Annotated in this window: 64 protein-coding genes and 1 CRISPR repeat array (1 of these 65 only partly in view); of the genes, 43 read left to right on the top strand and 21 right to left on the bottom strand. The window is 56.7% G+C overall.

The annotated features are described in order from the left end of the window. Positions 1 to 813 carry the 3' portion of a succinate dehydrogenase/fumarate reductase iron-sulfur subunit gene (locus AC1HCZ_RS04735; RefSeq protein WP_479462399.1) on the top strand. The gene continues 153 nt to the left of window position 1, outside the view, so the window shows 813 of its 966 coding nt (coding positions 154-966); its start codon lies beyond the left edge, outside the window; it ends in the stop codon at positions 811 to 813. A gap of 54 nt (positions 814 to 867) precedes the next feature. Then, positions 868 to 1266: a hypothetical protein gene (locus AC1HCZ_RS04730; protein ID WP_479462398.1), complete on the top strand. Its 399-nt coding sequence runs from the start codon at positions 868 to 870 to the stop codon at positions 1264 to 1266. Here AC1HCZ_RS04730 and AC1HCZ_RS04725 read toward each other — a convergent pair. Further along, positions 1151 to 1537 (bottom strand): GIY-YIG nuclease family protein, encoded by a 387-nt coding sequence (locus tag AC1HCZ_RS04725; RefSeq protein ID WP_479462405.1) that lies wholly within the window; start codon positions 1535 to 1537, stop codon positions 1151 to 1153. The two genes, AC1HCZ_RS04730 and AC1HCZ_RS04725, sit on opposite strands and share 116 nt — an antisense overlap. Positions 1538 to 1638: 101 nt before the next feature. On the opposite strand from AC1HCZ_RS04725, the gene AC1HCZ_RS04720 reads away from it, so the two are divergent. Further along, positions 1639 to 2193: a hypothetical protein gene (locus AC1HCZ_RS04720; RefSeq protein ID WP_479462397.1), complete on the top strand. Its 555-nt coding sequence runs from the start codon at positions 1639 to 1641 to the stop codon at positions 2191 to 2193. On the opposite strand, the gene AC1HCZ_RS04715 is transcribed toward AC1HCZ_RS04720, so the two are convergent. After that, on the bottom strand, positions 2190 to 2912 hold the full coding sequence (locus AC1HCZ_RS04715; RefSeq protein WP_479462396.1) for an aldo/keto reductase: 723 nt from the start codon (positions 2910 to 2912) through the stop codon (positions 2190 to 2192). The genes AC1HCZ_RS04720 and AC1HCZ_RS04715 overlap by 4 nt on opposite strands. A gap of 14 nt (positions 2913 to 2926) precedes the next feature. Beyond that, complete coding sequence (locus AC1HCZ_RS04710; protein ID WP_479462395.1) at positions 2927 to 3454, bottom strand: THUMP domain-containing protein; 528 nt, start codon at positions 3452 to 3454, stop codon at positions 2927 to 2929. 63 nt (positions 3455 to 3517) lie between these two features. Between AC1HCZ_RS04710 and AC1HCZ_RS04705 the strand changes: the two genes are divergently transcribed. From AC1HCZ_RS04705 to AC1HCZ_RS04695, 3 genes are read left to right on the top strand one after another with little or no spacing between them, the layout of a single operon-like run. After that, positions 3518 to 3847 (top strand): hypothetical protein, encoded by a 330-nt coding sequence (locus AC1HCZ_RS04705; protein WP_479462394.1) that lies wholly within the window; start codon positions 3518 to 3520, stop codon positions 3845 to 3847. 40 nt (positions 3848 to 3887) lie between these two features. Then, positions 3888 to 4211 carry a 50S ribosomal protein P1 gene (rpl12p, locus tag AC1HCZ_RS04700; RefSeq protein WP_479462393.1) on the top strand — a complete coding sequence of 108 codons (324 nt, stop codon included), beginning with the start codon at positions 3888 to 3890 and terminating at the stop codon, positions 4209 to 4211. Positions 4212 to 4222: 11 nt separating this feature from the next. Next, positions 4223 to 4993: a 4-phosphopantoate--beta-alanine ligase gene (locus AC1HCZ_RS04695; RefSeq protein WP_479462392.1), complete on the top strand. Its 771-nt coding sequence runs from the start codon at positions 4223 to 4225 to the stop codon at positions 4991 to 4993. On the opposite strand, the gene psmA is transcribed toward AC1HCZ_RS04695, so the two are convergent. After that, positions 4979 to 5698 (bottom strand): archaeal proteasome endopeptidase complex subunit alpha, encoded by a 720-nt coding sequence (psmA, locus tag AC1HCZ_RS04690; RefSeq protein ID WP_479462391.1) that lies wholly within the window; start codon positions 5696 to 5698, stop codon positions 4979 to 4981. The genes AC1HCZ_RS04695 and psmA overlap by 15 nt on opposite strands. Positions 5699 to 6167: 469 nt before the next feature. Between psmA and AC1HCZ_RS04685 the strand changes: the two genes are divergently transcribed. The 3 genes from AC1HCZ_RS04685 to AC1HCZ_RS04675 all read left to right on the top strand — a co-directional run bounded on the left by AC1HCZ_RS04685 (position 6168) and on the right by AC1HCZ_RS04675 (position 8647). Continuing rightward, positions 6168 to 7016, top strand: coding sequence for a UbiA-like polyprenyltransferase (locus tag AC1HCZ_RS04685; protein WP_479462390.1), 849 nt, complete (start codon positions 6168 to 6170; stop codon positions 7014 to 7016). A 69-nt stretch (positions 7017 to 7085) separates the two neighbouring features. Then, entirely contained in the window at positions 7086 to 7811 is a 726-nt protein-coding gene (locus AC1HCZ_RS04680) for an anaerobic ribonucleoside-triphosphate reductase activating protein (RefSeq protein WP_479462389.1), read from the top strand. A gap of 131 nt (positions 7812 to 7942) precedes the next feature. Beyond that, positions 7943 to 8647 (top strand): peroxiredoxin, encoded by a 705-nt coding sequence (locus AC1HCZ_RS04675; RefSeq protein WP_479462388.1) that lies wholly within the window; start codon positions 7943 to 7945, stop codon positions 8645 to 8647. 176 nt (positions 8648 to 8823) lie between these two features. Here the strand turns inward: AC1HCZ_RS04675 and lysS are convergent, their stop codons facing one another. Next, the gene (gene lysS / locus AC1HCZ_RS04670; protein WP_479462387.1) at positions 8824 to 10329 is read right to left on the bottom strand and encodes a lysine--tRNA ligase; all 1506 of its coding nucleotides are present in this window, start codon (positions 10327 to 10329) and stop codon (positions 8824 to 8826) included. A gap of 24 nt (positions 10330 to 10353) precedes the next feature. Beyond that, positions 10354 to 10856: a CRISPR direct-repeat array (repeat unit 26 nt; unit sequence CTTTCTATCCTCTCTTGAGACTCCAC). 337 nt (positions 10857 to 11193) lie between these two features. Between lysS and AC1HCZ_RS04665 the strand changes: the two genes are divergently transcribed. After that, positions 11194 to 11799 carry an anthranilate synthase component II gene (locus AC1HCZ_RS04665; protein ID WP_479462386.1) on the top strand — a complete coding sequence of 202 codons (606 nt, stop codon included), beginning with the start codon at positions 11194 to 11196 and terminating at the stop codon, positions 11797 to 11799. A gap of 26 nt (positions 11800 to 11825) precedes the next feature. After that, entirely contained in the window at positions 11826 to 12392 is a 567-nt protein-coding gene (gene cas4, locus AC1HCZ_RS04660; protein ID WP_479462385.1) for a CRISPR-associated protein Cas4, read from the top strand. Here cas4 and AC1HCZ_RS04655 read toward each other — a convergent pair. After that, positions 12340 to 12975, bottom strand: coding sequence for an MBL fold metallo-hydrolase (locus AC1HCZ_RS04655; RefSeq protein WP_479462384.1), 636 nt, complete (start codon positions 12973 to 12975; stop codon positions 12340 to 12342). The two genes, cas4 and AC1HCZ_RS04655, sit on opposite strands and share 53 nt — an antisense overlap. Before the next feature lie 71 nt (positions 12976 to 13046). On the opposite strand from AC1HCZ_RS04655, the gene AC1HCZ_RS04650 reads away from it, so the two are divergent. Beyond that, positions 13047 to 13490 (top strand): hypothetical protein, encoded by a 444-nt coding sequence (locus AC1HCZ_RS04650; protein WP_479462383.1) that lies wholly within the window; start codon positions 13047 to 13049, stop codon positions 13488 to 13490. Further along, positions 13487 to 14071, top strand: coding sequence for an ABC transporter ATP-binding protein (locus AC1HCZ_RS04645; RefSeq protein WP_479462382.1), 585 nt, complete (start codon positions 13487 to 13489; stop codon positions 14069 to 14071). Before AC1HCZ_RS04650 ends, AC1HCZ_RS04645 begins: the two co-directional genes overlap by 4 nt. On the opposite strand, the gene AC1HCZ_RS04640 is transcribed toward AC1HCZ_RS04645, so the two are convergent. The 4 genes from AC1HCZ_RS04640 to AC1HCZ_RS04625 are packed head-to-tail and all read right to left on the bottom strand — an operon-like array spanning position 14034 to position 17706. Beyond that, positions 14034 to 14699, bottom strand: a complete 666-nt coding sequence (locus AC1HCZ_RS04640; RefSeq protein WP_479462381.1) for an ABC transporter permease — start codon at positions 14697 to 14699, stop codon at positions 14034 to 14036. The genes AC1HCZ_RS04645 and AC1HCZ_RS04640 overlap by 38 nt on opposite strands. Next, on the bottom strand, positions 14663 to 15520 hold the full coding sequence (locus tag AC1HCZ_RS04635) for an ABC transporter substrate-binding protein (RefSeq protein WP_479462380.1): 858 nt from the start codon (positions 15518 to 15520) through the stop codon (positions 14663 to 14665). The genes AC1HCZ_RS04640 and AC1HCZ_RS04635 overlap by 37 nt, the downstream gene beginning before the upstream one ends. Before the next feature lie 18 nt (positions 15521 to 15538). Further along, the gene (locus AC1HCZ_RS04630; RefSeq protein WP_479462379.1) at positions 15539 to 16993 is read right to left on the bottom strand and encodes a hypothetical protein; all 1455 of its coding nucleotides are present in this window, start codon (positions 16991 to 16993) and stop codon (positions 15539 to 15541) included. Then, positions 16951 to 17706, bottom strand: coding sequence for a hypothetical protein (locus AC1HCZ_RS04625; protein WP_479462378.1), 756 nt, complete (start codon positions 17704 to 17706; stop codon positions 16951 to 16953). The genes AC1HCZ_RS04630 and AC1HCZ_RS04625 overlap by 43 nt, the downstream gene beginning before the upstream one ends. Before the next feature lie 201 nt (positions 17707 to 17907). Between AC1HCZ_RS04625 and AC1HCZ_RS04620 the strand changes: the two genes are divergently transcribed. The 4 genes from AC1HCZ_RS04620 (at position 17908) to AC1HCZ_RS04605 (ending at position 23058) form a co-directional block, all read left to right on the top strand. Further along, positions 17908 to 19368, top strand: a complete 1461-nt coding sequence (locus AC1HCZ_RS04620; protein ID WP_479462377.1) for an acyl-CoA synthetase family protein — start codon at positions 17908 to 17910, stop codon at positions 19366 to 19368. An 87-nt stretch (positions 19369 to 19455) separates the two neighbouring features. Next, complete coding sequence (gene hmgA / locus AC1HCZ_RS04615; protein WP_479462404.1) at positions 19456 to 20655, top strand: hydroxymethylglutaryl-CoA reductase (NADPH); 1200 nt, start codon at positions 19456 to 19458, stop codon at positions 20653 to 20655. After that, a complete protein-coding gene (locus AC1HCZ_RS04610; protein ID WP_479462376.1) occupies positions 20652 to 21503 on the top strand; it encodes a hypothetical protein in 852 nt (283 codons plus the stop codon). Before hmgA ends, AC1HCZ_RS04610 begins: the two co-directional genes overlap by 4 nt. Before the next feature lie 19 nt (positions 21504 to 21522). Beyond that, positions 21523 to 23058: a tRNA-ribosyltransferase family protein gene (locus AC1HCZ_RS04605; RefSeq protein WP_479462375.1), complete on the top strand. Its 1536-nt coding sequence runs from the start codon at positions 21523 to 21525 to the stop codon at positions 23056 to 23058. Here the strand turns inward: AC1HCZ_RS04605 and AC1HCZ_RS04600 are convergent. Both AC1HCZ_RS04600 and AC1HCZ_RS04595 read right to left on the bottom strand, forming a co-directional pair. Continuing rightward, positions 22975 to 24153, bottom strand: coding sequence for an ABC transporter permease (locus AC1HCZ_RS04600; protein WP_479462374.1), 1179 nt, complete (start codon positions 24151 to 24153; stop codon positions 22975 to 22977). The two genes, AC1HCZ_RS04605 and AC1HCZ_RS04600, sit on opposite strands and share 84 nt — an antisense overlap. Beyond that, entirely contained in the window at positions 24150 to 27005 is a 2856-nt protein-coding gene (locus AC1HCZ_RS04595) for a COG1361 S-layer family protein (RefSeq protein ID WP_479462373.1), read from the bottom strand. Before AC1HCZ_RS04595 ends, AC1HCZ_RS04600 begins: the two co-directional genes overlap by 4 nt. A gap of 61 nt (positions 27006 to 27066) precedes the next feature. Between AC1HCZ_RS04595 and AC1HCZ_RS04590 the strand changes: the two genes are divergently transcribed. Continuing rightward, a complete protein-coding gene (locus AC1HCZ_RS04590; protein WP_479462372.1) occupies positions 27067 to 27654 on the top strand; it encodes a restriction endonuclease in 588 nt (195 codons plus the stop codon). Beyond that, entirely contained in the window at positions 27651 to 28838 is a 1188-nt protein-coding gene (locus AC1HCZ_RS04585) for a hypothetical protein (RefSeq protein WP_479462371.1), read from the top strand. The genes AC1HCZ_RS04590 and AC1HCZ_RS04585 overlap by 4 nt, the downstream gene beginning before the upstream one ends. Here the strand turns inward: AC1HCZ_RS04585 and AC1HCZ_RS04580 are convergent. Then, positions 28774 to 29586: a precorrin-2 dehydrogenase/sirohydrochlorin ferrochelatase family protein gene (locus AC1HCZ_RS04580; RefSeq protein WP_479462370.1), complete on the bottom strand. Its 813-nt coding sequence runs from the start codon at positions 29584 to 29586 to the stop codon at positions 28774 to 28776. The genes AC1HCZ_RS04585 and AC1HCZ_RS04580 overlap by 65 nt on opposite strands. 152 nt (positions 29587 to 29738) lie before the next feature. On the opposite strand from AC1HCZ_RS04580, the gene AC1HCZ_RS04575 reads away from it, so the two are divergent. After that, positions 29739 to 30275 (top strand): RNA 2'-phosphotransferase, encoded by a 537-nt coding sequence (locus AC1HCZ_RS04575; protein ID WP_479462369.1) that lies wholly within the window; start codon positions 29739 to 29741, stop codon positions 30273 to 30275. A 19-nt stretch (positions 30276 to 30294) separates the two neighbouring features. Next, positions 30295 to 30900: a tRNA(His) guanylyltransferase Thg1 family protein gene (locus AC1HCZ_RS04570; protein ID WP_479462368.1), complete on the top strand. Its 606-nt coding sequence runs from the start codon at positions 30295 to 30297 to the stop codon at positions 30898 to 30900. On the opposite strand, the gene AC1HCZ_RS04565 is transcribed toward AC1HCZ_RS04570, so the two are convergent. Both AC1HCZ_RS04565 and AC1HCZ_RS04560 read right to left on the bottom strand, forming a co-directional pair. Beyond that, positions 30887 to 31360: a multiprotein bridging factor aMBF1 gene (locus AC1HCZ_RS04565; protein WP_479462367.1), complete on the bottom strand. Its 474-nt coding sequence runs from the start codon at positions 31358 to 31360 to the stop codon at positions 30887 to 30889. The two genes, AC1HCZ_RS04570 and AC1HCZ_RS04565, sit on opposite strands and share 14 nt — an antisense overlap. Before the next feature lie 47 nt (positions 31361 to 31407). After that, entirely contained in the window at positions 31408 to 32880 is a 1473-nt protein-coding gene (locus tag AC1HCZ_RS04560) for a radical SAM protein (protein WP_479462366.1), read from the bottom strand. Between the two features lie 122 nt (positions 32881 to 33002). Here AC1HCZ_RS04560 and AC1HCZ_RS04555 point away from each other — a divergent pair, with 122 nt between their 5' ends. Beyond that, on the top strand, positions 33003 to 34106 hold the full coding sequence (locus tag AC1HCZ_RS04555) for a radical SAM protein (protein WP_479462365.1): 1104 nt from the start codon (positions 33003 to 33005) through the stop codon (positions 34104 to 34106). Here the strand turns inward: AC1HCZ_RS04555 and AC1HCZ_RS04550 are convergent. Next, positions 34099 to 34653, bottom strand: coding sequence for an alpha/beta hydrolase family protein (locus AC1HCZ_RS04550; RefSeq protein ID WP_479462364.1), 555 nt, complete (start codon positions 34651 to 34653; stop codon positions 34099 to 34101). The genes AC1HCZ_RS04555 and AC1HCZ_RS04550 overlap by 8 nt on opposite strands. A 71-nt stretch (positions 34654 to 34724) precedes the next feature. Between AC1HCZ_RS04550 and hypE the strand changes: the two genes are divergently transcribed. Beyond that, a complete protein-coding gene (gene hypE, locus AC1HCZ_RS04545) occupies positions 34725 to 35738 on the top strand; it encodes a hydrogenase expression/formation protein HypE (protein WP_479462363.1) in 1014 nt (337 codons plus the stop codon). 83 nt (positions 35739 to 35821) lie between these two features. On the opposite strand, the gene AC1HCZ_RS04540 is transcribed toward hypE, so the two are convergent. Continuing rightward, complete coding sequence (locus tag AC1HCZ_RS04540) at positions 35822 to 37360, bottom strand: P-loop domain-containing protein (RefSeq protein WP_479462362.1); 1539 nt, start codon at positions 37358 to 37360, stop codon at positions 35822 to 35824. Positions 37361 to 37424: 64 nt separating this feature from the next. On the opposite strand from AC1HCZ_RS04540, the gene AC1HCZ_RS04535 reads away from it, so the two are divergent. Continuing rightward, positions 37425 to 37709 carry a hypothetical protein gene (locus AC1HCZ_RS04535; RefSeq protein WP_479462361.1) on the top strand — a complete coding sequence of 95 codons (285 nt, stop codon included), beginning with the start codon at positions 37425 to 37427 and terminating at the stop codon, positions 37707 to 37709. Here AC1HCZ_RS04535 and AC1HCZ_RS04530 read toward each other — a convergent pair. Further along, positions 37693 to 38133 carry an Lrp/AsnC family transcriptional regulator gene (locus AC1HCZ_RS04530; RefSeq protein ID WP_479462360.1) on the bottom strand — a complete coding sequence of 147 codons (441 nt, stop codon included), beginning with the start codon at positions 38131 to 38133 and terminating at the stop codon, positions 37693 to 37695. The genes AC1HCZ_RS04535 and AC1HCZ_RS04530 overlap by 17 nt on opposite strands. Before the next feature lie 52 nt (positions 38134 to 38185). On the opposite strand from AC1HCZ_RS04530, the gene pyrE reads away from it, so the two are divergent. The 12 genes from pyrE to AC1HCZ_RS04470 all read left to right on the top strand — a co-directional run bounded on the left by pyrE (position 38186) and on the right by AC1HCZ_RS04470 (position 44987). Further along, positions 38186 to 38863, top strand: coding sequence for an orotate phosphoribosyltransferase (pyrE, locus tag AC1HCZ_RS04525; protein WP_479462359.1), 678 nt, complete (start codon positions 38186 to 38188; stop codon positions 38861 to 38863). Further along, positions 38860 to 39843 carry a methylenetetrahydrofolate reductase C-terminal domain-containing protein gene (locus AC1HCZ_RS04520; RefSeq protein WP_479462358.1) on the top strand — a complete coding sequence of 328 codons (984 nt, stop codon included), beginning with the start codon at positions 38860 to 38862 and terminating at the stop codon, positions 39841 to 39843. The genes pyrE and AC1HCZ_RS04520 overlap by 4 nt, the downstream gene beginning before the upstream one ends. A gap of 24 nt (positions 39844 to 39867) precedes the next feature. Beyond that, a complete protein-coding gene (locus tag AC1HCZ_RS04515; protein ID WP_479462357.1) occupies positions 39868 to 40653 on the top strand; it encodes a CBS domain-containing protein in 786 nt (261 codons plus the stop codon). Continuing rightward, complete coding sequence (locus AC1HCZ_RS04510; protein ID WP_479462356.1) at positions 40650 to 41216, top strand: MBL fold metallo-hydrolase; 567 nt, start codon at positions 40650 to 40652, stop codon at positions 41214 to 41216. Before AC1HCZ_RS04515 ends, AC1HCZ_RS04510 begins: the two co-directional genes overlap by 4 nt. A 16-nt stretch (positions 41217 to 41232) precedes the next feature. Beyond that, on the top strand, positions 41233 to 41676 hold the full coding sequence (locus AC1HCZ_RS04505) for a hypothetical protein (RefSeq protein ID WP_479462355.1): 444 nt from the start codon (positions 41233 to 41235) through the stop codon (positions 41674 to 41676). A gap of 93 nt (positions 41677 to 41769) precedes the next feature. Continuing rightward, positions 41770 to 42348, top strand: coding sequence for a DUF1028 domain-containing protein (locus AC1HCZ_RS04500; RefSeq protein WP_479462354.1), 579 nt, complete (start codon positions 41770 to 41772; stop codon positions 42346 to 42348). 38 nt (positions 42349 to 42386) lie between these two features. Next, a complete protein-coding gene (locus AC1HCZ_RS04495) occupies positions 42387 to 42611 on the top strand; it encodes a hypothetical protein (protein ID WP_479462353.1) in 225 nt (74 codons plus the stop codon). Between the two features lie 40 nt (positions 42612 to 42651). Beyond that, positions 42652 to 42864, top strand: coding sequence for a hypothetical protein (locus tag AC1HCZ_RS04490; RefSeq protein ID WP_479462352.1), 213 nt, complete (start codon positions 42652 to 42654; stop codon positions 42862 to 42864). Then, positions 42861 to 43292, top strand: coding sequence for a hypothetical protein (locus AC1HCZ_RS04485; RefSeq protein ID WP_479462351.1), 432 nt, complete (start codon positions 42861 to 42863; stop codon positions 43290 to 43292). The genes AC1HCZ_RS04490 and AC1HCZ_RS04485 overlap by 4 nt, the downstream gene beginning before the upstream one ends. Then, a complete protein-coding gene (locus AC1HCZ_RS04480) occupies positions 43289 to 43831 on the top strand; it encodes a hydrogenase maturation protease (RefSeq protein ID WP_479462350.1) in 543 nt (180 codons plus the stop codon). The genes AC1HCZ_RS04485 and AC1HCZ_RS04480 overlap by 4 nt, the downstream gene beginning before the upstream one ends. Then, positions 43819 to 44076, top strand: a complete 258-nt coding sequence (locus AC1HCZ_RS04475; protein WP_479462349.1) for a DUF211 domain-containing protein — start codon at positions 43819 to 43821, stop codon at positions 44074 to 44076. Before AC1HCZ_RS04480 ends, AC1HCZ_RS04475 begins: the two co-directional genes overlap by 13 nt. After that, entirely contained in the window at positions 44073 to 44987 is a 915-nt protein-coding gene (locus AC1HCZ_RS04470; protein ID WP_479462348.1) for a TIGR00269 family protein, read from the top strand. Before AC1HCZ_RS04475 ends, AC1HCZ_RS04470 begins: the two co-directional genes overlap by 4 nt. Here AC1HCZ_RS04470 and cyaB read toward each other — a convergent pair. After that, positions 44922 to 45461: a class IV adenylate cyclase gene (cyaB, locus tag AC1HCZ_RS04465; protein ID WP_479462347.1), complete on the bottom strand. Its 540-nt coding sequence runs from the start codon at positions 45459 to 45461 to the stop codon at positions 44922 to 44924. The two genes, AC1HCZ_RS04470 and cyaB, sit on opposite strands and share 66 nt — an antisense overlap. A 50-nt stretch (positions 45462 to 45511) precedes the next feature. Here cyaB and AC1HCZ_RS04460 point away from each other — a divergent pair, with 50 nt between their 5' ends. The 6 genes from AC1HCZ_RS04460 (at position 45512) to AC1HCZ_RS04435 (ending at position 50931) form a co-directional block, all read left to right on the top strand. After that, entirely contained in the window at positions 45512 to 45706 is a 195-nt protein-coding gene (locus AC1HCZ_RS04460; protein WP_479462346.1) for a zinc finger domain-containing protein, read from the top strand. Between the two features lie 12 nt (positions 45707 to 45718). After that, entirely contained in the window at positions 45719 to 45994 is a 276-nt protein-coding gene (locus AC1HCZ_RS04455) for an elongation factor 1-beta (RefSeq protein WP_479462345.1), read from the top strand. A gap of 74 nt (positions 45995 to 46068) precedes the next feature. Continuing rightward, positions 46069 to 46692, top strand: coding sequence for a hypothetical protein (locus AC1HCZ_RS04450; protein WP_479462344.1), 624 nt, complete (start codon positions 46069 to 46071; stop codon positions 46690 to 46692). Beyond that, a complete protein-coding gene (locus AC1HCZ_RS04445; protein WP_479462343.1) occupies positions 46689 to 47540 on the top strand; it encodes a hypothetical protein in 852 nt (283 codons plus the stop codon). Before AC1HCZ_RS04450 ends, AC1HCZ_RS04445 begins: the two co-directional genes overlap by 4 nt. 29 nt (positions 47541 to 47569) lie before the next feature. After that, complete coding sequence (gene hemA, locus AC1HCZ_RS04440) at positions 47570 to 48895, top strand: glutamyl-tRNA reductase (RefSeq protein ID WP_479462342.1); 1326 nt, start codon at positions 47570 to 47572, stop codon at positions 48893 to 48895. Positions 48896 to 48927: 32 nt separating this feature from the next. Then, the gene (locus tag AC1HCZ_RS04435) at positions 48928 to 50931 is read left to right on the top strand and encodes a hydantoinase/oxoprolinase family protein (protein ID WP_479462341.1); all 2004 of its coding nucleotides are present in this window, start codon (positions 48928 to 48930) and stop codon (positions 50929 to 50931) included. A 1-nt stretch (position 50932) separates the two neighbouring features. Here AC1HCZ_RS04435 and AC1HCZ_RS04430 read toward each other — a convergent pair whose 3' ends face one another. Beyond that, positions 50933 to 51787 carry a hypothetical protein gene (locus AC1HCZ_RS04430; protein WP_479462340.1) on the bottom strand — a complete coding sequence of 285 codons (855 nt, stop codon included), beginning with the start codon at positions 51785 to 51787 and terminating at the stop codon, positions 50933 to 50935. A 70-nt stretch (positions 51788 to 51857) separates the two neighbouring features. Next, positions 51858 to 52904, bottom strand: a complete 1047-nt coding sequence (locus AC1HCZ_RS04425) for a hypothetical protein (RefSeq protein WP_479462339.1) — start codon at positions 52902 to 52904, stop codon at positions 51858 to 51860. A gap of 164 nt (positions 52905 to 53068) precedes the next feature. On the opposite strand from AC1HCZ_RS04425, the gene rgy reads away from it, so the two are divergent. Further along, on the top strand, positions 53069 to 55938 hold a 2870-nt coding region (rgy, locus tag AC1HCZ_RS04420; protein WP_479462338.1), incomplete at its 3' end, for a reverse gyrase.

The following is a 55938-nucleotide window of genomic DNA, read 5'->3' as shown; positions in this document are numbered from 1 at the left end:
CCGCTGTGTAAGATGGGCGTCTGCGGCAACTGTGCCGTTAAGATAAACGGGAGGCCGAGGCTGGCCTGCCTCACGAACGCCTTAGAGGCCGCAGAGGAGGGCGGCGGAACGATAGTGGTCGAGCCCTTGGACAACATGCCGGTGGTGAGGGACTTAATAGTAGATCGCTCGGACTTCGAGAGGAGGATGTTTTCGGCCAAACCCTACCTCGTCCCCAAGGAAGAAGTGCTCAAATCTGACAAGTGGTACCCGATGCTCCCAGCGGTCCAAGTGGACTTGTGGAGCTCCGCCCAGTGCGTCTGGTGCGGAATATGCTACAGCGTCTGTCCGGTGACTAAGGTAAACGAGGAGTTCGCCGGACCCCACGCGCTGGTCAAGGTATACCGCTTCGCCTACGACCCGAGAGACGCCTTGGGGAGGAAGAGAGTCTACTTGAACGAGAAGAGCTTGTGGATGTGTGTGGCTTGTAAGAACTGCGGGACTTCTTGCCCGAAGAACTTGAAGCACGGGCTCAGATTCAAACGTATGAGGAACGATGACGTCAAGTCACCTAAGAGCGAGTACGCGGAGAAGGCCGTCAAACACGTGATAGCTACGATAAACAGCATAGCCAAATACGGAAGGGCGGACGAGGTAGAAATCTTTACCTCCACCGGCTTAACCGAGGCGGTTGCGGACGCGCTGCCCAGGCTGGTCAGGGGCGGGTGGAAGAGGAGGCCCTACAAGCCGAGGCCCGGCGAGGCCGACCGCCGGGCGGTGGAGGCCTTTAGGGCAGCTGTGGGCGGGATTTTAAAGGAACAGGGACGGGTATGACTCCAAAAATCCCCTTATATTTCTTTCTCCACCCTACCCCCCGACGGGCGAGAGTTGAAGTTCGTAGCCAGAAGCTACCCCGAGAGGAAAGAGGTGGTTATAATAAAGGAAAACGGGGAGGTTAGGTCGGTTAGCATGGATCTCTGGAAGAGGTACTTGAGCAAGTGCTATACCAACGGAGCAGTTTACCTCTGTAACAAGGCGGCAATAATTAGTAAGGGCAACGTGTTCGTGGGCGTGATCACGGAGTCCCAGCCCCTCCCGGAAGACGTGGCGGACTTGGAGCCCACGTTGAGGGAGTTCGGAATCCCGGAGTTCCTGTTAGAAGACTTAATATCTATGATGTACTGGAGGGACTCTCTGTTCGACTTGTCTTGCGTAGGCTGTGAACCCGCGCCAACAGCTCCGGCAGCCTTCGGGGTTCCATTACAAACAAGTGAGTTGGATGCTTAGTGTCGCTGGAGCCGAACCCCTTGGCGGCTGGCTCGAGGATTCCCGAGACGGCATTATAAAGCTCCTCTTCGGTCAGTCCGGGGAACAAGAACGCGACCAGCGGCCTCCCCTTCATGGTCAAGCGGTCCACGTGCCACCTAGGTTTGGTGAAGTTCTTAGTCAAGTGCCTCTTCACCCGCGCCCACAAGCCCCCCGGTCCCCACGCGGAGCCTACGTACGCGTAAACCCCGGGCTCTAAGCCCCACCTCTCCAACCTCTCCTCTAATTCCACGATCAATAAGTAAGCTCCCTTCGAGTCCTCCACGGAAGTCCCCGTTCGAGCGGAGACTAAATTTACCCATAAGTGCGCGAACTACCTCTGAGGGAATTTAAATGGCGAATTTGGTCATTACTAATTCTTACGAATACAGCGGAGATTATATAAGAGGGTTTGCGCCGCTTACGTTCATCACTCCGTACTTCTTTGATGAGAGAACTAAGTATTATGTATTTGTCAAGGACTTTCCTAAGGTCGGCAGAGGGAGGTTGCCCCACCCGCTCGTGGGGGGAATTAAGGAGAGCACTGCGCGCGAGCTTCGATTCGAGTTCATCAAGGACTCCGTGGTATACCCGGGCATCCCGGTCAAAGAGACTGTAATTCAGACCGGGAAGGTATACAAAGTTTGCACGGAGTGCCCTCCGTGGGGAAACATAATATCATTTATGTTGGAAGACGCTAAGAAAGTAAGGGTTTTTCCCAAGCTCGGCTTGGTCAGCCTTTTGGCCGAGGTCCCCTCCCCTCAAGGGGGAGTAGAGGTGATTCTGAAGCTCTCTGCCGAGTCGGTGTTCTACTTGCTCGTGCACGACGGCAAGGAGGGGGAGGCCTTCGTGGTGTCGTGGAAGGGCTTCGGATTCACGGGAAGGATGGAAGTTCAAGCCCTCGGCTAGAGCTTTATTTTGGTCCCCTCCAGCAGCTCTGTCAAGTGTTCCACCCTCTCCGTCTTTGGGATTGGTATTACAACCGGGGACCTCGAGAGGAGCCAAGCTACGACCACGGCCGCCGGCGGCACGCCGAGCTCCTCGGCCTTCCTCCTCACCCACTCCAGCTCGAGCGCCCTCCCCCTGTCCAAAGGCGTGTGGGCTTGTAGCGCTATCCCCTTGTCCTCCAAGGTCGGGAGGAGCTCCTCGGTTGCAGTGAATGTGGGACTATACTTGTTCTGCACAGCAACTATTTCGTGCTTCTTCGTGGCTTGGAGTGCCACCTCCAGCTGCTCCTTAGTAACGTTAGAGACCCCTATCATCCTTGTGAGACCCTTGTCGACCATCTTCTCCAACTCCCTTATCTCCGTAGCTATGTCCTCTGGCCAGTGAACCAAGGTTAAGTCAGGCACCTTCCCGAGCCTCTCCACTTGCCTCTTGAGGGCCTTTTCGCAGTCGTGCCTCACGTTCCAAGGGTAAAGTTTGGTTGTCACAAATATGTCCTTACTGCCGTAAATTTCCATGGCTTCCCTCACGAAGGGCTCTGTCCTATACATTTCTGCAGTATCAACCAAATTTATTCCCATCTCGAACGCCTTCACCAACGTCTCTACGAACGATTTGGGGTCTCTCACCGCCCAAGAACCGAGTCCTATGTCAGAAACGGCCTCGCCGCCTATCTTGCGCAACGCCGGTTCCCCGCTCACTTGTAAGGTTTCACCTTGAATACTTGAGAGGGCTTGTGGACGCTCACGCCGGCGAACTGGGAACCCCTCAAGGGCAAACTCTTTACGTAGACGACCCAATCGTAGCCTTCCAACTTCACCGGCCTGTTGACCACGGAGGCTATCCTCCTAATGGCCTCTTCCCTCTCGAGCTCGGTCCACCGCTCCCCCCGAAGCTCGAAGAGCGGGCCCTCCAAGGTTATCCGGAAGGTCTCCCCCTCTGGGATCTTCTGCGCTGCTTTGCTCACAGCCTTGACTACGTCCTCTATGTCTGCAGGTACGGAAAAGTCGTAGGGAACCGCCTTCAATAACACGGTGTAGCGGGGGTCCACGAGCTCCTTCAACTCTTCGACGGCCTTGAATGGGTTGCCCTTGTACTTTATTATCAAATAGCTGGGCTGTTTCCTCACTACGTAGAACTCCTTCCCCCAGTAACTCCTCAGCTCGGCTTCGGCTTTGTGCTCCCGACCCCTCCAACACGCCACCGTGACGTTAAACTCGCTCAAGTTCGAGTTACCCCAAGGAGCCACACAAAGGGCCCCTTTAGAAGGGGCCGCCGGGTACGGGGGTTGTTGGAGCTTCTGTGCGCGCTTTTCTCCTCGCTGGCCTTCGCCTTCTCTTACTTAGCTTGGAACGCCTCGGGCGACTGCGAAGCGACCGTTAGAGGGCTAAAGACCATCTATAAGAAGTTGAACGAGTTAGAAGAAAAAGAGAAGTGTTTGAAGATCAATGCCGTCTTGAGCTTGGTGGAGGCCGCCAGGCTCTTGGCAGAAGACGCCAGGAGGCTTTACGAAAAGACCGGCGACTCAAGCTTCTTAAATGTGGCCTTGAAGTGGGAAGAGTTCGTGAAGAGTAACGAAGCAGCCGTTAAGAAGGCTTTGGGTTACGCCTCAAAATAGCATTATAAACTGGAAGCCCCTTGCGCCTCCCGGTGGGGGTATGGAGTACATCTACGCGGCGCTCTTATTACACTCAGCTGGAAAGGAGATAACCGAAGACTCGGTAAAGAAGATCTTGGAGGCGGCGGGCGTCGAGGTTGACGAGACCAGAGTAAAGGCGCTGGTGGCCGCCCTGAGCGAGGTAAACATAGATGAGGCCATAAAGAACGCCGCCTTCCCCGTAGCCGCGGCGCCCGCTGCCGCACCGGCCGCCGCCGGCGGCGAGGCGAAGGAGGAGAAGAAGGAAGAGGAAGAAGAGGAAGAAAAGAAGGAGGCTGTCAGCGAGGAGGAGCTCTCCGCCGGCTTGGGGGCCCTCTTCGGCTAAAACCCCGCTTTTTGCGTAAGCTGGGTGTCGCCTTGAGTTTCGTGCCCCCGGACCACCCCAGGTTCCTTTCCCTAATGTATAGAGAAAGGCTGGTCGAGAAGTTCAGGGAAGGGGTAGTGGTAGCGCAAGGCCTCATCGCTCACGGCAGGGGAGAGGCGTTCGACTACATATTGGGCGAACAGACGCTCCCACCGGCCCTGGAGGCCGAGAGGGCTGCGGCGGCCCTGCTCAAGCTGGCCCGCAGGCCGGTCATAAGCGTCAACGGGAACGCGGCGGCCTTGGTCCCCGGGGAGCTTGTGGAGCTCAGCAAGGCCCTGGGGGCCCCTTTGGAAGTAAACTTGTTCTACAGATCGGAGGAGAGGGCCAAGAGGATCGCCGAGCTCCTCCGGGCCCACGGGGCGGAGGAGGTATTGTGGAACCCCGACCGAGAGCTTCCAGGGCTCAGCTCGGAAAGGAGAAAGGTCAGCTCCGAAGGGATAGCCTCGGCGGACGTGGTGCTCGTAGGCTTGGAGGACGGGGACCGCACGGAAGCCCTAAAGAGGAACGGGAAGAAGGTAATAGCAATCGACTTGAACCCCTTCTCAAGGACGTCTCTAACTGCTAACATAACCGTGGTCGACAACGTGGTTAGGGCCATACCTAACATAACGAAGTTCGTTAAGTCCATGAGTAAGGGGGAGGCCGAAGCAGTCTTGAAAGCATTCGACAACTCGAAGAACTTGATAGAAGTAGTAAAATGGATAAAGAAGTGGTTGGACATCAAGGCCTCAGAGCTCTTCTAGGTACTTGGCGACCTCTTCCACGGTGAGCTTCCTAGCGCTTTTAGTATCTACCGGTACTACGGCCACTTCGTAAAGCTCGGGCTCCTTTTCGCCCTCTGAAACCTGCAAGAATGCCTTAAGCACCAACTTTATCAGCTCGTCCAAAGTGGAGTCGTATTTATAGTGTGCCTCCAAGAACTCCATTAGGATGTGGTGGTTCTGACCTATGGCGACCGCCTTGTAGCTCATGTACTGCCCGGAGGGCTCGGTCATGAACACTTGAGGCTCTTCGTCAACGCCGGCTATTATCAAAGAGACCCCGAAGGGCCTGACGCCCCCGTGTTGGGTGTACACTTGTTTCAAGTCGCTAACGGTCTTGGTCACGTACTCTACCGGGGCGGGCTCGTCGTAGAGGAAGCGGTAGTTGAGGGCGGCCCTCCTCGCCACCTCCACCAAGACCCTTCCGTCGGCCGCCAAGCCGGCGAAGCTAGTTACTATGTGTTCGTCTATGAAATGTATTTTTTCTAGTTTGTCGAAGTCGACCAATGTTTGTACCTTCTTCTTCGAGGCGGCCACGATGACGCCCTCCTTGCACTTGGCGCCTATAGTGCTCCAGCCCCTCTTGACGGCCTCGAAGGCGTACTCCACTTGGTAGAGCTTGCCCTCCGGAGAGAACACGGTTATTGCTCTGTCGTAGCCTAACTGGGAGGCCAGGCCGAACGCCAACGCTTCTTACCCGAATGGGGAAGAAGGGGGCCGAGTATAAGGTTATCACGAGTGAGGCTTCCTCATAAAGTTCCTCGCCTCCCACGTCGGTCGGCCGGGCCTCCCTATCGGAAGCCCTTCGACGGCGCGCTTTTCCTAGAGCTTGCGCGAACGGGCGGCGAGAGGGCCGAAGGCTCGCCGGACTTCTTGATTGCCCTACGCCCCTCCCCGAATAATCTTGGCTGGGCAAGGGGCTCGCCGGGAAGTTTCACGTCCTCTACGCCGTGAGCACGGACGCCTTGATCGAGGCCTTCCGAGGCTATACCAACGAATTGCGGGATCTACCTTAAAGTGAGGCTTTAAGGAGAAGTGGTGAACGGGCCGAGGAGGGAGATGAAGAGACTCTTGACGAGCGTCGTACCTGACAGGGTGATAAGGCTCAGCGACGGGTCCGCGTTGGTGGTCAAAGGTTAAGGAGAAACTCAAGGCCTTGGCCGAACTCATTAGAATAGAACACACGCTGTTTAGCCTCCCCTTCGCTTACTCTGGGGCGGTGCTCGTAAGGCTGCCTACGCCCAAGGAGGCCGTGCTAATATTCACAGCCCTCTTCGGCATGAGGAGCTTTGCGCTAACAGTCAACAACGTGGTGGACGCTGAGATAGACGCTAAGAACCCGAGGACGGCGAAGAGGCCTTTGCCCAGCGGGAGGGTTAGCTTGAGGGAGGCGTGGGCCCTCGCCCTAGTCTCTTTACTTATATACTTCCTATCTGCGTACTTGTTGAACGAATACGCGTTCCTCTTAAGTCCCATATTTCCAGCAATGGCCTACGTATACCCATACATAAAGAGGAAATATCCAATAGCCCACTTCTGGCTCGGGACGGTGCTCGGCAGCGCCGTGGTCGGAGGGGCTGTGGCGGTCTCCGGGGACGCGCCCAGCTTGTTCCACGCCCTCCTCTCCGTCCCGTGGGCCTACGCCGTGGCCGTCGCTTGTTGGGTAGCTTCGTTCGACGTGTTGTACGCAGTTCTGGACGTAGAGTTTGACAAGAAGGAGGGCCTCCACAGCCTGCCCGCGGACTTAGGGGTAAGGAAGGCTTTGGCCGTCTCAGAGGCTTGCGCTCTTGTCTTCGCTTGGCTGGTAATTTGGTCAATCAAGCTCTACAAGCTCAACTCCCTCTCGGCCGCCCTCACCGCCGCTGGATTGGCGCTGCTGTTCAAGCTCTTCGGGGAGGCCGAGAAGGACGTCTTGGAGGCGGCTAGGAAGAGCCTCACAACTAACATCGTAGTGGGGCTGGCCGTAGGAGGGGCCCCGCTCCTCAAACTCCTTCCCTTGCCATAAAACTTTTAATATCCCGTCCACTGAGCTATTGGGCCCCCGCCCCCTAAGCAACCCTTCGGGTGTGAAGGAGTGGAGCTGCTAGTGGGCGGTTGGAAGCCATTCTCCTTGGTGGACGTCCAAGGTGCAGTCACCTTTACGGTTTGGGCCTGCGGGTGTAACTTGAAGTGTCCGTTCTGCCACAACTGGAGGCAAGCGGAGTGGATGGACTGTGCCCCCTTCATCGAGGCGAAGTTTCTAGAAGACTTGTCGGAGAGCAAGGAGTTCGTCGACTACGTCCACTTGACGGGCGGCGAGCCCACACTTCAGCCAGAACTCGTAAAGAAGATATCGAACTTGAGTAAGTCAAATGGGGTGCCCTTCTCCCTCAACACTAACTGTACCACCAAACAGGCCTTAGAGCTGGTCCGCTTGGCCGACCACGTGGCCTTCGACGTTAAGGTGCCCTTCCCCGAGCTCTCCGGCTTGAACGGGAACGCGAGCGCGATCTGGGAGACCTTCGAGAAGTGCACCGACGAGCTGGCCAAGAGTGGCAAGCCAGTCGAGATAAGGATCCCCGTTGCCAAGGGCTTGACTAGAAATCACGTGGATGTCATAAAAAGGATAGTTTACAAGTTCGACCCCGAGAGGGCGAGGGTAGTGGTCAACCCCTTGGTGGGCCCCCCGTTGACGGAGCCAAGGGACGGGGAGTGGTGCAAGCGACGCTGCTACCCCGGGAGGATGGACGAGGAGGAGGAAGCGTTCTGGGCGACCCAATTTCCGGAATACAAGGTGAAGGTGAAGCGCTGGCTGGAATGAGTTAGGAATTCCAAACTAAACTGCGGTCGAACGCCCCCAGAGGCATTTTGAGATGAAGGGGCTTAACGCATCGTAAATCGAACCTCTCCACTTTTTATGCAACCGATTCCAGAACCTCACGGAAGAGAGCCATGCCGGGACAGATCCCCCTGATAGGCGAGAAGCTTCCGGAGATGGTAGTAAACACTGACCACGGTCCCAAGAAGCTACCCGACGACTACAAGGGCAAGTGGCTAGTGATCTTCAGCCACCCGGCCGACTTCACGCCGGTGTGCACCACCGAGTTCGTAGCGTTCGCGAAGAGGTATGAAGACTTCAAGAAACTTAACGCAGAGCTGTTGGGCCTCAGCGTCGACAACAGCTTCAGCCACATCAAGTGGAAGGAATGGATAAAGGAGAAGCTCAACGTCGAGATACCGTTCCCGATAATCGCTGACCACTTGGGCCAAGTGGCCACCAAGCTGGGCATGCTCCACCCCGAGGGCGGCGTAGTGACCGTGAGGGCGGTGTTCATAGTTGACCCCGAGGGGACCGTGAGGGCGATATTGTACTACCCGCTGAACGTGGGCAGGAACATAGACGAGATACTGAGGCTGCTGAAGGCCTTACAAGTGACCGACAAGCTCGGAAGGGCTACCCCGGCCAACTGGCCTTGCAACGAGATAATCAAGGACCACGTAATAGTCCCGCCCGCCTCCACCGAGCAGGAGGCGAAGGAGAGGTTGCAGAAGTACGAGTGCTTCGACTGGTGGTTCTGCCACGAGAAGGCTCCCGCCGAGGACGTCGAGGAAGCCAAGAAGTTCCTCGAGAGGCCCGCCAAGGAGCTCTGCAAGTAACTCCTTTTTTCGTTCCCGTCCCAGTCTCCTCCTCGATGAAGTCCCTATCCCCTCACCGAGACCCTCTCGGTGAGGAGTGCACCGGTTACTGAGGGACATCCTGGGTAGGAAGTTTGGGCCCCAAACGGGCGCGAGGGCCCTCGGGCTCGTCTTCCCTGAGGTTCCAAACAGGATCGCTACGAACAAGCCTTCTCGAACATCTCCTTGGCCTTCCCAACCCCTATTGCCTTTATTAGTCTTCCCGCCCGGGGTCCCCGCTCCTTGTCCAACAGCGCCTTGTAAACGAACTTGAAGGCCTCCTTGGGGCTCAGGCCGACACTCCTCGCCACTTCGTACACCTTGTTGTGTATCTCTACCGCGTCCATGCCCTCCTCCAACTCTTGCGCCAACGCCTTCAAGAACTCGCAGCCCTTGGGGTCATCCACCTTCCCTTGCCTTACGTTCACCTCGTATTCCTCCGGCACGAAGCCCCTCTTGACCCACTCCTCCACGTAAGGGGCCAAGTCCTTGACTGCTTGAGGGTCCCCGGTAAGCTCCTTCACCTTCTTCCAGTCCCGGTATATCTGGTAATACACGAGCAAGTCCGCAAACCCCGCCCTCCAGACCCTCCCGCCGCTGAGCTCCCAAGCCCTCCTCCTCTTGGGGTCTTTGTCCTCGCCCAAGGCCACTCTCCTGTACTCTTCATATAACTGCATAAAGAACCTCGGGTCCATCTTGAAGTTCTTGTTCTCTTTTATATCGTGTTTTAGTATGAAGTACATTATTACTGAAGGGTGGATGAGGGCCATTATCTCGTGCAAGGCACCTATGCCCTTACTCTTGCTCATTTTCTTTCCGTCCATTAAGACGAAACCGTAACGGAAGCCCACAGGGGGCTCCTTCCCGAAGACCTCCTTGTGAATCCTCTTCGCCGTGTCCCAAGATCCCCCTTTAGTGAAGTGGTCTACCCCTCCCCCCTCGGCGTCCACGCCCAAGAAGTCTTGTCTCGACGGCCAGTCCAACCTCCAGGCGAGCTTCCAGCGGTGGGAGGGGACGTCGACCGCTCCCTCGTGGCCGCACGCCTCGCACTTGTAGTATATTTTGTCGTCCTCTACCTTTTTTACTACAGTCTTGTCTATCCTGCCGCACTTCTCACACACAGGCTTGACGAACCCCCACCAGTCCTCTGGCAACTTCCTCATTGCAGTCTCTTCCATTATCTTCTTCACTACGTCTCGCCGCTTTACGAACAGCTTCAGATAGTCGTCATACCAGCCTTGGGCGTAGAGTTCGTTCGCTTTCAGTACTTCATCCGGCTTTATGCCGAACTTGTCCATAAGTTCCAAAAACTCTGCTAGGAAGTGTTCGCCGTAGCTCTTGTGACAGCCATAGGGATCAGGGACCTCGGCTAGGGGCTTGCCCAAGTGTTTCCTCAACTCTTCCTCCTTGTCCTTGAGTGTTTGAGGGATGTCGTCGAACGCGTCCATTATGTCGGCGACAAAGACGAACTCAGCGTCGTAGCCCCTCTTACGAAGCTCTTGGACTATTGAGTAGGGGTAGATGAACTCGCTGAGGGTCCCCAAGTGAGCCGGCCCGGAAGTGGTGAGCCCCGAAGCTACTACGAACGCCCTCCCGCCCCTCCTCTTTATTATTTCATCGACGATCTTGTTCAACCACTCCACGGCATGCACCGGGAGGGTCATCGAAAGGGAGGTTGAATCCCTTACCTTTCTATCCTCTCTTGAGACTCCACAGCATTGGCTACAAGAGATATGGTCCGCTGCTTGTAAAGGTAGTGCTTTCTATCCTCTCTTGAGACTCCACAATTGAAGTTGCAAAGAGGTTGAACAACAAACTGGAAATACCTTTCTATCCTCTCTTGAGACTCCACCTGGCGCAAGGGAATGCGACAATTGCGACCTCAGCGGCGTTCACTTTCTATCCTCTCTTGAGACTCCACTGAATGGCTCAGCGAACACTTAACTTTTCAAGGACAGATTAGCTTTCTATCCTCTCTTGAGACTCCACGGCCATTCTCAAGGCCTGGGCGTACCTGCGCCGCCACTCATTCCTTTCTATCCTCTCTTGAGACTCCACCTTTCATATAAGGAATGGATAAAATTCTTAACAAATTTACTTTCTATCCTCTCTTGAGACTCCACTGGCGTAGTGCCTGCCTGATGGCTGTGCGCAGAAATGACGTTCTTTCTATCCTCTCTTGAGACTCCGCCGAGCGCTTCCGTATAAAGCTCCAAGTTCCTTCCCTTAAAAGGCTTTCGTTCTACTGCTTCCTTACAATTCCCAGCTATTTTTCTCTCCATTTAAGAAATTTTCCTCTGCCCTTACCTCCAAGGCCTTGGGCGTTCCCATGAAAAGATATAAGGGGGTTGAGAAATGAGAATAGTAATGGTACGGTTTCGAATATAGCGTGTTCCCAAGTGGGCTAAGATATATAAACAAATGATCAATTAGTTATAGATGACAATTGTATAATACTGTAGCTGAACGGTCAGAGCTGATCGAACCAGAGTTAAGGGCCCTAAGGGCTGGGCCGGAGGAAACACGCGTTGAGGCCGGTCCTCTTGGTGGACCACAGGGACAGCTTCGTCCACAATATTGAACAAATAATCATGGAGGAGGGTTTCACCGTAGCTACCTTGCGTCAAGAAGAGCTCTCGCTCCCGGCGGCGGAGAGGCTGAGGCCGTCGGCCATAGTCCTCTCCCCCGGCCCCGGGAACCCCTACGGACAGAGGGAGAAGTTTGAAACTAGCATAACTGTGGTGAACAAGTTCAAGGGTAAAGTACCAATCCTCGGCATCTGTTTGGGCATGCAAATAATAAACGTGGCGCTAGGAGGAAGCTTGAGGAAGGCGAAGAAGGTCTACCACGGCGTGGTGGACGAGATACTAGTAAAGGAGGGGGGACCCTTGTTCTTCGGCCTCCCGGAAAGGTTCCCGGCCACCCGGTACCACAGCTTGGTGGTGGACAAGCTCGGAGAGGGCTTGGTAGTAGAAGCTATCTCACTGAGTGACGGAGAAATAATGGCCGTAAGGCACGAGGAGCTGCCGCTCTTCGGCCTCCAATTCCACCCGGAGAGCATCGGCACGTTGCCCGCGGGTCAGAAGATAATTAGGAACTTCCTAGCCCTCTCCAAACCCCTCTCCTTGTTCTGAGGTGGTCCGCCACGAGGCCCTCCGACTTGAGGACTTTTGCTTTCTGCCCCAGACTCTACTTCTTTGAGAAACACTTAGGTAAGGAGACTACCCTGTACCAGAAGTTGAAAATGTTATTGGGGAAGTTCTGGCACGCGCTGCTGGAGGCCTTCGAGGAGGAGACGGAAGTGGACGTTAAGGGCGAGCTCGCGGGCTTGAAGGTGGTCGGGAGGGCCGACGTGGTTAAGGAGGACGCAGTGGTAGAGATAAAGAGCGGCGAAGGGCCGTCAGACGGCGTCTGGTACGGGGACTACTTGCAAGCTTCCCTCTACGCCGCGCTCTTGGGACGGAAGAAAGTCGTGATAAAGTATAGGAACGGAGAGAGGAACCTCGAGGTGGACGTCGGGGAGCTAGAGAGGGTTTTGGAATTGTTCAAGATGGTCTCCGAGGGGTACCTGCCCCCTCCGAAGAGGAGCAAGTGGTGTCGGAAGTGTCCCTACAAGGACTTGTGCCGCGCCCTGGGCGACGGGTGGGACGACTGGTTCCCGAAGCTGCCTTACGTCAAGAGAGCCAAGGGGGACCCAGCTCCAAGCTCTTCTCGAGCACAGCCTTGACCTTTTCCCTTCCATAGAAACAGACGTTGTTGGAACACATGACCTCCGGCTCCAAGCTGAGGGCCCTTTCCAAGCTTTTCCTCCAAGCCTCCTCGTCGCTCCCCCACTCCTCGCTCAAGGGGCCGAGGAGGTCCCCGGCGAGCAAAGCGCCTTCGTAGTACACGCCTAGGCTGCCCGCGGTGTGGCCGGGGAGCAACAATACCTCAGCCCCGCACACCTCGGCGTCACCCCTCAGCGCCCACCCCACCGGACAAGGCTTGAGCTCTACGCCTATCATCTTTGAGGCCGTGTAGATCGGGTCCCCCTTCTGTATCGCGTACGCGTCCCTCTCCCCCGCCGCGACAGTAACGCCGAGGGAGTGGAAGAGCCAATCCCCTCCGGCCCGGTCTGCGTGGGCGTGGGTGTTAACTAACACCTCCAGCTCTTCAGGCCTCACCTCGTACATTAACAAGTTCTGCAGCGCCATCTCCCCGAAAGCCCCAGAGTCGACCAAGAATGGACAGTCCGCCTTCACTAGGAAGGCTTGACCCTCGTCGTTGATAGGGGGGCCGGCGAGCAAGAAGACTCCCTCGGAGACCCTCAAGTGACCACAACTTTCGGCAAACCCAGATCCATTATATCTCTAAGCTGTCGTAAGTATTACGGGACTCCGTCGTGAAAACTGAGCTGTTGGACGAAACCTTACTGATCAAACCGATAGACGGCGTTACCCTCACGCTCTCAATGGGAGAGGCTAAGAGGTACATCATCAAGAAAGAAGTTACGCTGTTCTCTCCTGAGGACCCCGAGGACGTTTGCTACACCGCCCTCAAGTATGCGAACTTCTGGAGAAACGCCTTGAACTTGAGGGGAGAGCGGTACGGGTGGTGCGACGAGGAGGACTTCAACGCTAGGTACTTGGCCGGCAGTAAGGGGAAGTACGCAGTGGTGGTGGAATGCACGGACGTCACCGCCGATCCCGAGAGGACCTCCGGGAGCGGCTTCGCGCTCCTCGGCCACATGCTCTCCCTAGTCTTCTACGCTGTGCTCTGTAAAGCCTACGTGGTAAGGACTAAGAACTTGGAAGAGCTCATGGAGGGGTGGGTGCCGGCGCGGTGAGCATAGTGGCGGAAGGAGTGACGGTGGCCTACGGGAAGAGGGTAGTTCTGAACGACGTCAACTTGATCTTGGGTCCCGGGAAGTACTGGCTCTCCGGACCCAACGCATCCGGGAAGACGACCCTCTTGAAGACTCTGTCGTTCTTGATAAGACCAATAAAGGGGAAGGTCGTGGCCTTCGGGAAGGAGGACGCCAGGGGGGAGGTGGTGTACGTTCCCCCATCTCCCGTGCTGCTGAGGGGGAACGTTTTGAAGAACTTAGAGTTTGGAGTAAAGATAAGGGGTTCCGGCGACCCCGCGTGGGCGGCCAAGAAGCTTGGTATAGAGGACTTGCTCTATGAGGACGCGGCCTCCCTCTCGAGCGGCCAAGCGGCGCTGGTCACCTTGGGCAGGGCGTTGGCTGTGAGGCCGAGGGCATTAATGGTTGACGAGATACTGAGCTACTTGGACGAGGAGAACAAGGAGCTGGCGCTTAGGGCCCTGGGCGAGGCGGAGATCGTGGTCGTAGCCTCGCACGAGCCCTTGGACTTCCCGCAGATAAAGGTTAGGGACGGAAAGGCCTTTCTCGAAAGAACCGCTTGACGACGAAGGAAGTTCCCACGCTCAGTATGGTTAACACCAACCCCAGCTCCGTCGCCCTCTCGTACTCCCCCATCTGGGCGTATAATGCTATAGCCGTGCTCAACGTCCTCGTGTGGCCCTCTATGTTACCCCCCACCATCAACGCCACCCCCAGCTCCCCTACCGCTCTCGAGAAGGCCATCGCAACAGACCCGGCCAGCTCCTCCAAGACCTCCGAGGCCGAGGCCAGCAAGGCCTCGAGCTCGTCGGCACCGAAGGTCTTCGCCAGCTCGCCGTAGTTCTGGTAGGCCCAGCTGAGGGCTGAGTAGGAGGTAGCCACTATCAAAGGAGTCACCAACAGTGCCTCTCCGACGACTATTGCGTACGGGGTGTAGAGCAACCCTAAGGAGCCCAAGGGACACTTAGGACATATCAAGTCATACAAGAACAAGCCCACCAACACTGTTGGGACTCCGACCAATCCCTCGAAGAGCGACAAGAGGGGCCTCATTGCCCTGTACCTTATAATCAAAAAGGTGAGCGGTATGGACCAAGAGGAGGCCAACGCCACTGCAGTGCCGGAGATCCAGAGGGAGCGGAGCGCCAGCTCCGCTACTTCGCCAGCTCCTCCCATATCCGGTAGAGCCAAGACTCCTTCCCCTCTGCCGGGTAGAACAAGGGGAGGCCGAACTCCTCCCTTCCGTAGTTAGCTATAATTCTTTGGCCCTCACCCCTCAAGAACTTCAAGAACTCGACGGCTTTCGGGTCCTTGCAGCCCCTCACGCGGTACGCGCTGTAGACGTTTATCAACTCGGTCGAGTTAGTGTATAGAATTTCTAAGTTGTCTAACTTGCCTTCTTTCTTCAGCTTCAAGAAGGTAGAGATGTCGCTGAGAGTGTATGCCTTCATGTCGTTAGCTACTATGAGGGTCTTGGCCATGCCGGAGCCTGTGGACACGTACCACTCCTTACCCTTCGGGTCGAGGCCCGCGAGCTTCCACATACTCCTTTCCTTCACGTTCGTGCCGGACATATCTCCCCTGCTCACGAACTTCGCCTCGCCCCGCTCTCCGGCCTCGTATATCCTCTTGAAGGCTTCGACGGCGCTGGAGGAGTTCCTCACCCCGGCCGGGTCTTCCTCCGGGCCCACTATTACGAAGTAGTTGTAGGCGAAGATGACGTGGTCGCTCAAATACCTCGAGTACTTCCTCTCCAGCAGCGGGGCGTGGACTAACGCGAGACAGACCGCCCCGTCCTTCGCCAGCCTGAGCGCTTGGCCGCTGCCCACCACCAAGAACTGTAAGCTCGTCCCGGTCTCCTTCTTGAAATGCGAAGAGAGGACGTCTAGCAACCCGCTGTCGTACAAGCTGGTCGTAGTAGAGGCCTTCAATGAGTTGTGGGGCCTTGGGTAGAGGGCCGTGAAGGCTAGGGCCATCACGATCGCGATCGCTAACAGTGCCCTCTTGTCCAAGTCTCCCCTTTCGGCTCCTCACTCGACCTTTATTAAAGGCCTCCAAAAGCTCACCTTTTCCTTAGAGACCACTACGACCGAGTCCCCGGAGATCGCGCACAGCTCTCCGGGCTCCGCCCCTGAGACCAGCTCGTAGAACTTCCTTTTCAATAAGAACATTCTTAGCTTACCGTGATCTAAGACGAATAAGGCCCGGTCGTTCAAGCACGTCCCCGCCGAGCGCGGCGAGGTGCGGACCTTCAAGACCTCCTTACGGCCCTCGTAGAGCCTGACTCTCGGAGGGGCAAAGGTCCTGACGACCACCTTGTCCGCGATCTCGTCCAAGTCCCTCACTCCGTTGGAATCCCTCTTCCAGACTTTCCTAAAGTCCTCGTCGAAGGCGAGCGCCTCGCCGAAGAGGTTGTATGCGTACAGCCTCTTGCCAGCGTACAAGGCGTAAGCCCCCTGGGAGAGCTCCAACTCGTAGCCCTCGTCGACCACGTAAAGCCTCGCCCTCTCGAAGGGGCCCCAAGGGACCTTCCAGGGGACGCTGGAGGGACCTATGGCCACCACCACAGTGGGACTGAGCAGCGCGAGGGTTGTGGTCACGGGCCGGGACGGGAGCGAGAAGATCGCCTTGCCGGCGTACCTAACGCACGAGAACGGCTCAGAGGGGAGCTCCACGCGCTTCCCGTCGACAAATGCCTTGTTTCCTATCGAATATAGGTTGTCATCGTAGTAGCACGAAGTCTTCAGTCCCAAGTCCACGACTCGGCCGTCCTTTATGACCACGGTAGTCCTAGAGGCGTGGACTACGACCCCACCCTTAACCTTGAAGGCCCTTTCGACAGTCCCCAGCCACAGCTCACCGACCTTCTTGGACTTGAACCTCCTGAGGGGCTCCGGGACCCCTTGGTACAGCACCACCGTCCCGTAGGGGAGCTCCGCCTCCCCTTCAAGCCTCTCTCCCCTTGGAGTGTAAAAGGGGGCCTCGAAGACGGCCTTCAAACTCTTTCCGGCTTTCACTATCGAATATGGAAAGTCCAAGTTCAACTCGTTTAGGTCGTCCGGGCTGGGTAGCTCCTTCTCCAAATATATTCCGCCCACCTCCAGCGAGGCCTTCCTCCCGCCCACCGGGAAGACCGGAAGCGTGACCTCCCCGTCGCTCCGACCCTCTACCCTCTGGCCGTACACCTTGCCGCGATACTCCCCCTTCCCCAAGATATATATTATTACCATGCCGTTAACCTTACCCAAGGTCCCTACTTCCGGAACTTGGAACACGAACTCCTTGTTGCCGAAGCGGCCCCTCTCCCCTTCTCTCCCCCTTATTAGGACCTTCCCCATAAGGCCCAGCTTGAGCTTGTTCCCCTCCAGCCCCGGAACCTCTCCCTCCACCTCAACCTCCGCTTGCTCCCAAGGCGCCCTGAGGTACGAGCACTCGACGTAGACTATCCCCTTCTCCTCGCCCGCCGCCCTACAACGCGTCCACACTTCCTCAGCCAGTCCGGGGGCAACACGAGCGCTAAAAACGGAAAGTAGCTGACCCTCCCGGGGCCGTAGAAGACTTCGACCTTCCCGAACTTCCAGTACTGGCCGGAAGGGGTGCCGCCGTAGGCCCAGCCTCCCTCGAGCTCGACCTCGCCGAAGGGAGGGGGGAGCGGCGCCGCTCCGTAAGGCGTGGCCCCAGCGCTTATAGCTTCGGCGAACGCCTTTGCAGCTTCATAAAGACTCATCTCTCTGGCTCTCCAGACGTCCTCTCCCTTCGAGTATAAGTAGTAGAGCACCGTGAGGCCGAAGAAGTAGGGCGACAAGTCGCCGAAGCCCTTGGAGAGCCAGTCCACGTAGCCAGTCCTCTTGTAAAGCTCGGGGTAGAGTAGGTAGCAGCTCAGCTCAGCCAACCCCTCTGCGAACCACCTCGGCCAGTATGCCCCTTTCTCCATCTCTATCACGTGAGTTAGTTCGTGAGCCAAGGTGCAGTAATTCAAACCGGTAAGGGTAACTAGATATTTGTGGGACCCGGGGACCCCGGAGGCGTAGTTCGCCTCGCCCAAGCGTAGCTCGACCTCAGCGTTAACTTGCCCCCAGAGCCCCTCCACCCTTGGAGCCACCTCTTCGCAAGCCTTCAGCAAGCCGGGATCGCCGGAGGAACAAGTCATCGCGTAGGTCGCGAGCGCTAGGAGGACTAACAACAACGCCACTTTCACCCCGCTCCCCCGCGTTCTTGTGTACTGCATTAAGGAAATATACATGAATTTTGAGAAGTCATCCCTTACACCGAAAATTTTGGTCAGAAGGTTTCCGGAGGGAAACTTTCGCCCTACGAAACACTCAAATAATCCGAGTATATGCTGGTCAATACATGCCTATAAACCGCCCCGGTCCTCCGTGCTAGTGGTAGAGCAGTCGTGTTCGAGCGCTACCCTAGGGCCACTCCCCTCGGCGCCTACTTGGAGGAAGGGCGGAGGTTCAGGGAAGAGGGCTTCATAAGGACGGACTACCCCCCTAAGAGGGACGAGGTCCTCTGGAACCCCAAGATAATGAGGATGCCCAGGGAGGAACTGGAGAAGATAAAAACCCAGAGGCTGAAGGCCATAGTCAAGTGGGCGTGGGAGCACAGCGAGTTCTACCACAAGTTCTGGAAGAGCAAGGGCTTCCACCCGGACATGATAAAGACGCACGAGGACGTCGTGAAGATACCGGTCCTCACCAAGAAGGACTTAAGGGCCGACTTGAAGAAGAACCCGCCTTACGGTACCATAATGGTCCCAGAGCTGGCCAAGTACATCCACTTCGTAGGTGCCACCTCCGGCAGCACCGGCATGCCCACCTTCCAAGGCTGGGGGAGGGTGGAGCTGGACTACTTCGAGGAGCAGCAAGCTAGGTACTTGTGGACCTTCGCCGGCGTCAAGCCCGGCGTGGTATACGCAAACTACCTCAACATGAGCGGCTTCTACAGCTGGGGGCCTCCCCTAGTAGAGACCGCTATGTGGAGGTGCGGCGCTACTGCAATAGCCGGCGGCGGCGAGACGTTCTTCACTTGGAAGGACAGGCACATGCTAATAATGAAGCTCTGGAAGGTAGACGTCTTCGCGACCACCCCGTGGTTGCATCGCTGGATAGGCGAGCAAGCGAAGCTCGAGGGCTGGGTTACCCCCTTCAAGGTGCTCTTGCTCCACGGAGGGGCAGCAGCTGAAAAGACTAAGGAAAAGTTGATGGAAGTCCACCCCAACGTCGAGAAGGTCATAAGCGTCTGGGGCACCACGGACGGCCACATGGCCATCGAGCCTCCCGACGCGCCCGGGACCTTGGTGTTCTGGGAGGATACCCAAATCTTCGACATAGTGGTGCCCGGCAGCTATGGGGAAAAGCCCGAAGGCGAGCCCGCGGGCGAAGGGGAGAGGGGAGAACTCATAGCCACCTTGCTGACCCACTACACCATGCCATTAATAAGGTACAGCTTGGGCGACTACGTGAAGAACGAGTTTATATGCGACCCCACTCCGGAGCTGGGCATAACTCACTGCAGGTTCGCCGAGCTCATACCGGGCAGAGTGGAGTGGATGTTCAAGGTGAAGGGCAAGTTACTATTCCCCATAGTAGTCGAGAACGCAGTGAGCCAGATACCGGACACCACCGGCGCCTACAATATAGTGGTTTACGATGATAATATGGATAAGCTCAAGATAAAGGTCGAGACCCGGAAACCCATACCGCCGCCGCCCGACTACGACAAGGAGGCGAGGGAGATAATCGCGAGGGAGCTCGGCTTGAACCCTGAGGACGTGGAGATAGAGTGGATAAGGCCAGGCGAAAGCGTGTGGAAGGGCTACAAGCTCCAAGTGTTCTTAGATCAGAGGGGCAAGTAAGCTTTTTCCGTTCTCAGACGTTTATGACCTTCCCCCAAAACTCACCTTGGGCAACCGGTCTTGGACGAGCTGGAAAAGTACGTGGAGATGCTGGAGAGGGGCGAACTGAGCCTAAGCAAGCTGGACAAGGTTCTAAACCCCAACTTGGCCGCACTGGTTAGGAGGAGGTTTCTAGAGAGGAGGACAGGGAAGCTCCTCCCCGGGATCGCCTCAACCATATTGGACTTCGAAGAACTCGTGGGGAAGAACATAGAGAACCCCATAGGGGCGGTCCAAATCCCGCTCGGCATAGCCGGACCCCTCAAGGTAAACGGGGACTACGCCAAGGGCGAGTTCTACGTCCCCTTGGCCACCCACGAGGGGGCCTTGGTAGCTTCGGTTAACAGAGGAATGAAGGCAGTAACCCTGTCAGGCGGGGCGAACGTGAAGGTCTTGAAGGATGGAATGGCTAGAGCTCCGGTGTTCAAGGTACCGGACGTGGCGACGGCGCAAGAGCTGGTAGAGTGGGTAGGGGAGCATTTTGACGAACTAAAGGAAGTTGCCGAAAGCACTACGCGCCATGGCAAGCTGAAGGAAATACAGCCTTTCATCATGGGTAACAACGTGTGGCTACGCTTCGTCTACTTCACTGGAGACGCAATGGGTATGAATATGGCTACTATAGCAACTGAGAAGGCGTGTAAATACATTGAGGAGAAATTCGGGAAGGCGCAGTGTGTGGCCCTCTCGGGCAACTTGTGCGTCGACAAGAAGCCAGCCCACTTGAACGTGCTCTTGGGTAGAGGGAAATACGTGGTCGCCGAGGCCGTAATAAAGAAAGACGTGCTGAAAGAGGTTCTTAAAACGGACGCGAAGTCCGTGCACGAGGTGAACGAGAGGAAGAACTGGGCCGGGAGCGCGCTCGCCGGCTCCTTTTCCTACAACGCCCACTTCGCCAACATAATAGCCGCAATATTCTTGGCTACAGGACAAGACGCGGCACAGATAGTGGAATCGTCCATGGGATTCACTTGGACCGAGGTCAGAGGCGAGGACTTGTACATATCCGTCACCCTTCCCAGCTTGGAGGTCGGAACGGTGGGCGGGGGGACGAGGCTGCAGACCCAGAGGGAGGCCTTGGAGATCCTCGGCGTCGCCGGCAGCGGCGACCCTCCCGGGACCAACGCGCTCAAGTTCGCCGAAATAGTCGGAGCAAGCGTCTTAGCCGGGGAACTCAACTTGCTCGCGGCCCTCGCGGCGGGTCAGCTCGCGAGGGCCCACGAGAGGCTCGGGAGGGGGAAGAGTTGAGGCTCGAGTTGGACGGCAGGGAGCTGGCCGCGCTCTCGTGGGGAGCGGCCGTGGGCGCGAAGTACGAGGGCGGGGGCTTCGCGACGTTCTTCGAGGAGAGGGTAAAGGACGAGCTCAGCTTGGAGGAGCCGGCGGAGCTCGTGAGTTGCGAGGAGAGCATGTGTGCTACCTACTACGGCACGAAGGTCTTGGTAACTTCTTACGGAACCCCCCTAAGGGAGTTCGAAGTGGGCGTCGCCCCCAATTGGGTCTTGCTTAATGACAATATTATATACCTAACCTACGAGGAGGGCGTAGTAGCCTACAGCTTGGAGGGCAAGATGCTCTGGAGGAGCTTGTACGGCCCCGCGAGGGGGGCGGCGAGGGCGAAGGGCCTCGTTTACGTCGGCACGCCCTTCGGGGCCCTCGCCCTGTCCCCGAAGGACGGGAAGGCTGTGAGGGAAGTGGAGCTGGGCAACGGCAACTGGAGGGTCACGTCCTCTTGCGGCTCCACGCTCTTGTTGGTGAACGACGAGGAGGCCACAGCACTGGCATTATTAGTTGTGAAAGACTTGGGCGAGCCCGAACCTGTGGGGGAGGTCAAGGGGGTTACCGGCACCCCTTGGATATCCCCGGACTGTCTCTACGTCGCTGTCCCCTCTTGCGGGGTCTCGGTCTTCGACCTCAAGGGGAACTTGGCCTTCTCACACAGCTTGGAAGGGGGGAGCGACGAGTGCTACGGGGTACAAGCGTACTGGGGCGAGAGGCTCTTGGTGGGGGTAGTAGACGAAGGGCTGATGAGGTCTTACGTGTTGGCTTACGACCCGTTCGCGGGGCCCTCCAGCCTAAGGGGGTTCAAGGCCCCCTAGATCGAGGGACGGGAGGAGCTTGATCTGGGAGCCCGAGGCGAGGGACGGGCCGGCGAGGGCCGGGAAGTTCAAGGTCGGCGTCCACGAGGTCGAGACCCCAGCCCTCTTGGTAGTGGTCGACCCGGACCCCAGGAGGCAGCTAGTTCCTTTGGACGAGATAAGGAGGGCGGGAGCGCAAGTAATAATGACTTCTGCGTTCATAGCTAAGAAGAAGGTAGGCTTGAAGAACTTAAAGGAGCACTTGGGCTGGGACGGCCTCCTCTACACAGACTCCGGCACCTTCCAAGCGTACAGCAGGGGGGCGAGGGTGGACCCAGAGGAGTCGGTGAGGTACCAAATAAGCGCGGGCTCGGACATAATAACTCCCGTGGACGTCTTCAGCCTACCAACTGACAGTAAGGAGGTTGCCAAGGAGAAGGCCGAAGCGAGCTTCCGGAGGTGGCTCTATGCGAGAGAACTGAAGGAAGAAGTGAGCGCCCCCGTCCAAGGGGGGCTCTACCCTGACGTGAGGGCTGCCGCTACGAGGAGGTACGCGGAGGCGGGCGCCAGGCTGTTGGCGGTGGGGGGCATAGTCCCCCTGATGGAAGAGTACAAGTTCAAGGAGCTGGTAGACGTCTTAGTGCCGGTACTCGCCTCCAGGCCCCCCGAGGCCGCGGTACACGCCTTCGGGGCGGGCCACCCGCTGCTCTTCCCCCTCTTGGCCTTCCTGGGCGTGGACGCGTTCGACTCGGCGATGTACGCTATAGCCGCTAGAGAGGGGAGGTACTTAACGCCGTTCGGTACCTTTAGGTTGGAAGAACTTGTAATGATGAGGGAATTTCCGTGCGACTGCCCCGCTTGTTCCTCCCTCTCCCCGCGCGACTTGCTCTCCATGAGCGAGGAGGAGAGAGTCAAGTTCCTAGCCCTCCACAACCTCTACGCTGCAATAAATATGGTAAAGGAAATAAGGGAGAGGATAATCTATGGCAGCTTCCACAAGTGGGCACTCGCCTTCGCCCACACCCACCCGAGGCTCTACGAGGCCTTTGCGGCTGCCTTGAAGAAGTGGAGGGGATACTTCGAGAGGGAGAGAAACGCTCTCCCCAAGTCGCCGGTCCCCGAGGGGTGCGAGCTCTGCGACTCAAGCCCGGAGAAGGACCCGGTAGAAGAAGGGACCTACACCGTCAGTGAGCTCTTCGCCGTTCTCGCAAAAAGGGCCTACGGGAAGGAGCTAACGTTGGAAGAGCCCCTGGAGTCCTTGAAGCCCCCGAGGGTCAGCTTCTCTACTAAGTCTCTGAGGGAGCTGTGTTCGGTAAGGCTCGCCTCGCCCCCCAAGGGAAGGGTCGTGAGGAAAAAAGACTTGAAGGAGGTTAGGTGCGTGCTGAGACCGAACCAAGAGGCGTTGGTCGTCTGGGAGGGCGGGGAGGCGAGGGCGGTCTCCGCGGTCTCCTTCGCTGAGCTATCCTTGGCGTCCGGAGAGGCAGTAGTGCTCCTACTCTCCCCTGAGGGCCTCCACGGGGTCCAGCCTAGAGGCCTTGTAGGCCGGGTAGAGGCCAGCGACCACGGCGGTCAGTAACGAGAAGAGCGCGGCCTCCAAAACCAGCTGAGGGCTCACGTAAGCTTTGGCCGTCTTCAAGAACTCGGCCTGTATGTAGCTCTTCAGTTGAGCTCCTATTACGTTAACGTACTTGTTCACAGCATCCGCCAAGAAATAGCCGATAACCGAACCTATCGCTCCTCCCACCACCCCGAAGGATGAGGCTAAGAATAGGTAGTATACCAATATGTCCCTCGGCGAGTAACCTATCGCCTTCATGACAGCTATCTCAGACCTCCTTTCAAGAACCGTTATCATCATTGTGTTAGCTATGCCAAACCCCGAGGCCACGAAAGCTATCATTGACATCATGAATAAGAACCTCTCGGCGAAGGAGACCGCAGAGAAGTACATGTCTATTAAGCTCAAAGGGGCTGTCGCCTCAGCGCCCATGAGCTTGGCGAGGGGGTTGACCTTCTTTAGTACTTCCTTGGTCTTTGATGGGCTTTCAGTGACCAAATAGAGTATGTTATAGCCTCCAACAATCTTCATCCCCAAGTCTTCAGAAATTATTATCGATCTGTCCGGGTCGAAGCCGAAGAGGCTGGAGCCCAAGCTCCTTAAGGCCCCCACTACTGTCACGTGGTACTTCCTCCCCCCTACTTGAAACTCCACGTCGCCCAATGGGAGCAAGACTTCCTTCGCGACTTGCCAGCCCTCCACGGCCGTCCCGGGAGCCAACGAAAGGCGACCCCAGCGCGCCCTTGCTGAAGGGAATAAGGACAGGAGGACCTTGTTGTTCATACCCACGAAAGTTAGTATCCAAACCTTCCCTGATGTCTTAACCTTGGCTCTAAAGACAGAGGCCCCGAGGACGTCCTTTACTCCCTCTACAGCCTTAAATGTTAAGACGTCCTTCACGGAAAAGGGCTTCTTGCCGGCACTCAAGACTATCACGTTCGCTGCCAGCCCCTTGAACTGCCTCTCCACGTTTACCCTCAAGCCCTCCGCTTGGGAGACGAACGCTATCAGGGCTGCCGCCCCCACGGCCACACTCATGACCACTAGGAATGACCTAATGCCGCCGCTCTTCATGTCTTTTAAGCTCATAAGGAAGAACTCCGCGTACTTCATTCTATTACCACCGCCTTGGACCTTCTCCTCTTGATCAGTAGGAGCGAAATTGCTGCCGCCGCCAGGGCTAGGACCGCCGTCTCCGGTCCCAAGCCCCTAGAGAAGGTCCTCGTGGCCTGCTTAACTACCACGCTCGCTGCGAACACCTTTTCATACTTCTCCCCTTGGAAGACGTAAGACACCTTCAAGGTCACCGGTACTGTCCCGGGCGCCGCGTCCCTCGGAACCTTGAACGGGAAGGCCGCCGGCACGTCCTCCCCGGGGGCTATCCTCGGGAAGAAGATAGTCCTCTGTACGAACCTTATTCCCTCGGCTTCCGCAGTTATTGTGACCCTAACCGCCCCTTGGTCCCCCACGTTGGCCAAGGAGAGGCCCAGCACGCCGGAGGAGCCCGGGAGGACCTCCTCCGGAAAGGTTACCACGTCGTGGACCTTGAACTCTGGACCAGTTACCACGTTTATTTTGTAATTGAACGCCTCGCTGACGTTGCCGTACCTCACCCTAGCAGTCACGGAGTATGTCCCGGGGTAGTTGGGGGAGCAGGGCACTTGGAGCAGAACCCTCTGGCCGGGGTTCAAGACGTCCAAGGCAAAGGAACTCTTGGAGAGCGGTATCCCGGAGGAGTAGACGTAGACCTCGACCCCCTTGGCCGGAACTTCACCGTCGTTGAGGACCTCCAATTTTAAAATTGACCTCCCAGCTTTGAGCACAGAAGTTAACAAGTTCGCTACGACGTGGGGCGAGGGCTTAGGAATGACCTTGAACTTTTTGGTCAGCGAAGCAGAATAGGAGCTCCCCCAAGGGTCTGTGTAACGGGCCTCCAACTTCAAGTTCGCTTCGGTAGCCCTTTCCGGCGGGGTTACCGCGAGCCTTAGGGTAACCTTCCTTCCCGGCGGTATATCACCCAACATGAAGTAGCTGGGCGTAACGTCGGAGCTTTCGGAAGAGGCCGAGAGGGTGACCGACTTCGCGTCGTCTCCCCCAGTGTTGGCGAGCTCGACGTAGACTAAGTTTCCTTTCCCGCCCCTGAGCTTCTCTCCCTTTACAGCTATTACTAAGTTCGGGGGGACGTAATTCCTCACCGGTACCTCGAACTCCTTCTCCAGCTGTGACGGCAAGCAAGTCCCCCCGAGAGGGCCCGAGCAGTAGCTCAAGGACGCCCTCAACTTGACAGCCTTGGTATCCTTGGGAACGAAGAAAGTTGCGTTTACTACTTCGCTGGACCCCGGCGACATGTCCCCCAAGTAGACGTAGCTTGGGTAGAGTAAGTAAGGCGAGGAGAGGCTTAAGCTGGCCCTCTTCGCGTATCCCTTCCCCACGTTCTTCACCTTTATTGCAATTATGTCCTTGCCGACGCTTAAGCTCCTAGTCTCCAGCTCTATAGCCGGAACCGCGACGTTCGGGTTGGGTACCACATCCAGCTTTTCCTTCTTCTTAAAGCTGTATGAGCCCACGGAGATCTCGGCCTTAGCCTCGAGGGACTTGACCTCCCAAGGCACGGCCACGAGGCCCTCCAAGCACTTCCTCTGGGAGGGGGCGAGGGTGCCGACCGTGGTCACTGCAGACCAGTTGCCTACTTCAACCTTCACGACCACGTCCTTTACTTCCCTGCTCCACGCGTTTCGGACACAAACCCTCTCCCGGACGACGTTCCCCTCCACCAAACTCCGGGGCTCGAAGGTAACTGAGAACACCGGATTAAATGACTTTACGTTGAACTTGAAAGTAAATTCCTTGCCGAACATCTTTAACTTCAATAATGCTTGATTGGCCGAGGGAGGTAGGGTCCAAACGAACGTCCCCCCGGAGGACGGCAAGGCCGGCGGGTTTACGGCCCCGAGGCTCGGCTCGAGCTCTACGGTGCCCCTAGCCGGAAGGGGGCAGCTCACCTTCACTTCCACTGTGTTGTCCAGACCGGCCCACAGGTCGGTAGTGTTGAAGCTGACGTTACAGTAGTTCATACTGGTGCTATCGTTCAGCACCAGGTTGCCCGTCCTAGCCACAGCACTTACTATGACGGGGAGGGAGGAGGGCGTGAGGATATAGTTTAGGGTCTTACAGCCCTTTACCTCGAGCTCGAAGGAGCTCGGCTCCACAACGGCGTTGTGCGCCACTAACTTAATTACGAACAGAGTTCTCCTCGGGAAACATATCTTTATCTCTTTACCCAGCTTGAAGAGCACGCCGGAGCTCGGGCGCACTACCATCAAGCCCTTTCCTTCTAACACTGCCTTCCCGTAGATGGCCTTGTAAAAGACCTCGTACTTCCCTGGAGAAGTGGGGGGAACTTCCGCTCTCGTCGTGCTCTCCCCTCCGGGCGGCACCTCCAAGCGGAACGTCGCGAAGAAGGGCCTTGTGAGCGTTACTTCCCCCTCGAACGGGGCGTCGCCGGCGTTGGTGAACTTCAGCGTAACGTTCCCCCCTACCTCGGAGACCTCTACCGGTTCCAAGGTCAGCTTCGGCGATCGGGCGAACAGGGTCAGCGAGCCGGAGGCCGCTCCGAACGCCTTCGTCCTCCCAAAGCCGTAGACCGCGCTGACAGTGTAGCCGATGATCACCACCCCCTTCGCGGGGACGACGTTTAAAGTAACCTCCTTACACTGCTTAGGCCTCAAGTCGCCTACAGAGAAGGTAGAGGGGTTGACGATCGCGTCCTCCGTGGTGAGCTGAAAGGTAGCGTAATGAATCAAGGCGAGCGACGGGTTACAGACCTTGAACTCGGCCCAACCGACGTGACCCACTGTTAAGTTCGCCCGTTCCAGAACTAGGTAGACCGGCGGGAGCGGCGCGGGCTTCTGTTCGGCCGCCCAGATCAGCGCCGTGACCGTCAAGAAGATCAGAGCCCTCTTCAAAGCGAGGCCCGGGACAAGGTCATAGAGGGGGATTAGAGCCTTCGCCAGAGAGTGCGGAGATTTGAGGAGGGCGAGGAGCGAGAGGCTGGCGGAAGAGGTACTCCGCTCCATGGGCTTCGAGGTCGTGAGCGCCAACGCTCCGGTGAAGGTCGGGGATAGGGAAGTGGCCGAGGTTGACTTGTTGGTCAAACCGCCCCTTGGGCCCATAGCGGTCGAGGTGAAATCAGGGAAGGTGGACGTCAGCGCGGTCAGGCAAGCGTACGCCAACGCGAAAGCGATAGGGGCCGAGCCCATGGTCATGGGCTCGGGGTGGGCCAACGAGGAAGCCAAGCTCTTGGCAGACAAATTGGGAGTTAAATACCTCATGTTCGAGGACGTTATGGTGGCCAGCAAGGAGGAGGTCTACGAGATAGTCAAGGGGGCTATAACCGAAGTGTTGGTGAAATTCATAAACTCGTTGTATCCGGACGAAAGCGCGTGTACGTTAGCCGAAGCCGGAAGCTTAGAGGAGGCGGAAAGGGTATTGGGCAAGGAAGGAACAAAGAAACTGTTAAAGAGAATGGGGCGGGCGGGCGGCTTGGAGGCGGTGTTAGCCGTAGCAAAGCTGTCGTGCATCATATGGAGGCTGACGAAGGGGGTGAAAGGTTGACATGCCGGGCGCTCGTGACGCACATAGAGCCTGACGTAGGGGGGACCTCGGTCTACTTGTTGGTCAGCACTAGGGGTCCGTGCTCCGGCCTCCGGGCCCCCAAGGTCTTGAAAGATGCCATAGGTAAAGCTAAAATGTACAGGATCCAGATAATCAAAAAGATAAAGAACGCTCCCAAGGGACTGTCCTACGAAGACGGCTATTTGAGGTTCGTATGTGAAAAGGAGTGTTCGTTCGTGGCGAGGGCTTGGGTGCTCACGGGGGTTCCGATAACCCCTTTCGTTACTGATGTTGACATAGTTGCTAACATAAATAACGTGTTAGCCTTCAACAAAAAGGCGGTCAGCGTAAGGGAGAGGGGAGGGGTGCTCGCCCTCCAACAATTGGGCTCGGCAGTTGCGGTAGACCTACGCACCTTCGACACGTTGTCCAACCTTAAGGCCCTCTTGATCGAGCCCTTGTCCGCGCCGCGCCGGGCCTTCTACGCTTACCTCAGCGACGGGAACCTCTACTTAGTCACTCCAGAGAGGAGGGAGAAAATAGTGATAGCTCGAGACTTGAAGGACGTCATCTCCTTCCCGTACGGCTACTTAGCCTCTATGGTGAGGAAAGACAAGATTGACATAATTTCTAGAAGGGGAGGGGTGTGGTCGGTATTGAAGAGGATAGAGGGGGCGGCCCGGAGGGCGGAGTGGTGCTTAGTGGACTCCACGCCCGCGCTGGCAATATATTACGACAACCGCATATCCTTGGTGACGCTCCGAGAGGAAGTAATAAACATAGCAGTTGAAGGGTGGAAGGCGGCGTCCCTCTCGCCAGACGCGAAGCTATTGCTCTTGTCCACCGGCGACAGCGTGAAGCTGATAGACTTGGACAGCGGAGTGAAGCTCAGAGAGTTTAAGCTGAGGGGGGTCGACTTAATCTCTTGGTCGCCCTACTCCGACTTCGCCGTCATGTGCTCGAGGGAAGCTTGTTGGATATATTCCAACTTAAGCAAGGAAATAGCAACTGTCAGGAAGGTAAGTAACGTACTGTCCGCTTGGTGGAGCCCCTCCACGTACAACTTGTACTTAGCGCGCGGCAACAAACTCGAGATAACGTTCTTCGACCCGCCAGGGGTCAAGGCTGCGCTCCTAATAGCTCAGCGCCCCATTCTTCGAGAAACTTCTCGAGAGCGTACTTGACGTCCGTCACTCCCTCGCCCTCGTAGTTCTTGGCTATCGTTAGGGCCTCCTCCAAGGCTTCTTCTACCTTGCCCTCCTTCACTTTTTCAATTATGTCCTTCTGCAACATTACATACCAATAGAGCCCGAACCTCCTCTTGGGGTCGTCAATGATCTTCTTCAGTTCCCGTTTAAACGCTCTGCCGAATTCATTAATCCTCCTGAAAAACTTGTTGTTCCTCAAGCAGTGTTCTGCGAGCGCGAGCGCTATGTGAGCGGCGACGCCGGAGGCGCCCTCGCTGGTGACAGCTATCCTTATCCCGTCTACCTCCGTCTCGAAGGGGATGTGAACGTCGCTGCGGGAGGCGTACGTGGCGTCGTTTACCAGCTTGCCCATCTCCTCAGCAATTTTAAACAGTCTGTCATTTAGCTCCTTGTCGTTAGTTGCTATCACTACTAAGTCTGCGTCCTCAATAAGCTTCCTTATTTCGTTGTCGTTCCTAAGGTCTGACTTTATTATTTCTACGTTCAAGTAATAGAGGTCTTCGTTGATCTCCTTAGCTACCACCCTCACCCTAGCTCCTGCCCTGGCGAACTTCTGCGCCCTCCTCGTCCCTACTTTGCCACCTCCGAAGACCACCACCGTGAGCTTCGAGGCCTCGACGAACAGCGGGACGCGCATCCTTTCATCGGTAGCGGGCGCGCTCGACCCAAATATAACGTGTGCCCTCGCCCTCCTCAGACTCTTGCCGAACAGAGCGTTAGACACCGACCTTTAAGGGTCCGCTCGGACCAGCTCTCGGGGTCTAGCGTGCAGACCGCAGTCCAACTCCCCAAGCCCAAGCCCTCCGAAGAGGAGCTGGAGCTCTACCTCGCAGAAGCCGCCTTAAGCTACAGATAGCCGCCCGAGGGCCAAAGAAGTTGCTGGACGACAAGACCAGAGTAAAGTTGAGCAAGAAGATGACCTACCTCTTGAGGCACAAAGAGGGATTCGTGGACGCGGAAGGGTGGGCGGAACTGGACGCGCTCGTCCGGGAGCTAAGGAGGTCCTTTCCGTGGGTCTCTAAGGAACACGTCCTCGAGGTTATCTCAAAGGACGACAAAGGGCGCTACGAGGTCAGAGGCAACAAGGTGCGGGCCCGGTACGGCCACACCGTGAAGTACGTGAGGCCCACCTTAGAGGAGTCCGACGAGCCCCTCCTTTTCCACGGCACCTCGTGCGAGGCCGCGAGGGCTATACTCAAAGAGGGCATAAAGCCCATGAAGAGGAACTTCGTCCACCTAACCACGAGCTTGGAAGAGGCGTCAGAGAACGCGAGGAGGAAGGGCAAGTGTATAAAGATCTTGGTCGTGGACGGGGAGTGCCTAAGGAAGAAGGGAATAAAAGTATACAAGGCGGGGAAGCACGTAAGGGTGTGCAGCTACGTCCCGCCGGAGTGCGTGGTGGGAGAGGCTTGAGCTCGTCCCCTACGACTGGATGAAGGACAGGGAGCCCTTCTCCGACCTAAGGGTCGAAGGACCCGTAGTGGTCCGAATGGACGGCGTGAACTTCGGGAAGTACTCCAAGGCGTTGGGAAAGCAAAGGGACGAGAGGGTCCATAGAGCGTTAGTGAGCTCCGCGAAGAAGTTGGTAGAGTACTACTCTTGCGACTCCGCCTACGCCTCCAGCGACGAGGTGAGCGTATACTGCAAGATCCCCCCGTTCGGGGGGAGGGTAGAGAAGTTGGTCTCCGTCTTCTCCTCTTTCTTGGGTTCCCACTTCTCGAGGGAAGTGAGCCCCCTACCCCCGGGGTGGTTCGACGGCCGGGCGGTGTTGGTTGAGGACTGGCGGGCGTACGTGCTGTGGAGGCTCAAAGTAACAGTTTGTAATTATGCCTCCTCGGTGGCAAAGAAGCCGTGTTCGCGGGCCTTGAAGGAGGTCCACCTCCCCCCAGAGGCGTTCGGGACCCTCCTCGAGAGGGTCGAAACGGTAAAGAAAGGCATCAACCCTCTGACGGGGGAAGAGGTCGAGGTGACGAGGAGGGTATTGAAGGAGTTCCGAGGGGAGGAGGTCTTGAAGAGGTTGGAGCTCAATCCTTTCTGAGCACTGCTACGTCGCCCAAGGTGAGTTCCGGAGGACCTTGGAGCTTGGGGGCCTCGCTCTCCTCGTACTCTACCTTTTTGATTAGTTGTATCCCGAGTACCCTCTCCAGCTTCCTCGCGAGCTCTAAGTCAGGCTGCAGGCGGCCCAACTCGATCCTCTTGATTACCGTTTCGTGCTCTCCAACCTTCATCCCCAGCTCCCTCCTGCTCAAGCCCAAGCGCTCCCTAGCGGTCCGGACCCTCTCCGCGTAGTCCTCCACCACCACGTACTCCACGACCTTCTTAGTCTTAGGCTTGGGGGCGGGCTTGCGCTCCTTCTTGGGGAGGGGAGCTACCTTGGCCTTAACTGAGCGGAAGCACGACTCGCAGAGCACCATCTCAGCGCCTTCTATGTAGACCCGATAAGCCTTGCCGTAGATGGGCCTCCCGCACATTTCGCAATATAAGGCGTTGCCCTTCATGATGTCCGAGTCCCTTCTAGGTTACTCCTAAACCTAGATCTTAAGTTTTACTGTCCGCTAATCGTGGCGGCGGCTTTTGACCTCAGCCGTTCATAATACTTCCGATTATATATGCAGCCCGGATCGGGGGCCAGCGGGTCGTTGAAATAACCGTAGGCCCTAGCCCTACAGCCGCCGCATATCTCGCGGTACGGACAAGTCCTACAGAAGCCCCACAAGTTGTTTCTGTCCCTCAGCTTCTGGAACAGCTCGCTGGTCTCCCATATCTCCCTGAAGTCCTTCTCCCTTACGTTGCCTACTGGGACGGGGAGAAAGACGCACGGAGTCACCGTGCCCTCGGGCTCCAAGGCCGCGTAGATCCTCCCAGCGCCGCAACCTCCTACGAACTCCGCCAAGGCGCTTATCACTTTATCCATGTCGAGCTCCTCCGGCTTGCCCACGTACATGTGCGTGGGGGCCACCAACCCCAACCCGGCTTGCAAACAAACCCTCCCGAACTGGGGGGCGGTGCTAACTATCTCCAAATTCCTCCTCTTCATTTCTATTGCAATCTTCTTCAGGAACTCCTCCCTCTCCTCCGGACTTAGGTCTAAGTCTATTATTTCCTTACCCCTTCCTGTGGGCACGAAGTTGAAGAATACTACCCTCTTTATTCCTATCTCTTCAGCTAAGTCCAGTATATCGTGTATCTCGTCTACGTTCATCCTTGTTACAGTAGTCGCCATGGCTACGTTCATCCCTAGTTCAGCGGCGTTTTTCAAGGCCTTCACCGCCCTCTTCCAGCTCCCCGGCACCCCCCTGAACTCGTCGTGCTTCTTTGGGTCCGCCGAATCTACGGAGACTTCTACGTACCTCACTCCGGCTTTCTTGGCCTTCTCGGCCATCCTCTTGTCCGCGAAGAGCCAGCCGTTGGTGGCAACCGCTACGTATATGAACCGGTTGCTCAGCTCCTTGACGACCCTCCAGAAGTGTGGGTGTATAGTGGGCTCGCCGCCGCTCAGAGCGACGGCTGCCACCCCGGCGCGGTCGAGCTGGTCCACCAAGTCCAACTTCTCTTCCAAGGTGAGCTCGTTGGGCAACGGCTCCTCAGCCCTCTGGTAGCAATGTTTGCAACGCAAGTTACACATGTTAGTGAAGTTCCAAACCACCAAGAAGGGCGCTGGAAACTTCTGGGGGACGGAGACTCCGTAGAGGGCCAAGCCCTCCAGCACCAACGCCAGCCCTCTCCTCACCGCGGGGTCCGACAAGGCCGCCTTGACCTCTTCCTCCCTAACATTGAACAGCTTCGTTATACTGGATATTGTGAACTTTATGAAGCTCTTCGTCAAGAGCGTTGAAGGGCATTTTACCTTCTCTCCGGCATACTCGGCCATGGCGAAGAAAGACACCCTCTCGGTGACCCTCCTCCCCCCTATTTCGCAAGTCACCCTCTTGGAGGCCTTGCGCAACAAGGTCCTCGTCAGCGGGTTGTTGAAGGTCACTCGGAGGCCCGTGAGGAACGCTCCCATTCCGGAAGTCATTGAACCACCGCTCTCTAAATCCAAGAAAACGCCAAATAAGCAGGAGGGATAAGGTTTCTTAACGGGAAGGCCTCCTCTCAAAACCTTAAGAGTACTCCTCGCGCAGGACGGGAGTCGAGAACATGTCTTGGGTCTTGCTGAGGCCGGACGCCGTAGCTGTGTGGAAGGACCCGGAAGTTAACAAGAGGCTGAGTTGGTACAAGGACGTCATGCTGAACCGCGCCCAAGCCAAGTTCTTGATAGCGAAGTCCGTGGCCGCCGACGCGAGGCCGGAAGAATTGAGTGAAAGGGAACTTTGGGACTTGCACTCCACGCTGAGGGAGGAGTTCGAAAAGAGGTTGGAAGAAGCCAAGAGGGGAAAGTGGTTTAAGGAAGTAAAGAATAATTTCTTGGATGTCAAGATTGAGCTTGCGAAGAGGCTCTTGGGACCGCCCTGTAGGCTCTGCGAGAGGCGCTGTCCTGTGGACCGGAGGAGCTCGAGGGGGGCCTGCTTGGTGGACCACAAGGCCTACGTCCACTCCGCCTTCCTCCACTTGGGCGAGGAGGCCCCCTTGGTGCCCTCCGGCACCGTCTTCTACGGGGGCTGCCCGTTCAAGTGCGTGTTCTGTCAGAACTGGGACATAAGCCAAGAGCGACCCTCCAACGCTCCTGCGCTCGGGCCGGAGGGCCTGGCTGAGGTCCAAGAGAAGCTCCGGCGCGACGGGGCGAGGAACGTAAACCACGTCGGAGGAGACCCCATCCCTAGCGCCCACGTTATAATTGAGAGTTTAAAGTACTTAAAGGTAAACGTTCCCCAACTGTGGAACAGCAACATGTATATGACTAAAGAATTGTTGGAATTATTGTTAGATATAATAGATATCTGGCTTCCGGACTTCAAGTACTGGGAAGACCGCTGCGCGTGGAGGCTCAGCGGGGTGAAGAGGTATAGGGAGGTAGTTGCCAGAAACATATATGAGGCCGCCCAGAAGGGCGACATGATAATAAGGCATTTAGTCATGCCCAACCACTTGGAGTGTGACACTTTTCCCATACTCGATTGGATAGCTAAAAACATCAAGGACAAGGTATTGGTAAATATAATGGAACAGTACCGTCCCGACTACTTAGTGCTCAAGTTTCCCCAACGTTGGCCCGACGTGGCCAGACCGGTGAGCTCGGAGGAGGTGGAGGCCGCCCGCAAGAGGGCCGACGAGCTCGGGATAGTTTGGAGGCCGGTCAGCTGAGGGAGTTGAGGAACTCAACTATGTGTCTTCTGACGATCTCCTTCTCGCTATCCGTGACCGGCTTGTGACCCATGCCGTCTACCACGACCAAGTGACATACCTTGACCCTTTCGCAGAAACTTAAGCTCTGCTCTAATGGGACCACTTTGTCTTCGGTCCCGTGTATCAAGAGTACGGGAGCAGTGAACTTCATGTTTATTGGACTTAGCTCGACCATAGTCTCCTCGTCCACTTGGGAGGTTATGTCCTTGTATATCTTCGGGAACTTATCTCTTAAGTGGGCCAGCTGCTTCCTCAAGTCCGTCGGCGGGGCGACGGCGACCGCGGGCCTCCCTTTGAAGGCCGAGTGTAAGAGGGCCAAGGCGCCTCCCATGCTGTGGCCCCCGTACATGTCAGCCTCCAGCCCCTTCGTCGCCTCCCACGCCTTCACTAAGACGCTAGGGAGCGTGGGCACTACGACTTCCTCGACTACTTCCTTAAAAGCCGTTACTAGCCACTTTATTCTCGTAGGCGAAGAGCCGTAGCCGTGGAATACTGCTGCCTTCACTCACTGCGCCCGCGGGAGGCTGTCACATACAATAATAACATTTTGCTACGATTGCCCGCGGGACGCGAAGCTTGAGCGTAACCTTAGCGGTGGGGGGCGGAGGGAGGGAGACTGAAGAGTTCATCAAGAATTTTATACTCCCTTTGTTTAAAATAAGGAGCCTGGGGAGCGTCGGCCTCGACGACTTGGAGGACGGGGCCGCCATACCCATAGGGGACAACAAGTACTTGGTAGTTTCGGTCGACAGCTACACAGTCAACCCGCCCTTCTTTCCGGGAGGAGACATAGGCAAGCTCGCCGCCACCGGCTCGCTTAACGACGTGGCGGTGATGGGCGCCGAGCCGAAGGCGCTGATGGACGCAATAATACTCGAAGAGGGGTTCAAGCTGAGTGACTTGAAAGCCGTATTGAAGTCCATGTCGGAAGTCGCAAACTCCCTCAATGTAGCGTTGCTTGGAGGCGACACCAAGGTCATGCCCAAGGGAAGCGTGGACAAGATAGTGATCTCAACAGTGGGGTTAGGCGTTGCCGAAGGCCCCTTGCTGACCTTGGACAGGGGAGAGCCAGGGGACAAGGTATTGGTCACCGGGCCGGTGGGGGACCACGGGGCGACTATACTCGCCCTCCAGTTCGGCCTACAAGTGAAGACGTTGAAGAGCGACGTGAGGCCCGTGTGGCCGGCGGTGAAGGCGTTAAAGGACGTATTGGGGGATGACTTGAAGGCGGCCAAAGACCCGACCAGAGGGGGGCTGGCTATGGCTCTCAACGAGCTCGCCGAGAGGAGCAAGACTACTGTCTACGTCGAGGAGAGCAAGATACCGATGAGGAAGGCTGTCAAGGAGTACGCGGAAATGTTGGGAGTGGAGCCCCTCGCCCTGGCCAGCGAGGGGCAAGCGGTCTTCGTGGTCAAGGGAGAGAGGGCAGAGGAGGCTCTGGAGGTCTTGAGGGAAGCGGGCTTCGAGCAAGCCGCCATAATAGGGGAGCTAAGGGAGGGGAAGCCGGGGTACGTGATATCTCGCACCCCCGTGGGCGGGCTGAGGCTCTTGGAAAAGCCGAGCGGGGAGCTGGTGCCTAGGATTTGTTGAGCGCCTCGAACGCGGGGCTCAGGGCCCGTAACCCGTCATCACTCCTACGGGGAGCTCTCTGCCGGCCAAGCCTCCTCATCGCCCTATCGTGAGACTGCCTCGAGGTCCGGGGCCCTGTTGAGGGCGAATGCGAGGTCCAAGGCCCTCACCTCCGAACACTCCGGGCCGGGGCAGACGTCCCACGGGTCCGGCGCGCGGAGTTCCCTCAGCTTGCCGAAGAACGGCCTCTCCAAGAGCTTGGCGAGGAACTTCAGTTGACCCTCCTCCTCCAAATGGACGTTCGCCTCTAGCTTGAGCGGGACCCTCCAAGACTTGCTCTCAAGCCAAGGTCCCCTGACCCTCACCTTCTCGGCGGCAGGGCGGCGGAGGGTCCTTTCCCTTGGAGGCGAGTAGTCGCTGGGCCGCACCCTAACCTCTATCCTCTTGGCCGCCTCAGTGACGTCGTACGGTTTGTAGTTCTTCATGTATAATACAACGTCTGCGCGCGCCACCGCGGGGGCCGAGCCGCCGGAGACCAATATCAAGTCCAAGCCGAACTTCCTCAAGCTGTCCAACTTTTCCGTCAGTGCCTCTACTGTCTTTATATCGTATATTTCGTTCAGCCTCTCGTCGAAATGAAGGAAGTTCGTGGCCGTGTAGTCTTCATCTATTATTAACACCTTGGAACCTGCTTCAACGGCCTCTTGGAAGGTAGCCGCAGCGCTGGTGGCTCCGGAGGCGTCCTCCGTGAAGAACGATTCCGAGCCCTCGAGCTTTATGAACGTGGAAACGTCTGTGCCCACCACCCTTCTTCCGTCCTCCGACCTCACATAGAAAGCATTCCTATCGCTTAACACGAACTCCCTTCCATCGCCCGGTATGTGGTCCCAAACTCCCTTGGCCAAGGCCTCTATTAGGGTAGTCTTGCCGTGGAACGCTGGGCCCGTGACGGAGGTTATTCCCTTCCGAAGCCCCATACCCCTCACGATCCCCTCGCTCGTCTCGAGCTCCACCCTCAAGCTCGGAGGGCTCTCGAAGGGTACTGCTCCTTCCAAGGGCTCCTCGCACTCGCCGCACTTCCTGGGCAAGACGCTCCCGTCGGCCACGAACGCCACTAGCCCCTCCTCCGCCATCTTTTTCCTTATTTCTTGCTGAGTCCTCCAGACCCTTTTCCACTTTTCTAAGCCCTCCCTCCTCGAGAGGGCCTCTTCAACGGCCTTGGGCAGCCTCCTCAAGAGCAGTTCGGAGGCGCGGTGGGCCGAAACCCTCCTTCCCTTGGAAGGTAAGCCAACCCAGACCTTGAACTCTATTTTGTTACCAGAACACTTAACTGAGCTCCTCTTTAAGATTGCGTTGGAGGGCTTGGGGACCGCCAAGAGGCCGCTCTTTCCCTCTCCCATCCGGGCACTGTGCTCCCTCAGCGCAACGTACAACTTCCTTAGGAAGTAATCTTCTGTCGGCAAGGAGAGGTCGCACACCGTCCGGGCCTCCGCCCTCACCACGCTGGGGGGCGCGAAGGGGTCCCCTTGTACCCTAGTCACCTCGAACGTGAGACGCCCTACGGAGAAGCGAATCCCTTTGAGCTCTTTGTACGCCTTGTACCCCCTTCCGTCAATCTTCGCTAAGATTTTCTCTAAGTCCATCCCTTGATCCCGCTCGACGTTGTAGGGTTATTAATTTCGACGGCCCCTAAGCGGGGGGAACGTCTTGAACGATGACTTATACCTACTGGCCCTCATGGGCGCCGCCACGGTGGCTGGCGTGATGACTGCCCTTGCCGCTGCATTTATTTTAAATAAGAAGGGAGGAGAGGAAAAGAAGTACGTAACAGTCGTCAAGTGTCCGAACTGCGGCTACGAGGAGAAGAGGGAGTGGAGGGAAGGGGACTTCGTGGGAATGGTTGAAGGGCCTTGTCCCAAGTGTGGGGGAGTGAGGGTGGTGTGGAACATCTACCGGGAGGGGCGCGAGGAGAGCCCTAAGGAGGAACCCTGAAGTCTTCCTTAACGACGCTAAAAGCTATGTGCGTAACGCTCTTCTTAATTTCCTTCCTTTCGAGCAAGTCCTTCACGAAGAAGTCTAGCGCCTTTACGTCCTTAAATTTAGCTATAAGCAGTACGTCGTAGTCCCCAGTTATGTCGTATATTGCAATTACATTTTTTATATTTTTTAGTTCCTCTTCCAGCTCTCTGAGCTTGGAACCTTCAACGCTTAACATTATTATGGCAGTAACTTGGTACCCCAGCACGGAAAAGTCCACCAAGGGGACGAACCCCTTTATTATACCCCTTTTCATCATCCTCTTCAAGCGGTTGTGAACGGTGGCGGGGGAGACGTTGAGCTCTCTGGCGATCTCCCTAACCCCCTTGCGGGCATTTTCCATCAGCAAGGACAAGATCTTATAGTCTAGTTCGTCCAAATCCTTATGGCCCCTCATAATCCCCTTCAGCTCCGGCCCTCGGGAGAGCCTCGTGAGACTGAAGAGTTATATGGAGGCCTTCACGATAGCGTCCTTCGCAGAGTTGCCGTGGACGGGCGCCACGCTGGACGCGGAAGCGTTGCTGGAGGCCGCCCAAGATCCCATGGCTGTGTTGAACTTCGGAAAGTGTTACATAAAATCTTACTTAGCGAGGAGGATTCAGGAGAGCGGGCTGGTGAAGAGGGGTACCTTCGTGCTCTCCTCCGGAAAGCGTAGCGACGTTTACGTAGACATGAGGAAGCTTTGGAGCTTCCCCAAGTTGGCCAGGCTGGCGGCACTTCTCATGTCATCATTAATAAGATCTAAGGTTGAGTATGCCACCATAGTGGGGGTGGCCACGGGCGGCATACCGCTGGCCGCCCACTTGTCAGTTACCTTGGGTTGGCCCATGGGCTACGCGAGGCCCAAGAGGAAGGAGCACGGGCAGATGAGGCTGGTAGAGGGCGTAGAACCCGGGCAGAAGGTTGTGGTCGTGGACGACGTGACCACCACGGGCAACAGTTTGGCGAAGACCATAGATGCCCTGAACGAGCTCGGAGCCGAACCGGTCTTGGCGGCCGCCTTGCTGGACAGAGAGGAAGGGAGCTCTGAGGAAATAGAGAAGAGGGACGTAGAGTTCGTCAGGCTTCTGACGTTGAACCAAGTGTTGAGGGGATTGAGGTGCGGGTGAGGTGTCCGAAGAGGATGATCAACGGCCCTTGCGGGGGGGTTAGGGGAGAACTCTGTGAGGTAGACGACTTCAAGTGCCCCTTCGTCGACGCCTTTAAGAAGTTAAAGAGCTCGGATTACTTGAAACCTTTGTTGGACCCAGGGTTCAAAGTGGGCTGCGAAGTGACGGAGGTGGAGCCCTCCCCGTACGTTAAGAAGCTTGAAGACTTCGCGGTCTCCGCAGAGGTGGAGCCTTGGAGGCCGGAGGAGCTGAAGAGGGCGCTAGAGTGGGGGGTAGACGCATTGAACGTCACCGACAACCCCCTGGGCTTGCCGCACTTGGACTCCGTCTGGGCCTCGGCGTGGTTGGCATCCAAGGAGAAGGAAGTAATAGCCCAGCTCACGTGCAGGGGGAGGACCAGAGAGGCTCTTACGTCTTCCTTGCTCGCGCTCGACGCCTCTGGGGTCAATAACGTCCTAGCCTTGACGGGCGACTGGGCCCCGAACTCGGCTTTCGACTTGGACGCCGTGAGGCTGGTCTGCTTGGTACAAGCATTGAGGAGGGGAGTGGACTGGGAAGGGAGGGAGGTGAAGGAGGTGAAGCTCTCTGTCGGAGTGGCCTCCAACCCCTACTTCGCCTACGAAGAGAAGAGGCTGTTGAGGAAGGCCCGCGCCGGGGCTCAGTTCGCCCAGACCCAGCCCGTGTTCAATAAGGGGGTGCTAAACAAGATAAAGAAGTACCCCATCCCCACCGTACCCAGCATCTTGCTCACCACCTCTAGGAAAGTAGTAAAAGCGTTGATCGAGAGAGGGGTGGACGCGAGGGAGTTCTACGAAGAGCTCGTGAGGGCAAAGAGGGACGGCAAGGCGGACGAAATCGTGTTGAAAAGATCATTAGAGATATATGAAGAAAGCTATTCCTCAGAGCTCCCCGGAGTACACTTGATGGCCCCCGGCAGGCCGGACTTGCTCGAGCGCTTCCTAGAGCTTTTGAGGCTTTAATCTGAAGGGCAGTCGGGTGACGTCTTGGAGTGGCATCCGAGGCACTACATTAAGGTGATGGACTACGCTTCCAAGCCGGTCATCAAGGTACTGCCGGCTGACAGCTTGCTCGACGCCGCCAACCTCATGATAAGGTTCAAGATAAGGCATTTGCCAGTGACTGACACGGAGGACAGGGTTATCGGGTTAGTCGGCATAAGGGACGTGGCCGACGCCTTGCTCAAGAAGGGGAAGGAGGGGCTAGAGGAAGAGAGTGTGGTGGACTGGATGAACGACCAGCCAGTGAAGGTCAGCGAAGACGTCTCGCTGTACAAGGCGGTAGAACTGATGCTGGAGAGCGGGGTGGGTTCGATAGTAATAACTAACGATATGGACGTGGTAAAGGGCATACTGAGCGAGAAGGACGTGGTTAAGTTCCTTTCAGTCGTGCCCTCCATAGAAGCCGTGGCGAACGTGGCCTCTCCCATAAGCACCTACGTTCTGGCAGGATCGTCGGTTAGAGAAGTGTTAGAGTTGATGATGGAACTGTGGTCCAAACATTTGGTTATGAGTAAGGAAGGCAAGGTGGTCGGCGTACTGTCAATGTTCGACTTGGTGAAGAAAGCATTGGAGGACGGACTCTCCGCCCCCGCCGACGACGCGGTGAAGAGGACGGAGGTCTTGCCCCCGGAGGCGCCGATATCGCTGGCCGCCGCAATAATGGTGTCCAAGAACGAGGACGCCCTCTTGGTCGGGAGGAAGGAGCCTGACTCAATAGTCACCGAGAAGAACATGGTAAGAGGGGCGCTAGAGGTGTTGTCCAAGCTATGATTGTGGTATTAGGGAAGGGGCTCGAGACCTATATAGTGTTCGAGGGCGAGGTCCTGGCCTTCGAGCCGGAGTCGGGGGAGGGGCTCTTCACGGGCTCCCCTCCCCGGTTCTCAAGGCCCTCGGGGGCCGGCTCCCGCGGGCCCTTCTCGTGGAGGCCGGTGGAGTTCGAAGGGCTGAGGGGACCCGTGACCGGCTACGAGGTGGTGGTAGGGGAGACGAGGGTCGTATACGCCGGGGGAGCGAAGGGCGCCTTCGTCGCCGAGGCTGACGTCTTGCTCGCCCCCGCAGGGGGCGGGTGGTATATGGATGCCAAAGAATTTTGCAAAACCTTGAAGATGTCTAAGTTTAAGGTTGCCGTGCCAATAGCTGTTTGGAGCCCCCACACCAATCTCCCCCTAGAAGGAATGGAAGAAGTTAGGAACGAGTGTAGGAGGTTCAAGAGGGTTAGAGCAATCGGGTCTTGGAAAATTGATTTTGGAGGGGAAAAAGCGACAGTTGCCCTAATAGAGCCCGGAGAGCCGCAACTTATAATCGAAAAACTTTTAAAGAGGGGGAGACAATAGTCATACGGTGGCCGACTTGAGCATCGCAGAGCAGAGAGCCAAGCTCGCAAAGGAGCGCCGAGCTGTGCTGGAGTACTTAGCGCTGAAGGCGCTAGCGAACAAGAAGAACGTCCTCCAAGCGCTCTACGAATACCTAGTCCTCAACACGTCCCCCAGCAAAGCCGCTAAAAAGTACGGGATAAACAAGACCCAGCTGAAGAGCACCGCCTACCAGCTCATGAGCAAGGGGAGGCCCGTTCTAGTTGTTAAACTCATGAAGCTGGCTTGGCCCTACATAATGGAGATAGAACCCTTGGTCGAGAACAACTACTGTAAGGCTTGCAACTCTGTGATCCACACCAATCACGCCGAACCGCACATAGCGGTTAGGCACCAAGAGTTGATACGGAAGACGGCCCTAGAGGTCGAGAGGAAGCTCAAAGAGGCCATCAAGGCGAAGAAGCAAGTGGCTCACGCTTGAGGAACACTCCGGTCTTTTCCCGCTTACACCCCCGTTTCACTTCCCTTTCGCGCTCAACTTCCGCTCCAAGTCTAAAGCTGCGTGGGGGCTGAGATGACCTACACCGTAGTAGCGCGCAAAGGGGACGAGCTGGCTTCCTTGACCGTTTCCCCCTCCCCGGGGGTAGGCAGGAGGGCCCTGTGGTGGGGCCCTAAGGGAGTGGTCGTGGTCCAAGGCTACTCTTCAAGGGAGCTCGCGAGGATGGCCTACGAAAGGATCGACGACCCCGAAGGGGCGCTGGAGGTGATACTGAAGGACCCTTTAGCGGGGTACCGCCAAGCGATAGTCGTCCCCCGGAGAGGAGAGGTGCAGAACTTCACAGGAGTGGGGACTCTGCCGGCCAAGGGGTTTATTAAGAAGAGGTTCGGAAGGTTGGAGTTGTACTGCATAGGCAACGGCTTGGCCAGTACCAAGGTCTTGATGTCTTCTTGCTCGCCGAGCTCGGAAGACGTACTCAAGGCGGTGTTCGAGGTAGCGCGCCTGGCCGAAGCTTATGGGGGCAACCGCTCCGGCTCAAAGAGCGCCGCCCTAGTCTACTTGGGCAACTTCAGTTTGTTCGAAGAAGTCTTGAGGTCAGAGTCGCCCGTCTCCAGCTTGTGGTCTCGACTGGTGGCGCCCACGCCCCTTTATTAACTCCGAGAGAGACCTATCACGCATCGGGTGGTCCAGAGGTGAAGAGGGGAACGGCGGACTTAGTTATAGTAGCTTTCGCCGTGACAGCCGCTACCTTGATACTGTCAATAATAATGATAGGATCCATGAACACTCAAATAAACCAAGTAGAGAAGCAAGTCGAACTGCTCAGTAAGAACTTAGACTCTATGAAGGCACAAGTTCAGACGTTGAAGGCTCAGCTCGAACAGCTGATAAAGTACAGCCCTCTCTACAACGGGTAAGGATTTAACTGCCCGGGTTGAGGCTTTTTTGGTGGGGAGTGTGAGCTTCTTCCTATCTTTTATAAAGAAGGAAATCGAGGCAACCTTGAAGGAGGTCGTGCTCCCCATAGAAGAACTAGAAAAGATATATTCTTTTAAAGATGCCTCTGACCTAGACTCCAAGGCCTTGGCAATCGCCAAGGCTCTGGGAGTGGAAGACGAGAAAGACTTGATTAACGCCATAAAGAAGGCCCTTAGCGGAAAAGGGCGTTGAAGAGGCTCCTGGGTTACATTTCCTCGACTGCTTGCGAGGACTCCTTGAAGTTACACATAATATTCGAGGGACCTATGAAGGATAAGCTGGAAAAAATGGGAGTAGAGGTAGTGGACGCCTCCGTAGACGCCATGGCGTTCGCCGACTTGCTCAGGAGCAAGGAGCCAGAAGAAGTCCTACTCATAGGAGTTAAGAAGAGGGGGAGGGCGCCGGGCTTTTACGTCTGGAGGCCGGAGGAGCTGAGGGTCGAGGACCTCTACGCCCTCTCCAAGCTGGCTCAAGCCACCCTCACCGGCTGGCTGGACGTGGACGCACTGATAGACGGGCTCCGGGTGTTCGCCCCTGAGTACTTAAAGAGAATAAGGGTTCTCGAGTGCGAGCCCCCTTGTGGTGACTGGGAGAGGGCGCTGGAGGAGGTACTGGGATGAAGAGGGCTCTGGTGCTGGGGCTCGGGAACAGGAACCTCGGCGACGACGCGGTGGGCAGCTGCCTCGCGGAGGCCTTGGCTAAGAGGGCCCGCGAGCCGGTTGAGGTGAAGGACGGAGACGACATGGGCTTAGGCTTGCTGGGCTTCTTAGAGGGCTACGACCTAGTGGTGTTCGTCGATGCCTCTCCGGACGTAGATGACGTAGAGGTATTCCTCATAGAGGCCGAGAGGGCAGAACTGGAAGAGGCGAGGGCGATGGTACAAGACAGTCACAAGGCCGGGCCCGTGGCGCTGGCAGTCCTAGCCAGGAAGTCGGGGCTCTTCAACGGGAAGGCATACTTCGTCGCTTTCAAGCCCGAAAGCCTGTGCTTCATGTGTAAGCCCAGCGAAGCCGCCTTGGAAAGGGCCTTGAGGGCCGCGGAGCTTACGAACAAGCTCCTGCAAAAGGAAGGCTTCCCCCCGTTCGACTTGAAAGACCTTCGGCTCGACCTAATTAGGAGTTGTGAGGAGTCCTCTGTCGAGGCGCGTTGGGTCGTTTGACAAAGGTCGTTTTGGACGCGGTGAAACCGATAAAGGGACCCAACATAGTCGACGTCTCCAAAGAGCTGGCGGACGTCGAAGGGGTGAGTAAGGTCTCCATAAGGGTGGACGAGGTTGACGTCGGGAGCATAACCATGACCATAACGATAGAGGGTGACAACATAGATTTTGACAAGGTTATGGAGGCCTTCGAGAGGTTGGGCGTAGTGATACACTCGATAGACGAAGCAGAGGCCGAGCCATGAAGTGCGCGGTCTGTGACAAGAGGGCCGTAGCGAGGGACTACACCGGAAGGCCGCTGTGTGAGGAGCACTTCGTGCAGAGCGTGGTCGAGAGGGCCGAGGAGGAGTTAGAGGGGGTAAACTCCAAACTCTTGCTAGCCGTGTCGGGCGGGAAGGACTCGTTGGTGCTAATGGATGTGGTGGCCAAGCTCCGGGACCCAAAAGACTTGGTGGCCGTGACCGTAGTAGAGGGGGCGCCGGGAGGGTACAGAGTGAAGGAAGCTCTGGTTGCCAAGAAATTTGCCGAAAAACTGGGTATAAGGCACATTACAGTCACCTTTAAGGAGCTCTTCGGGAAGAGCTTAGAAGAGATGGTGTCCAAGGGGAGGCTCAGCCCTTGTACTTACTGCGGCGTCTTCCGCAGGAGGGCCCTCGAGCTCCTCGCTAGGAGGCTGGGCGCCGTGGTGGCGACGGGACACACCTTGGACGACGAAGCCCACACAGCCCTCTTGAACTTGTTGAGGGGCTCTTGGGACGACCTCTTGAGGCTTAACTCGAAGAGCAGGGTAAAGCCGTTGAGGAGAGTTTACGAGAGGGAAGTAGCCGTGTACGCGTACATAAAGAAGCTCCCATTCCAGACCGAGGAGTGCCCGTACATGGTGACCAGGCCCTCCCTGAGGGGGAGGCTAAGGGAAGAGCTCTTCGAGTACGAGAGGGAGCGCCCGGGGACGCTCCTCAAGTGGAGGGAGCGGTTCGAGGGCTTGGGCGCGCCGGAGAGGCGCTTCAGCTATTGCGAGCGCTGCGGCTTCCCGACCTCACCCAACAGGAGGGTCTGCAAGGTCTGTGAGCTGGCAGAGGAGGTCGGCGCCTCAGTGCCCAGACTCGAGGACCATCTCCAAGTAAGTTTTCTCGACGACCTCGGCGTCGGGGAATAATCCCGCCAGCTCCTTGAGCTCCTCCGGGCTCGCCCCTTCTGACTCTATCTCGACGAAGTGTCCTAAGCCCTCGACGTAGTCCAGAGTGATGATGGCACCCTTTGCCTTCCAGTACTCCCTTTTTTTCCTTACAACAGCTACCGGCTTCAAGCAGAGCTTTTCTAAGAAGGCCTTCACCTTCTCGCAGCTGCCGACCTCGGTCTCTATCTCTTCCCTCCCCTTCACGCCCCCGACCACCTTCTTGGGGCCCTTGTAGGTCAGGAGGCAGCGGTCCCCTCTTCTCCTCAACCGGACAGCCTCGTCCGTTCGGGCGAAGTCCCTACAACACCCGCCGGAACAGTCAAAGTTGAAGTAAGTGTCCTCTTCTTCATCCTCGCTTAAGAACTCGGCGATCCTCCGGAGCACCTCTCTTGTCCGCTCGGGGTCCCTAACGCGGAGCTTGACCTCGAGCTCCAAGCCCGTCGCCGCCCCCACCTTCATCCTTTATAATTTAGCCTTTTGGGCGCGGAGGGGGTGAGAGAGGAGTGGCCTCCGAGAGCTCCTTTGCCAAGCCGCCCGTATGTACTAGCTGCGGAAGGTTGGTAGTGCCCTTAGAGAAGGAAGTGGGCGTTCACTTCCGGTGCCCCAACTGCGGAGAAGTGATCATCTGGCGTTGCCCCAAGTGTAGGAAACAGAGCAAACCCTATAGGTGCCCTCGCTGCGGCTTCGAAGGACCTTAAGGGGTGGTAACGATGGTAAAAGTATTGGTCGTAGCGAAGGTTTACCCGGACAGCGTGGAGAGGAACTTGGAAGAGATGGTTGAAAACATAAAGAAGAGCTTGCCCGAGGGGTACGAACTGCTCCAATACCAGAAGGTCCCCGTGGCCTTCGGTCTAAACTTGTTGAAGATCTATGTAGCCATGCCTGAAGAGACGGAAGGAGGTACCGAGAAGCTGGAGGAAGTGTTGAAGGGCGTAGAGGGCGTGAGTGAAATAGAGATAGAAACGGTACACAGGATGAGCTACTAACGCTTTTTGATATCACCGAAACGAGTACTTCCCTATATTAGGTTCGTGGCCCCCTGTCTCTTAGGGGCCGCCCGATGAGCTTAGCCCTCGCACGCGTAAGGGAGTTCTTGGAGGAGTACGGCGAGAGGGCGGCCCTCGTGCTCAAGGCTGCCCTCCAAGTTACTGACAAGTACAGGGCGGAGGGCAAGAACACCCTGGGAGACTTCGACTACAAAGGACTCGTAAAAACTTTGAAGTTAATGGGAGTCGAGTACAAGCCCTCCTTGCTCTTATCCAAGTTAGAGAAGGAGTATGGAATAATAGAGACTACCTACAAGTCCGGAAACCAACACTGGTGGAAGTTCGTAGAGGAGGACGCCGTAAGGGAGGCCTTGGAAGAGGAGGACGAATTGGAGGACCCCAAGCTGGTGATGCTGAAGGTCCAAGCGGCCGCCTTGGGGCTGGAAGAGGTGAAGGGGAAGCTCAAGCTCCTCCTCTCTAAGAAAAGGCTGAGCGCCTCGGACAAGAAATGGTTCAAGAGTTTCGCGTTCGAGACCCTCCCCCTAGTCGCGAAGCTCGCACAAGAAGTTATTGAGGAGGGCTACGAGGACCCGGAGCTCCTGGAGGCCTTGAGGGTTCTGAAGCTGTCCCTCAAGGTGGCGTCTAAGCTCAAATCTAAGGTCTCGCTGGACTTACCCTCTCTGGAGGTGGAGGAGTGAACTGGGAGCCCTTAGCTTCAGAAACCTTGGGAGTTAGGAGCATGGCCCTCAGAGTGGGGAGAATAGTAATTGATCCGTCCGCCTCGTTGGCCCCGAGGCGCTTCGGCCTTCCCCCACACCCCTTGGAGTGGGAGGCACTGAAGGAGGCCGCCGAAAGGATAGTTAAAGCTGTAGAGAGGAGCGAGGCGATAGTAATAACGCACTACCACAGAGACCACTACAACCCCGGCTGGCTCTACGATTACTCAGTTTACGACGGTAAGGTATTGTTCATCAAAGATCCTAAAAACAACATAAACGTGAGCCAGAAGATAAGGGCCCACAAGTTCTTAAAGACATTAGAGAGGATGAAAATAAAAGTCCGCGTATTGGTCGCAGACGGGAGGGAGTTCGAGGAGTTCGACCTCTCCTTCTCCCCTCCGCTGGTTCACGGAGAGCCCAAGTTAGGATACGTCGTGGCCGCTAGGGTGGGGAAGGTGTTGTTCACCTCAGACATAGAGGGAGGTGACAAGACCGCCAGGGAATGGGCCTCCTCCCAAGGAGCTGAGGAGCTCGTGGCTGACGGTCCCCCTCTGTACTTAAAGAAAGAGTTCGACCTCGAGGGTTTCAGAGAGTTCGTAAAGTCCTTCCCCTCAGCTGTGGTGGACCACCACCCGGCGAGGGAGGCCTCTTGGAGAGAGGCCTTGGGGCCAGTGAAGGCCTACTCCGACGCGCTGGGAGTGGAAGAGAGGCTCTTGGAGGCCAAGAGGAAGGACCTCTACGAGCTTTACCCCGTGGAGGAGCGTTGGTTCAAGGTTCGTTTCCGGGAGATGAGGTCTATCTATTTTACAGAAAACCCTATTAATTAGTGCACTAAAGCTCGAGCGGCGACCAGTCGGTGCCCGCCGTAGTCAGAGTACCTCTCTTCGTAGACGACTTAGTGATGGTAGGGATAAACTACAAAGCGTCGGGGAAGGAGCTAGTCGAAAAGGCGCAGTTCCCGAACCCGCTGGCAGCCTACTCGGCGATCAGCAGGATACCGGCCGTGAGGGAGGTGGTCCTCCTCCAGACTTGTAACAGGGTGGAGGTGTACGCCATAACGACAAACAAAAAGGCCACGATAGAATCGATCAAGAGCCTCATTGAGGTGCGAGCGGGAGAGCCGATACCGGACGAGAAGTTCGTCGTGCACTACGGCACCGACGCCGTCAGGCACTTGTTCCGCGTCGCCGCGGGCCTGGAGTCCATGGTCTTGGGGGAGCCGGACATACTGAGGCAAGTGAGGGAAGCAGCGGAGTTCGCCGCCAGAGAAGGGTACATGGGTAAGTCATTGAAGTTGACCTTCGAGAACGCCGTAAGGGTCGGCAAGAGGGTCAGGACAGAGACGGCTCTGGGGAAGGGCAGCATAGGGCTACCGTCAGCATCAGTAAAGCTCTTGGATGAGTTAATCGGGTTAGAGGGGAAGAAGGTGTTGGTGGTCGGCGCCGGGATGGCCGGGAGGGTAATAGCAGTAAACGCGGCGAAGAGAGGAGCAAAAATAATTATAGCGAACAGAACGTTAGAGAGGGCAAAGGAGCTGGCCGAGGAGGTGGGCGGAGAGGCCTACCCCTTGGAAGAGCTCCCCCGGCTGTTGAGAGAGGTAGACGCCGCAGTGGTGGCCATCGGAGGGGGGAGCAAAGTGATAACGAGGGATATGCTGTCCGACGTGAAGAGGAGGTTAGTAATAGTGGACATCTCCGAGCCCCCCGCCGTGGACCCCGGCGTCTCCATGAACCCCTACGTAATATACAAGGACATCTTGGCCGTCGCGGAAGTGGCTAACAGAGGGCTGGAGAAGAGGAAGTCGGAAATAAAGAAAGCAGAAGAAATAATAGAATCCGAGTTGAACAAGTTCGTAAATTACGCCCAGAGGGTCCTGGCCGACAAACTCCTAAAGGAGTTGATGGAAAAGGTAGAACAAGTGAGAATAAACGAGCTCTCGAGGGCAATGGTAAAAGTGCCCCAAGACTACGTGGAGGTCCTCGACAAGATGACCTCGTCCCTAATAAGGAAGGTCTTGAAGGATGTAATTCTAAAGGTAAGAGAGGCCGCTAAGAGGGGAGATCTGATCACGCTGAGGATAGTTGCAGAGATCTTCGACTTGAAGGAGTCCCTAAATAACATAGAAGTAATATATGACTACAACGGGACGGGACAAGCGCTAGAGAAGAAGCTCGAGCTTTAACCTCCGCGAGCGCCGGCGAACGGGCGCGCCCCTTGTGGAGAGTAGCCGTGGACGTCGGCGGCACGTTCACTGACCTTTTCGCCGTGGGTCCTAAGGGATATGAAAGGGTCAAGGTGCTTTCCACACCGAAGGCGCCCGAGAGGGGCGCCTTAGCCGCGGTGAGGGAGTTCCTCCGCAAGGCCGGGGTCAAACCCGAAGAAGTTGGTATAATAGTCCACGCCACCACGATAGCCACGAACGCGTTGCTCGGACAAGAGGGCTTGAAACTAGGCGAGGTCAGCTTGGTGACCACCAAGGGTTTCGAGGACGTTATAGAAATAGCGCGACAGTCCAGGCCGGCCCTCTACGACTTCGCCGGGAGGAGGCCCAAGCCCTTGGTCCCCCCGGAGCTGCGCTTCGGGGTAGAGGAGAGGACCTCTTGGGACGGGAAGGTCTTGAAGGAGGTCGACGAAGCTGAGCTGGCCTCCCTCGCCCAGAAGCTCCGGGGGACGGTGGCGGTCTGCTTTCTACACAGCTACTCCAACCCACACAACGAAGCCAAAGCTAGGGACGTGTTACGCAAATTGGGCTTCGAGGTCGTAACTTCCCATGAGTCAGTAATGGAGATGAGGGAGTACGAGAGGTCCAGTACGACCATAATAAATGCCGCCCTAAAGCCCGTGGTCAGCTCGTACCTCCTCAAGTTCCGCAAGGGGTTGGACGAACTCGGAATAAGGGCTCCGCTCATGGTGGTGGCCAGCTCTGGGGGGCTGGTGGACGAGGAGGAGGCGAAGGCGAGGCCAGGCCAGCTGATCGAGAGCGGGCCGGCGGGAGGGGTCGTCGGGGCAGCCGCTTACGCGGCCGAGCTGGGGGTGGAAGAGGCCTTGGCCTTCGACATGGGCGGCACGACCGCCAAGGCGAGCGTGGTGGTAAGAGGCCGGCCTGCCTTGGTTCACGAGTACGAGGTCGGCGGGAGGGTCCACGCCGGCAGGGTGGTAAGGGGTTCCGGCTACCCGGTTAGGTACCCCTTCGTGGACGTGGCCGAGGTCTCCGCGGGTGGGGGCACTGTGGCTTGGGAGGAGGGAGGGGTCCTCCGAGTGGGGCCCGAGTCGGCGGGCGCCGACCCAGGGCCTGCGTGTTACGGCAAGGGCGGGAGGAGGCCTACGGTGACGGACGCTGACCTCTTGTTGGGTAGGTTGCCCGAAGAGCTCCCCACCGGACTGAGGCTCAAGAGGGACTTGGCCCTCGAGGCCTACTCCGAACTCGCCCGGAGGCTCTCAGCCGAGCCCTTAGAGGTGGCCGCCGCTGTGATAGAGGCCATCACGGAGGAGATGGCCAGAGTGGTAAGGGTTGTGACCGTCGAGAGGGGGATAGACCCCTCCGGCTTAATCATGATCGCATACGGGGGCATGGGGCCCCTCCACGGCCCCGAACTGGCGGAGTTCTTGGGGATGAGGGAGGTCCTCGTGCCTCCTGGAGCGGGGGTCTTCACAGCCGTTGGCATGCTCTTCGCAGACGCGGTCTACAGCGCCTCCAGGACCCTCAACGCTTCCGTGGAAGACGACTTGGAGTCCGCCTACTCCGAGCTTGAGGGCGTAGCAGTCTCGAGGATGAAGGCGGCTTCGATGGAGCCTGACGAGGTGTTGAGGACCGCCGAAGTGCGCTACGAGGGCCAAGGGTGGACCGTGGAGGTGCCAGTGCCCAAGCCCTACTCTTCCAACGCCGTGAAGAAAGCTTTCGAGGAAGAACACGTGAAGAGGTACGGCTTTACTCTGGATTCGGAAGTTATAGTGGAGACCGCGAGGGTCTACGCTATCCACAAGTCGCCGAAGGTGAGGGTCAAGGTTCCCCCCACGGGGCCGGAGCCCCTCTGGGACGGAGAGGCTTGGTTCTTGGGACGGGGCTGGAAGGAGGCGAGGGCCTATAGGAGGTTCGGCGAGGGGGAGGTGAAGGGACCGGCCCTCATAGTTGACTACGACTCCGTGACGCTAGTGCCCCCGGGCTGGAGAGCCAAGGCCTTGGGGGACGGGAGCTTATTGCTCAAAAAAGGGACTTAACTCACTTGAGGAACCACTCCAAGGGAACCGTGGCAACGCCCTTGCCCAAGCTACCGGCCGTGGCGGCCGCGACGTAGCCTCCTCCCTTAGCTAAGCTGTACACGTCGGCTACGCCGACCGCCACCTTGGTAGCCCCATTCTCGATCAACACAATGCCCATGTTGGTCCCGCGGAGCCCGACTATCGCTTTGTCGGGAGAGAGGGCGACGACCGCGCAAGCCTTGCCCTTCTCCGGCGTCCAAGCGAACACCGTAACGTTGCCCGCGACGCTGAAGGCCTTCAAAGTACCGTTGTGAATGTAGAACACTATGCCTCCGGAGTAGTCCGCGTCGGCGACGCTGACGTTAGTTAGGAGCCTCGCGGCCCCGTTCTCGTATAAGTAGAGGCCCTCGTTGCCGTAGAACAGCAACGCCTCGCCTCCCTTTACCTCGGGGGCGGGGGCCTTCATCTCCTTGACCAAGATCATACTAGTGCCGTTCAGCTTGAAGAAGTAAGCTTCGAGGCCCTTCTCGTCGCGAACCGTCAACACGACTGTGCCGTTATAGTAAGCGCAGCCGAGCGACGTGCCCGTTAATGAGGGATAGCTCTCGTTGCCTATGACTATGTCTTCCACAGGGTAGTAGGTGTTGTTAATCACTAGGACTAAGTGAGTCAAGTTGTCTGCAGAGGTACTCGCCAAGAAGCCTTGGGGTAGCGCGGTTACGCAGGTCACGTTCTCGCCTAGGTTAAACTGGGCGGCCGTGAGGCCGCTGCTCGCGTTGAGCAAGTACAGCAAGGGGCCTTGTGAGGCGACTACCAAATCGCCGTTGGCCGCTAGGGAGTTTATCAGTCCTATGAGGAAGAACGCGCCGTACACCACTTTTCCCTACGGGTGGAGCAAAGGGGGGACGAAAAAATCTACGAGATTGGACGCGCCGGAAAGGCCCTCATTCGGCGAGCGCCTCTGCGGGCTGCGTCTCCTTTTCCATTAACTCCTTGGGCGGATAACCCAACTCCTTGAAGAACGTCTTAGTTTCGTTATCTAAGGAATCCAACTTGTCCTTGATGGCGTAGTAGAGCTTCTCCAAAGCGGTGTAAGCCCTGCTGGACAGCTTGCTCTTGAACCAAGTTATGTCCTTGGCGTTTCCTACCTGGTCGCTGAAGTCGTAGTTCCAGTACTCGTCCTTTGTTCTGCCAGTTATCAAGTACTCGAACTCTAGCAACAAGGTACCCCTAGGTATTATGTAGTCGCCGAAGCCCTCGAGCATGTTTATTATTTGTCTCTTTATCTTGCTCAAGTTCCTTATACCGGCCAGCTTGTTGGGGCTCGGCCTTATCTTTATAACTTGAAGTATTCCGAGAAAAGTCATCATCAAGCTCAAGTCGCTGACGGGCTCGTACCAAGGCCTCCCCTCGACGCCCTCTATCGCCGGAGTTCTGTTCAGCACTTGTCTGGCAAGCAACAGGTTGTACGGGCTGGCCTCCTTGAACTTGTCGAGCAAGGCCAGTTGACTCAAGCTGCTCACTTGGGTGACGCCGAACATAGTGTGCCTGGCCGGCGTAGTCACCATCAAGTTGACATAGAAGCTGAACATCAAGGCCGCGGAGGGGTCGTCCTTGAGGACTTCGTAAACGAACTGGCTCACTGGAGTTCTTCTAACTGCCAAGCTGGTAAGCCTGCTGGGCACCTCGTCGTAGGAGATGACCTCCAGCACGTTGAAAGCTTCGAGGACCCTTAAGTAGTACAAGAGATCGGTCATGCCGAAGTTCTTGAGGCTTGGATACTTGTCGCCTAACCTATCAACGTGAGTCATTCCGCCCAACATATCTGAGAGCCTGACTCCCTTGCTGTAGGGCTCGTCCGCGTTTACTAGGAGGTCTCGGTAGAACTCTAGGAAGCCCCTGATGTTGCTAAGCTTCCCTTGGGCGGCGGCAATCACTTCTTTGAACCTTTTGGGCGTCCAGAGTTCAGGGCTTAACGGTATTACTAACATCTTCCTCCTCCCCGGACGTTTCTAAGCTGAAAGGGGGATAAAAATAACTACGCCCAGACCCGCTGCCTACCTTTACGCTCCCTACACGTCGCAGTTGCTCTTGAACGACGCCGCGTCCTTTTGAAAAACCCTTAAAGCGGGTACGCCGCCGCGGGGCCGAAGGTTTGTACGCTTCCTACCGACGCTCTTGCCCCTCGTGCGGAGGGGAGATAGAAGACGTCAACTTGGCTTTAGGACTGCCTTGTGACAAGTGCTTAAGGGCGGCGAGGCTCGAGGACCTAAAGCTCGACCCCTCGAAGAGGTGGTCGCCCTCAGTGCGAAAGAGGTTGGCGGAGCTGGGCGGCCCCTTAGGGGAGAGCTTGAAGCTCCAGGAAGAGCTGGGGGCCTTGGAGAAAGCCTTCCGGGAAGCGCTGGGGGCCTCCATGTGGAGCGCCCAGAGGGCCTGGGCCCTAAGGGCCTTGAGGGGGGAGAGCTTCTCCATAGTAGCTCCTACGGGGATGGGCAAGAGCACCTTGGGCGCCCTCCTATCCGTATACTTAAGTTATAAGAAAAAGAAGAAGAGCTACGTAGTAGTCCCGACCACGCCCCTCGTGGACATGATGTTTAAAAAAATATCCGCCTTTGCAGAGGCTTTCGGCGTCCGCGTGGTTTACTTCCACTCTAAGATGAGTCCCTCACAAAAGAAGGAGATGAAGGAAAGGCTAGCCTCGGGAGACTTTGACGTCCTTATAACTACTTCTAGATTTCTAATAAACAACTTAGATTTGCTAAAAAAATACGAGTTCGGGTTCGTTTTCGTAGACGACGTCGATTCCGTGTTGAAGAGTCCCAGAAACGTGGACAGGATATTAATGGTATTGGGTCTCGACGAACTTGACATTAAAAGGTTAGAGGAGGTAGACGCGGAGCTCTCCCGGAAGGCGCGGGTGCTGAGCAAGACTCAAGACTTACAGAAGAGGTACCAGTTGTTAAAGGAAATAAAGGAACTGGAGGAAGAGTTAGACTCCTTAAAGAAGAAAGTTAGGGGGAACTTGATAGTTAGCTCGGCCACAGGGAAAGCGAGGGGGAACAGGGTAAGGCTGTTCACCAGCTTGTTGGGCTTCACCCCGGGAGGGGTGGGGGAAGGGCTGAGGAACGTTGTGGACTCCTACTCCCGCTCGGCCGACTTCGTGGAGGTAGTAAAAAAGCTGGGCAAGGGCGGGTTGGTCTTCGTGCCGGCGGACCTCGGAACGAAAGGCGCCGAGGAGGTGGCAAAGGCCTTGAGGTCCGCCGGGGTGACCGCAGAGGTGGCGACCTCTGAAAAGACCGACGTAATTAAAGATTTTGAAGAAGGGAAGGTAGAGGTATTGGTGGGCGTTGCCACCCACTACGGGGTGTTGGTGAGGGGCATTGACTTGCCCCACGTGGTGCGATACGCGGTCTTCGTCGGCGTGCCCCGGTTCAAGTTCAAGCTGAAGCTGGAGGATCCAACGCCAACGACCATTTACCGTCTGTGCTCCTTAGCCGTCAAGTTCTTCGAGGACTGCGCCCCCCTCCACGCAAGGCTCCGCAAGTGGCTCCAGAGGCTGGGACCCGCGGGGCTGCGGGAGGTGGAGGAGGCCCTAAAGGAGGGCAAGGCCGACACCCCGGCCGCTAGGGACTTCATGGAAGCTTATAACAAGCTGAAAGAAATAATAGAGAAAACGGACTTCATTGATAAACTTAAGGAGTCCGGCGAAGTTGACGTAGTGGAGGAGGACTCCTTATACGTCTTGGTTCCAGACGCGGCAACTTACTTGCAGGCTTCTGGGAGGACCTCTAGGCTTTACGCAGGAGGCGTAACCAAAGGTTTGTCCGTAGTGTTGGTAGACTCAGAGCCCCTCTTTAGAGGCCTAAAGAAGAGGCTGGCGTGGGTAATAGAAAGGTGGGAGGAGTTCGAGTCCCTCAACTTGAACGAACTCCTCGAGAAGATAGATGATGACAGGAAAAGGGTTCTGAAGGTTATAAAGGGGGAGCTCAAGGTTGAGGAGGTCCAAGACTTAATGAAGACCGTATTGATGATAGTTGAGTCACCCAACAAGGCGAGGACCATAACGAGCTTCTTCGGGCGTCCGAGCGTGAGGCAAGTGAAGGGCGTAAGGGTCTACGAGGTAACCCTCGGGGACAAGCTCTTGTACGTCGCCGCCAGCGGGGGCCACGTCTGCGACTTGGTGGAGGAGGCGGACGTTTGTGACGAGGAGCCTTGTATATTCTTCGGCATAAGGGTAAAGGACGTGCCGGAGGAGGTGTTGAGCTCCATAAAGCGGTGCGCCGTCTGTGGGTACCAGTTCTCCGAAGACGTCCGCGAGTGCCCCAGGTGCGGTTCGCCCTTCATAAAAGATTCCAAGGAAGTAATAGACGGATTAAGGGAGTTAGCGCAAGAAGCGGATGAGGTTCTAATCGGAACGGACCCCGACACGGAAGGTGAGAAGATTGGTTGGGACGTGAAGAACTTGATATCTCCCTTCGCAAATAAAATAAGGAGAGCCGAGTTTCATGAGATAACAAAGAAGGCTATCTTGAATGCGTTGAACAACCCAAGGGAGTTCGATATAGGCTACGTGTGGTCCCAGATGGTCAGGAGAGCGGAGGACAGGCTGACGGGCTTCACGCTCAGTCCTAAGCTGTGGTTCGAACTATGGCCGAAACTATGTGAAATGTCCAAGGAGTTGAATAGGAGGCTGCTTGGTTGTCCGCTAACAAGGAACTTGTCGGCGGGGAGGGTGCAGACGCCCGTGCTAGGGTGGGTAATCCAGAGGTACGAGGAGTACATCATATCTAAGAAGAAGTTCTATATAATAAAGTTCGACGGCCGTGAAATCGAGTTCTCGGAGGACGAGGTGAGTCACTTCTCAAAGAAACTATCAGTAGATAGAAAGGTCAAGATAGTCAAGGTAGAGGAGTCCGTGGAGGAGCTAAAGCCCTTGCCCCCCTACACGACCGACACCATGCTCGAGGACGCCTCCAAGCTGGGCTTGGACCCTTCAAAGACCATGAGGATAGCCCAAGACCTCTT

The organism is Ignicoccus sp. (genome assembly GCF_056435145.1).
This window is presented reverse-complemented; position numbering and strand designations above follow the sequence as displayed.

Coding starts and splice junctions, on each gene's coding strand:
- AC1HCZ_RS04470 (WP_479462348.1), top strand. CDS start 44,073: ATGAAGTGCGCGGTCTGTGACAAGAGGGCCGTAGCGAGGGACTACACC.
- AC1HCZ_RS04570 (WP_479462368.1), top strand. CDS start 30,295: ATGAAGGACAGGGAGCCCTTCTCCGACCTAAGGGTCGAAGGACCCGTA.
- AC1HCZ_RS04600 (WP_479462374.1), bottom strand. CDS start 24,153: ATGAAGTACGCGGAGTTCTTCCTTATGAGCTTAAAAGACATGAAGAGC.
- AC1HCZ_RS04720 (WP_479462397.1), top strand. CDS start 1,639: ATGGCGAATTTGGTCATTACTAATTCTTACGAATACAGCGGAGATTAT.
- AC1HCZ_RS04455 (WP_479462345.1), top strand. CDS start 45,719: ATGGTAAAAGTATTGGTCGTAGCGAAGGTTTACCCGGACAGCGTGGAG.
- AC1HCZ_RS04560 (WP_479462366.1), bottom strand. CDS start 32,880: ATGACTTCCGGAATGGGAGCGTTCCTCACGGGCCTCCGAGTGACCTTC.
- AC1HCZ_RS04540 (WP_479462362.1), bottom strand. CDS start 37,360: ATGGACTTAGAGAAAATCTTAGCGAAGATTGACGGAAGGGGGTACAAG.
- hmgA (WP_479462404.1), top strand. CDS start 19,456: ATGCTGGAGAGGGGCGAACTGAGCCTAAGCAAGCTGGACAAGGTTCTA.
- AC1HCZ_RS04510 (WP_479462356.1), top strand. CDS start 40,650: ATGATTGTGGTATTAGGGAAGGGGCTCGAGACCTATATAGTGTTCGAG.
- AC1HCZ_RS04500 (WP_479462354.1), top strand. CDS start 41,770: ATGACCTACACCGTAGTAGCGCGCAAAGGGGACGAGCTGGCTTCCTTG.
- lysS (WP_479462387.1), bottom strand. CDS start 10,329: ATGACCCTCCCGGTGCATGCCGTGGAGTGGTTGAACAAGATCGTCGAT.
- AC1HCZ_RS04425 (WP_479462339.1), bottom strand. CDS start 52,904: ATGTTAGTAATACCGTTAAGCCCTGAACTCTGGACGCCCAAAAGGTTC.
- rpl12p (WP_479462393.1), top strand. CDS start 3,888: ATGGAGTACATCTACGCGGCGCTCTTATTACACTCAGCTGGAAAGGAG.
- AC1HCZ_RS04555 (WP_479462365.1), top strand. CDS start 33,003: ATGTCTTGGGTCTTGCTGAGGCCGGACGCCGTAGCTGTGTGGAAGGAC.
- AC1HCZ_RS04565 (WP_479462367.1), bottom strand. CDS start 31,360: ATGAAGGGCAACGCCTTATATTGCGAAATGTGCGGGAGGCCCATCTAC.
- AC1HCZ_RS04450 (WP_479462344.1), top strand. CDS start 46,069: ATGAGCTTAGCCCTCGCACGCGTAAGGGAGTTCTTGGAGGAGTACGGC.
- AC1HCZ_RS04480 (WP_479462350.1), top strand. CDS start 43,289: ATGAAGAGGGCTCTGGTGCTGGGGCTCGGGAACAGGAACCTCGGCGAC.
- AC1HCZ_RS04675 (WP_479462388.1), top strand. CDS start 7,943: ATGCCGGGACAGATCCCCCTGATAGGCGAGAAGCTTCCGGAGATGGTA.